The sequence below is a fragment of the Hyphomicrobium sp. D-2 genome (genome assembly GCF_029872155.1).
Classification (GTDB): Bacteria; Pseudomonadota; Alphaproteobacteria; order Rhizobiales; family Hyphomicrobiaceae; genus Hyphomicrobium_A.
The window spans coordinates 517,313-572,346 of the sequence record NZ_JARXLA010000002.1 but is presented as its reverse complement, the minus strand read 5'-3'; the positions used below and the strand labels follow the sequence as shown (position 1 = coordinate 572,346).

Annotated in this window: 59 protein-coding genes (2 of these 59 running past the window's edge); 31 read left to right on the top strand and 28 right to left on the bottom strand. The window is 61.6% G+C overall.

The features are described 5' to 3' along the window. From QEZ49_RS04500 to QEZ49_RS04490, 3 genes are all read left to right on the top strand, one after another. Window positions 1-986, top strand: the 3' portion of a protein-coding gene (locus QEZ49_RS04500; protein ID WP_280384604.1) for a HAMP domain-containing sensor histidine kinase. Its footprint begins 391 nt before the window's first position; 986 of the gene's 1,377 nt are visible here — the last part of the coding sequence; its start codon lies beyond the left edge, outside the window; it ends in the stop codon at window positions 984-986. 69 nt (window positions 987-1,055) lie between these two features. Continuing rightward, window positions 1,056-1,919: a cytochrome b/b6 domain-containing protein gene (locus QEZ49_RS04495; protein WP_280384602.1), complete on the top strand. Its 864-nt coding sequence runs from the start codon at window positions 1,056-1,058 to the stop codon at window positions 1,917-1,919. Next, window positions 1,906-2,679: a molybdopterin-dependent oxidoreductase gene (locus QEZ49_RS04490; RefSeq protein WP_280384600.1), complete on the top strand. Its 774-nt coding sequence runs from the start codon at window positions 1,906-1,908 to the stop codon at window positions 2,677-2,679. The genes QEZ49_RS04495 and QEZ49_RS04490 overlap by 14 nt, the downstream gene beginning before the upstream one ends. A gap of 74 nt (window positions 2,680-2,753) precedes the next feature. On the opposite strand, the gene msrB is transcribed toward QEZ49_RS04490, so the two are convergent. Together msrB and QEZ49_RS04480 are read right to left on the bottom strand one after the other, a co-directional pair. After that, window positions 2,754-3,170: a peptide-methionine (R)-S-oxide reductase MsrB gene (msrB, locus tag QEZ49_RS04485; RefSeq protein ID WP_280384598.1), complete on the bottom strand. Its 417-nt coding sequence runs from the start codon at window positions 3,168-3,170 to the stop codon at window positions 2,754-2,756. A 342-nt stretch (window positions 3,171-3,512) separates the two neighbouring features. Next, complete coding sequence (locus tag QEZ49_RS04480; RefSeq protein ID WP_280384596.1) at window positions 3,513-3,794, bottom strand: hypothetical protein; 282 nt, start codon at window positions 3,792-3,794, stop codon at window positions 3,513-3,515. On the opposite strand from QEZ49_RS04480, the gene exbB reads away from it, so the two are divergent. From exbB to QEZ49_RS04465, 3 genes are read left to right on the top strand one after another with little or no spacing between them, the layout of a single operon-like run. Beyond that, window positions 3,781-4,734 carry a tonB-system energizer ExbB gene (exbB, locus tag QEZ49_RS04475; protein WP_280384594.1) on the top strand — a complete coding sequence of 318 codons (954 nt, stop codon included), beginning with the start codon at window positions 3,781-3,783 and terminating at the stop codon, window positions 4,732-4,734. The genes QEZ49_RS04480 and exbB overlap by 14 nt on opposite strands. A gap of 2 nt (window positions 4,735-4,736) precedes the next feature. Beyond that, window positions 4,737-5,273 carry a TonB system transport protein ExbD gene (gene exbD / locus QEZ49_RS04470; protein ID WP_280384592.1) on the top strand — a complete coding sequence of 179 codons (537 nt, stop codon included), beginning with the start codon at window positions 4,737-4,739 and terminating at the stop codon, window positions 5,271-5,273. Then, window positions 5,270-6,091: an energy transducer TonB gene (locus QEZ49_RS04465; RefSeq protein ID WP_280384590.1), complete on the top strand. Its 822-nt coding sequence runs from the start codon at window positions 5,270-5,272 to the stop codon at window positions 6,089-6,091. Before exbD ends, QEZ49_RS04465 begins: the two co-directional genes overlap by 4 nt. A 165-nt stretch (window positions 6,092-6,256) precedes the next feature. Here the strand turns inward: QEZ49_RS04465 and greA are convergent, their stop codons facing one another. After that, entirely contained in the window at window positions 6,257-6,715 is a 459-nt protein-coding gene (greA, locus tag QEZ49_RS04460) for a transcription elongation factor GreA (RefSeq protein WP_280384588.1), read from the bottom strand. Between the two features lie 139 nt (window positions 6,716-6,854). Between greA and QEZ49_RS04455 the strand changes: the two genes are divergently transcribed. Further along, window positions 6,855-7,229 carry a hypothetical protein gene (locus QEZ49_RS04455; protein ID WP_280384586.1) on the top strand — a complete coding sequence of 125 codons (375 nt, stop codon included), beginning with the start codon at window positions 6,855-6,857 and terminating at the stop codon, window positions 7,227-7,229. Beyond that, window positions 7,229-7,921 carry a CAP domain-containing protein gene (locus QEZ49_RS04450; protein WP_280384584.1) on the top strand — a complete coding sequence of 231 codons (693 nt, stop codon included), beginning with the start codon at window positions 7,229-7,231 and terminating at the stop codon, window positions 7,919-7,921. Before QEZ49_RS04455 ends, QEZ49_RS04450 begins: the two co-directional genes overlap by 1 nt. A gap of 15 nt (window positions 7,922-7,936) precedes the next feature. On the opposite strand, the gene recO is transcribed toward QEZ49_RS04450, so the two are convergent. From recO to QEZ49_RS04435, 3 genes are read right to left on the bottom strand one after another with little or no spacing between them, the layout of a single operon-like run. After that, complete coding sequence (recO, locus tag QEZ49_RS04445) at window positions 7,937-8,704, bottom strand: DNA repair protein RecO (RefSeq protein WP_280384583.1); 768 nt, start codon at window positions 8,702-8,704, stop codon at window positions 7,937-7,939. A gap of 4 nt (window positions 8,705-8,708) precedes the next feature. After that, window positions 8,709-9,002 (bottom strand): membrane protein insertion efficiency factor YidD, encoded by a 294-nt coding sequence (gene yidD, locus QEZ49_RS04440; RefSeq protein ID WP_280384581.1) that lies wholly within the window; start codon window positions 9,000-9,002, stop codon window positions 8,709-8,711. A gap of 33 nt (window positions 9,003-9,035) precedes the next feature. Then, window positions 9,036-9,512 (bottom strand): iron-sulfur cluster assembly scaffold protein, encoded by a 477-nt coding sequence (locus QEZ49_RS04435; protein WP_280385072.1) that lies wholly within the window; start codon window positions 9,510-9,512, stop codon window positions 9,036-9,038. Between the two features lie 230 nt (window positions 9,513-9,742). Between QEZ49_RS04435 and folE the strand changes: the two genes are divergently transcribed. From folE to QEZ49_RS04420, 3 genes are all read left to right on the top strand, one after another. After that, window positions 9,743-10,363: a GTP cyclohydrolase I gene (gene folE / locus QEZ49_RS04430; RefSeq protein ID WP_280384579.1), complete on the top strand. Its 621-nt coding sequence runs from the start codon at window positions 9,743-9,745 to the stop codon at window positions 10,361-10,363. Window positions 10,364-10,452: 89 nt separating this feature from the next. Then, window positions 10,453-10,899 carry a phosphoribosyl-AMP cyclohydrolase gene (gene hisI / locus QEZ49_RS04425; protein WP_280384577.1) on the top strand — a complete coding sequence of 149 codons (447 nt, stop codon included), beginning with the start codon at window positions 10,453-10,455 and terminating at the stop codon, window positions 10,897-10,899. Window positions 10,900-11,085: 186 nt separating this feature from the next. After that, complete coding sequence (locus QEZ49_RS04420; protein WP_280384576.1) at window positions 11,086-12,060, top strand: patatin-like phospholipase family protein; 975 nt, start codon at window positions 11,086-11,088, stop codon at window positions 12,058-12,060. Window positions 12,061-12,266: 206 nt separating this feature from the next. Here the strand turns inward: QEZ49_RS04420 and QEZ49_RS04415 are convergent, their stop codons facing one another. Continuing rightward, window positions 12,267-12,698, bottom strand: a complete 432-nt coding sequence (locus tag QEZ49_RS04415) for a CBS domain-containing protein (protein ID WP_280384574.1) — start codon at window positions 12,696-12,698, stop codon at window positions 12,267-12,269. 152 nt (window positions 12,699-12,850) lie between these two features. Beyond that, complete coding sequence (locus tag QEZ49_RS04410) at window positions 12,851-13,468, bottom strand: rhomboid family intramembrane serine protease (RefSeq protein ID WP_280384572.1); 618 nt, start codon at window positions 13,466-13,468, stop codon at window positions 12,851-12,853. Window positions 13,469-13,755: 287 nt separating this feature from the next. Here QEZ49_RS04410 and QEZ49_RS04405 point away from each other — a divergent pair, with 287 nt between their 5' ends. The 3 genes from QEZ49_RS04405 to QEZ49_RS04395 all read left to right on the top strand — a co-directional run bounded on the left by QEZ49_RS04405 (window position 13,756) and on the right by QEZ49_RS04395 (window position 16,295). Next, window positions 13,756-14,562, top strand: coding sequence for a PAS domain-containing protein (locus QEZ49_RS04405; RefSeq protein WP_280384571.1), 807 nt, complete (start codon window positions 13,756-13,758; stop codon window positions 14,560-14,562). A 311-nt stretch (window positions 14,563-14,873) separates the two neighbouring features. Continuing rightward, the gene (locus tag QEZ49_RS04400; protein WP_280384569.1) at window positions 14,874-15,515 is read left to right on the top strand and encodes a PilZ domain-containing protein; all 642 of its coding nucleotides are present in this window, start codon (window positions 14,874-14,876) and stop codon (window positions 15,513-15,515) included. 99 nt (window positions 15,516-15,614) lie between these two features. Next, entirely contained in the window at window positions 15,615-16,295 is a 681-nt protein-coding gene (locus QEZ49_RS04395) for a transglutaminase-like cysteine peptidase (RefSeq protein ID WP_280384567.1), read from the top strand. A gap of 169 nt (window positions 16,296-16,464) precedes the next feature. Here QEZ49_RS04395 and QEZ49_RS04390 read toward each other — a convergent pair whose 3' ends face one another. The 3 genes from QEZ49_RS04390 to cysE are packed head-to-tail and all read right to left on the bottom strand — an operon-like array spanning window position 16,465 to window position 18,106. Then, window positions 16,465-17,001 (bottom strand): gamma carbonic anhydrase family protein, encoded by a 537-nt coding sequence (locus QEZ49_RS04390; RefSeq protein ID WP_280384565.1) that lies wholly within the window; start codon window positions 16,999-17,001, stop codon window positions 16,465-16,467. Window positions 17,002-17,008: 7 nt separating this feature from the next. Then, window positions 17,009-17,224: a DUF3126 family protein gene (locus QEZ49_RS04385; RefSeq protein WP_068462494.1), complete on the bottom strand. Its 216-nt coding sequence runs from the start codon at window positions 17,222-17,224 to the stop codon at window positions 17,009-17,011. A 45-nt stretch (window positions 17,225-17,269) separates the two neighbouring features. Beyond that, window positions 17,270-18,106 carry a serine O-acetyltransferase gene (gene cysE / locus QEZ49_RS04380; protein ID WP_280384563.1) on the bottom strand — a complete coding sequence of 279 codons (837 nt, stop codon included), beginning with the start codon at window positions 18,104-18,106 and terminating at the stop codon, window positions 17,270-17,272. Window positions 18,107-18,343: 237 nt separating this feature from the next. Between cysE and QEZ49_RS04375 the strand changes: the two genes are divergently transcribed. The 3 genes from QEZ49_RS04375 (at window position 18,344) to QEZ49_RS04365 (ending at window position 20,426) form a co-directional block, all read left to right on the top strand. Next, window positions 18,344-19,144: an enoyl-CoA hydratase gene (locus QEZ49_RS04375; RefSeq protein ID WP_280384561.1), complete on the top strand. Its 801-nt coding sequence runs from the start codon at window positions 18,344-18,346 to the stop codon at window positions 19,142-19,144. 106 nt (window positions 19,145-19,250) lie between these two features. Further along, window positions 19,251-19,823 (top strand): DinB family protein, encoded by a 573-nt coding sequence (locus tag QEZ49_RS04370; RefSeq protein ID WP_280384559.1) that lies wholly within the window; start codon window positions 19,251-19,253, stop codon window positions 19,821-19,823. Between the two features lie 81 nt (window positions 19,824-19,904). Next, on the top strand, window positions 19,905-20,426 hold the full coding sequence (locus tag QEZ49_RS04365; protein WP_280384557.1) for a GNAT family N-acetyltransferase: 522 nt from the start codon (window positions 19,905-19,907) through the stop codon (window positions 20,424-20,426). A 3-nt stretch (window positions 20,427-20,429) separates the two neighbouring features. On the opposite strand, the gene QEZ49_RS04360 is transcribed toward QEZ49_RS04365, so the two are convergent. Then, window positions 20,430-21,416, bottom strand: coding sequence for an MDR family oxidoreductase (locus QEZ49_RS04360; protein ID WP_280384556.1), 987 nt, complete (start codon window positions 21,414-21,416; stop codon window positions 20,430-20,432). Window positions 21,417-21,587: 171 nt separating this feature from the next. Between QEZ49_RS04360 and QEZ49_RS04355 the strand changes: the two genes are divergently transcribed. Continuing rightward, a complete protein-coding gene (locus QEZ49_RS04355; protein ID WP_280384554.1) occupies window positions 21,588-21,881 on the top strand; it encodes a hypothetical protein in 294 nt (97 codons plus the stop codon). 114 nt (window positions 21,882-21,995) lie between these two features. Here the strand turns inward: QEZ49_RS04355 and QEZ49_RS04350 are convergent, their stop codons facing one another. Beyond that, on the bottom strand, window positions 21,996-23,474 hold the full coding sequence (locus tag QEZ49_RS04350; protein ID WP_280384552.1) for a catalase: 1,479 nt from the start codon (window positions 23,472-23,474) through the stop codon (window positions 21,996-21,998). A gap of 406 nt (window positions 23,475-23,880) precedes the next feature. Beyond that, window positions 23,881-24,210, bottom strand: coding sequence for an excalibur calcium-binding domain-containing protein (locus QEZ49_RS04345; RefSeq protein ID WP_280384550.1), 330 nt, complete (start codon window positions 24,208-24,210; stop codon window positions 23,881-23,883). Window positions 24,211-24,315: 105 nt separating this feature from the next. Between QEZ49_RS04345 and QEZ49_RS04340 the strand changes: the two genes are divergently transcribed. After that, complete coding sequence (locus tag QEZ49_RS04340; RefSeq protein ID WP_280384548.1) at window positions 24,316-25,386, top strand: hypothetical protein; 1,071 nt, start codon at window positions 24,316-24,318, stop codon at window positions 25,384-25,386. Between the two features lie 79 nt (window positions 25,387-25,465). On the opposite strand, the gene QEZ49_RS04335 is transcribed toward QEZ49_RS04340, so the two are convergent. Beyond that, window positions 25,466-26,296 carry an outer membrane beta-barrel protein gene (locus QEZ49_RS04335; RefSeq protein WP_280384546.1) on the bottom strand — a complete coding sequence of 277 codons (831 nt, stop codon included), beginning with the start codon at window positions 26,294-26,296 and terminating at the stop codon, window positions 25,466-25,468. A 118-nt stretch (window positions 26,297-26,414) separates the two neighbouring features. Between QEZ49_RS04335 and QEZ49_RS04330 the strand changes: the two genes are divergently transcribed. Continuing rightward, a complete protein-coding gene (locus QEZ49_RS04330; protein ID WP_280384544.1) occupies window positions 26,415-26,996 on the top strand; it encodes an alpha/beta fold hydrolase in 582 nt (193 codons plus the stop codon). A 109-nt stretch (window positions 26,997-27,105) separates the two neighbouring features. Here QEZ49_RS04330 and QEZ49_RS04325 read toward each other — a convergent pair whose 3' ends face one another. Continuing rightward, window positions 27,106-27,429, bottom strand: coding sequence for a DUF1476 domain-containing protein (locus tag QEZ49_RS04325; RefSeq protein WP_280384542.1), 324 nt, complete (start codon window positions 27,427-27,429; stop codon window positions 27,106-27,108). Between the two features lie 334 nt (window positions 27,430-27,763). Between QEZ49_RS04325 and purC the strand changes: the two genes are divergently transcribed. From purC to purQ, 4 genes are all read left to right on the top strand, one after another. After that, the gene (purC, locus tag QEZ49_RS04320; protein ID WP_173953688.1) at window positions 27,764-28,558 is read left to right on the top strand and encodes a phosphoribosylaminoimidazolesuccinocarboxamide synthase; all 795 of its coding nucleotides are present in this window, start codon (window positions 27,764-27,766) and stop codon (window positions 28,556-28,558) included. Between the two features lie 135 nt (window positions 28,559-28,693). Continuing rightward, window positions 28,694-28,936 carry a phosphoribosylformylglycinamidine synthase subunit PurS gene (gene purS, locus QEZ49_RS04315; RefSeq protein WP_280384539.1) on the top strand — a complete coding sequence of 81 codons (243 nt, stop codon included), beginning with the start codon at window positions 28,694-28,696 and terminating at the stop codon, window positions 28,934-28,936. A gap of 29 nt (window positions 28,937-28,965) precedes the next feature. Then, window positions 28,966-29,439, top strand: coding sequence for a hypothetical protein (locus QEZ49_RS04310; protein WP_280384538.1), 474 nt, complete (start codon window positions 28,966-28,968; stop codon window positions 29,437-29,439). A 134-nt stretch (window positions 29,440-29,573) separates the two neighbouring features. Further along, entirely contained in the window at window positions 29,574-30,275 is a 702-nt protein-coding gene (gene purQ / locus QEZ49_RS04305; RefSeq protein WP_280385070.1) for a phosphoribosylformylglycinamidine synthase subunit PurQ, read from the top strand. Between the two features lie 87 nt (window positions 30,276-30,362). On the opposite strand, the gene QEZ49_RS04300 is transcribed toward purQ, so the two are convergent. Continuing rightward, window positions 30,363-30,521: a hypothetical protein gene (locus QEZ49_RS04300; RefSeq protein ID WP_280384536.1), complete on the bottom strand. Its 159-nt coding sequence runs from the start codon at window positions 30,519-30,521 to the stop codon at window positions 30,363-30,365. Window positions 30,522-31,179: 658 nt separating this feature from the next. Between QEZ49_RS04300 and purL the strand changes: the two genes are divergently transcribed. Next, window positions 31,180-33,393, top strand: a complete 2,214-nt coding sequence (gene purL / locus QEZ49_RS04295) for a phosphoribosylformylglycinamidine synthase subunit PurL (protein WP_280384534.1) — start codon at window positions 31,180-31,182, stop codon at window positions 33,391-33,393. Here purL and QEZ49_RS04290 read toward each other — a convergent pair. Continuing rightward, window positions 33,384-33,518, bottom strand: a complete 135-nt coding sequence (locus QEZ49_RS04290; RefSeq protein ID WP_280384532.1) for a hypothetical protein — start codon at window positions 33,516-33,518, stop codon at window positions 33,384-33,386. The genes purL and QEZ49_RS04290 overlap by 10 nt on opposite strands. Window positions 33,519-33,811: 293 nt before the next feature. Further along, window positions 33,812-34,609, bottom strand: coding sequence for an invasion associated locus B family protein (locus QEZ49_RS04285; RefSeq protein WP_280384531.1), 798 nt, complete (start codon window positions 34,607-34,609; stop codon window positions 33,812-33,814). Between the two features lie 543 nt (window positions 34,610-35,152). Here QEZ49_RS04285 and QEZ49_RS04280 point away from each other — a divergent pair. The 3 genes from QEZ49_RS04280 to QEZ49_RS04270 all read left to right on the top strand — a co-directional run bounded on the left by QEZ49_RS04280 (window position 35,153) and on the right by QEZ49_RS04270 (window position 38,915). After that, window positions 35,153-36,874: an extracellular solute-binding protein gene (locus QEZ49_RS04280; protein WP_280384529.1), complete on the top strand. Its 1,722-nt coding sequence runs from the start codon at window positions 35,153-35,155 to the stop codon at window positions 36,872-36,874. Further along, window positions 36,874-38,433 carry an AMP-binding protein gene (locus tag QEZ49_RS04275; protein WP_280384527.1) on the top strand — a complete coding sequence of 520 codons (1,560 nt, stop codon included), beginning with the start codon at window positions 36,874-36,876 and terminating at the stop codon, window positions 38,431-38,433. The genes QEZ49_RS04280 and QEZ49_RS04275 overlap by 1 nt, the downstream gene beginning before the upstream one ends. A gap of 131 nt (window positions 38,434-38,564) precedes the next feature. Further along, window positions 38,565-38,915, top strand: coding sequence for a hypothetical protein (locus tag QEZ49_RS04270; protein ID WP_157066752.1), 351 nt, complete (start codon window positions 38,565-38,567; stop codon window positions 38,913-38,915). 92 nt (window positions 38,916-39,007) lie between these two features. Here the strand turns inward: QEZ49_RS04270 and mfd are convergent, their stop codons facing one another. Then, the gene (gene mfd / locus QEZ49_RS04265) at window positions 39,008-42,526 is read right to left on the bottom strand and encodes a transcription-repair coupling factor (protein WP_280384524.1); all 3,519 of its coding nucleotides are present in this window, start codon (window positions 42,524-42,526) and stop codon (window positions 39,008-39,010) included. Continuing rightward, window positions 42,523-42,822, bottom strand: a complete 300-nt coding sequence (locus QEZ49_RS04260; RefSeq protein WP_280384522.1) for a succinate dehydrogenase assembly factor 2 — start codon at window positions 42,820-42,822, stop codon at window positions 42,523-42,525. The genes mfd and QEZ49_RS04260 overlap by 4 nt, the downstream gene beginning before the upstream one ends. A 189-nt stretch (window positions 42,823-43,011) precedes the next feature. Between QEZ49_RS04260 and recG the strand changes: the two genes are divergently transcribed. Further along, complete coding sequence (recG, locus tag QEZ49_RS04255; protein ID WP_280384520.1) at window positions 43,012-45,129, top strand: ATP-dependent DNA helicase RecG; 2,118 nt, start codon at window positions 43,012-43,014, stop codon at window positions 45,127-45,129. 283 nt (window positions 45,130-45,412) lie between these two features. Here the strand turns inward: recG and QEZ49_RS04250 are convergent, their stop codons facing one another. Continuing rightward, complete coding sequence (locus tag QEZ49_RS04250; RefSeq protein WP_068462529.1) at window positions 45,413-46,813, bottom strand: 3-deoxy-7-phosphoheptulonate synthase class II; 1,401 nt, start codon at window positions 46,811-46,813, stop codon at window positions 45,413-45,415. Window positions 46,814-46,961: 148 nt separating this feature from the next. Between QEZ49_RS04250 and QEZ49_RS04245 the strand changes: the two genes are divergently transcribed. Continuing rightward, entirely contained in the window at window positions 46,962-48,101 is a 1,140-nt protein-coding gene (locus tag QEZ49_RS04245; protein ID WP_280384517.1) for a carboxylate-amine ligase, read from the top strand. 33 nt (window positions 48,102-48,134) lie between these two features. Here QEZ49_RS04245 and QEZ49_RS04240 read toward each other — a convergent pair whose 3' ends face one another. The 5 genes from QEZ49_RS04240 to QEZ49_RS04220 form a co-directional block, all read right to left on the bottom strand. Beyond that, window positions 48,135-48,890 (bottom strand): SDR family NAD(P)-dependent oxidoreductase, encoded by a 756-nt coding sequence (locus QEZ49_RS04240; protein ID WP_280384516.1) that lies wholly within the window; start codon window positions 48,888-48,890, stop codon window positions 48,135-48,137. 30 nt (window positions 48,891-48,920) lie between these two features. After that, window positions 48,921-50,306, bottom strand: a complete 1,386-nt coding sequence (gor, locus tag QEZ49_RS04235) for a glutathione-disulfide reductase (protein WP_280384514.1) — start codon at window positions 50,304-50,306, stop codon at window positions 48,921-48,923. Window positions 50,307-50,346: 40 nt separating this feature from the next. Further along, on the bottom strand, window positions 50,347-50,877 hold the full coding sequence (locus tag QEZ49_RS04230) for a DUF2059 domain-containing protein (RefSeq protein ID WP_280384513.1): 531 nt from the start codon (window positions 50,875-50,877) through the stop codon (window positions 50,347-50,349). Further along, window positions 50,874-51,587 (bottom strand): ribose-5-phosphate isomerase RpiA, encoded by a 714-nt coding sequence (rpiA, locus tag QEZ49_RS04225; RefSeq protein WP_280384511.1) that lies wholly within the window; start codon window positions 51,585-51,587, stop codon window positions 50,874-50,876. Before rpiA ends, QEZ49_RS04230 begins: the two co-directional genes overlap by 4 nt. 183 nt (window positions 51,588-51,770) lie before the next feature. Then, a complete protein-coding gene (locus tag QEZ49_RS04220) occupies window positions 51,771-53,216 on the bottom strand; it encodes an NAD-dependent succinate-semialdehyde dehydrogenase (protein ID WP_280384510.1) in 1,446 nt (481 codons plus the stop codon). Window positions 53,217-53,342: 126 nt separating this feature from the next. Between QEZ49_RS04220 and gph the strand changes: the two genes are divergently transcribed. Continuing rightward, a complete protein-coding gene (gene gph / locus QEZ49_RS04215) occupies window positions 53,343-54,083 on the top strand; it encodes a phosphoglycolate phosphatase (protein WP_280384508.1) in 741 nt (246 codons plus the stop codon). Window positions 54,084-54,245: 162 nt separating this feature from the next. Here gph and QEZ49_RS04210 read toward each other — a convergent pair whose 3' ends face one another. Continuing rightward, window positions 54,246-55,034, bottom strand: partial view of an MMPL family transporter gene (locus tag QEZ49_RS04210; RefSeq protein ID WP_280384507.1) — the 3' end only. The gene runs 1,605 nt beyond the window's last position; 789 of the gene's 2,394 nt are visible here — the last part of the coding sequence; its start codon lies beyond the right edge, outside the window; it ends in the stop codon at window positions 54,246-54,248.

Here is a 55,034-nt window from a genome sequence, read left to right as displayed (position 1 = left end):
ATGTTGTGGAGCGGCGCATAGCTTTGCCCGCCCGTCTCGACGGCAAGACTGCGCGCATTGCCGTGGGCATTGATGCCGCCGATCTGGCCGCCGCGACGCGGAGCTTTGCCGGCGCGTTGTTGCCCTATCTGGCGCTGCTGGCACTGCTGCTTATTGCGGCGGGATCTGCGCAGGTGGCGATTGGCCTGCGTCCGCTTGCAACCATACGCCAACGGCTGACAGCTATCGGCGCGGGAACACAAACGCGGCTTGGCAACGACTTTCCGGAAGAAGTCATGCCGCTGGTGAGCGAAATCGATGCGCAGCTCGATGCGCGCGAACGCCAGATTGAAAAGGCGCGTGCCCGCGCTGCCGATCTCGCACACGGTTTGAAAACGCCGCTTCAGGTGCTCGCCAGTGACGCCGAACGCCTGCATGCCAAAGGCGAAACCGAAATTGCCGGCGAGATCGATGACATCCGCGCCACCATGCAACGCCACATCGAACGCGAGTTGACGCGTGCGCGCAGCAGCGCTGCCAATATGAATGTCGCCACTGAACTGCTGCCCATCGCGCAACGTGTGCTGCGGGTTGCACAGCGCACACCGGCCGGCGAACGCATAGCGTGGACCACCGACATCGCCCCACAGCTCGCAGCGCGTATCGACGCCGACGATCTCACGGAGGCGTTGGGCAATTTGGTTGAAAACGCCACTCGACATGCAGCAGGCGCGATCACCATTCGCGCCCATGCCGAAAGCGAGACTATTGCGCTGGCGGTGCTGGATGACGGACCGGGCATGTCGGCTGAGGATGCCGAAATCGCCATGAGGCGCGGCGGCCGTCTCGATACGTCAGGGTCAGCCGGACTGGGCCTCGCGATCGTCGGCGATATCATGGAAGCGTGGGACGGCACGCTCAATATCGATACTTCGGCTCCCGGCGGAAATATCGTTCTGCGCCTGCCCGCCGCCATAAATCACAAGCCCGTACACCGCCAGCCGTAACTTTGCAGCGCTGGCCAACGTATGCGGCTATGATCCGGATGCGCCGCTAGCCAGCAGGACCTGCCTACGATGGACAGTCATCAAGCGTCCCACGATAGCAATGGACAGCATGCGCGCGTGTTTGTTCACCGCCATCCGCTGGCCGTGCGCATCACCCATTGGGTAAACGCGCTATGCCTGCTCGTTCTGCTGCTGAGCGGCTTGCAGATTTTTAACGCACACCCTGCGCTCTACTTCGGCGAAACCTCTGAACCGGACCGGGCCGTGTTGATGATCGGCGCAGAACAAAACGCCGATGGCGGATACTCCGGTGTTACCCAGATCGGCAGTTACACGTTCAACACCACCGGCGTGCTTGGATTATCCAACGGGCCATCCGGCCAACTGGAGGAGCGCGGTTTTCCAAGCTGGTTGACGCTGCCCTCATACCGCGACCTCGCAACCGGCAGACGCTGGCATTTCTTCTTTGCCTGGGGACTGGTGCTCAATGGCCTGTGCTATCTGATCTATGCGATATGGAGCGGTCACGCGCGCCGTGATCTGGCGCCGACGCGCAATCAGCTTCGCCACATCGGCCGTTCGCTACGCGAGCATTTGTTGCTGCGCTTTCCCGATGGCGAGCAAGGCCGCGGCTATAATGTGTTGCAGAAGCTGTCCTATCTGGCGGTGATCTTTGGTCTGTTGCCGCTGGCCGTTCTCACCGGGCTGACGATGTCGCCCGCGCTTGATGCCGCCTTCCCGTTCCTGCTCGACATATTCGGCGGACGCCAGAGCGCGCGCACCATTCATTTCCTTTGCGCGCTAGGGCTCACAGCTTTCGTGATTGTTCACGTCGCCATGGTGCTGGCTTCCGGCGTCTGGAACAACATGCGCGCAATGATCACCGGCCGGTATTCGGTGCCAATACGGGAGACCGCTAATGATCGAACGTAAACGCACACTCAGCCGACGCAGTTTTATCATCCGTGGCGCCGCAGCCGGTGGCGCGGCTTTGCTCGGCGGCTGCGATCAGCTTTCTCAGTCGCCATCGTTCCGCGACATGCTGAACCGTGCTGAAGGCCTCACCGAATGGGCGCAGCGCCTCGTGCTTTCTCAGCGTTCTCTGGCGCGCGAATATGCCGAAAGCGATATTTCAGCGTACTTCAAGCCGAACGGTTCCACCCGCGTTGCCGATCCTGAATACATCCGCGCATCCCAGAATGGCTTTGCCGATTGGAAGCTGCGCATCAGCGGACTTGTGGAGCGCCCCGGCGAATTCAGCCTCGATGAACTGCGGTGCCTGCCGTCACGTACACAGATCACGCGCCACGACTGCGTTGAAGGCTGGAGCGCCATCGGCAAATGGAAAGGCGCGCAGCTCGGCCCGATCCTGCAGAGCGTTGGCCTCAAACCTGATGCGCGCTTCATCGTGTTCCATTGCGCGGACAAACTCTCGTTCTTCAGCAATTACTACGAGAGCATCGACCTTATCGACGCGTTCCACCCGCAGACTATCCTGGCCTACGAAATGAACGGTGCTGCATTGCCCGTGCCACACGGCGCTCCACTGCGCCTGCGCGTTGAACGTCAGCTCGGCTACAAGCACGCCAAATACATCCAGCACATTGAGGTTGTGTCGAGCTACTCGGACATCGGCGATGGGCTTGGCAGCTATTGGGCCGACCGCGGTTACGAATGGTATGCTGGAATCTGAACTGCTCTCTCGGCGCAGCGCTTCTCATCCAATGCCGGATTTAACACCGGCATTGGATCGTACTACATCAACCGTCAGCTCTTCTCTTCGTCGAGATTGAGGCACACTGAATTGATGCAATAGCGCTTTCCGGTCGTCGTCGGTCCGTCGTCAAACACGTGGCCAAGGTGAGAACCGCAGCGGGCGCACGTGATCTCTGTGCGCTCCATCCCGTGCAAATGATCCGCGTGATAGGCGACCGCACCGGGCAACGCCTGATCGAACGACGGCCAGCCGGTTCCGCTGTCGAACTTCGTGTCAGTTGCAAAAAGCGGATTACCGCACGCGGAACACCGGAAGATGCCGTCGGTATCGACGTGCAGATATTTGCCGGTGAACGGCGCCTCCGTGCCTTTCTCGCGCAGCACGCGGTACTCTTCCGGCGTCAAAACCCGGCGCCATTCCTGCTCGTCCATTTGGGCCGGATCGCCCTGCGTCGTATTTCTGTCCATAGGGCCTCAGATAATGTCTCCGCCGACGAAACCCAAGCCTTCGCAACGTTTGCAAATCTCAAATCATATGTTGCATCAGCCGCTTGTTCGATGCTCCGCAGTCTGACAGCAACCAACGCATATAGGTCACACTTGCCGAAGTTATCTCAGATGCCATTGTCGCATAATTGAGTTCAAACTTGACATGCTTAGTAAGGTATCACCTATGGGTCCGAGGGTTTGCGCAATCGGGAATGAACTCGGCACCATGAATTATCTAACCCGAACATATTATTTGAATAATTCTAGTGTGGCAGCGGCGTTGTTTGCGCTCGCAATCGTCTGTGCACCCGCAGCCACCGCTCAGGAAAATGTCAGCCCCGGCGCTCCGTCGCTCACGGCTCCGCTTGATGCTGGGGCAGCGCCGACAGCTGCGCCGCAACCGACGATGGCGCCACCAACCGCGACGCCGCAAGTGCTGCCGAGCGTCTCGCAACTGACAGCTCCACCGGCCGCCGTCCAGAACGCGGCGCCAGCCACTGCTCCGGCCGCAACCGCACCGCCCGTCGCGCCTTCGGCTACGCCAGCCAACATGCCTTCGGCCACCTCCGCCGGCGTTCCGGAACCGTCAATGCCGGCTGCCACGACGCCGTCATCCGCTGGCGCACAGTTCGCACCCGCATCTGACGCCGCGCCGCAGATGGGTGGCATCCAGCCGGGCAGTCAGACCGACGGCCAAGCGCAAGGATTAACCGCGCCGCCCGCAGCGTCGCCCGACGCAGCCCCGGCCGATCACCCCCACGACATCAGCGACAGCCTTGGCTCCGCTCTTCCCGATGGCGTTGCGGACGCGCCTGCACTCGCAGCTACGGAAAGCGCCGGCAGCGACCTGCACGTGCCACATGACCTTTCGCCCTGGGGCATGTTCATGGCGGCCGACATCGTCGTTAAGACGGTCATGGTCGGACTGGTCCTCGCTTCCATCGCCACCTGGACGATCTGGCTGGCCAAAAGCATCGAGCTGATGGCCGCCCGTAGCCGCATGCGCCGCGCCCTACGCAAGCTGGCCGCTGCCAATTCAATGAGCGAGGCCATGAGCCTCATCGACGCCAAGCGCGGCCCCGTTCCCGCGATGCTGCGCGCTGCCATCGCAGAGACCCGTGCCTCATGGGATCTGCCCGACAAGTACGCCATCAAGGATCGCATCAAGGCACGGCTGGAACGCATCGAGCTGGCGTCGGGACGCGACGTTGCGCGCGGCACCGGCATGCTCGCAACCGTTGGTTCGACTGCACCGTTTATCGGTCTGTTCGGCACCGTCTGGGGCATCATGAACAGCTTCATCGGCATCGCCGAAACGCAGACCACCAACCTTGCCGTTGTCGCGCCGGGCATCGCTGAAGCGCTGCTGGCGACCGCCTTCGGCCTTATCGCCGCTATTCCTGCGGTGATGATTTACAACCACTTCGCGCGCTCGATCGCCGGATACAAGGCTCTGGTAGGTGATGCCTCCGTTGCTGTCCTTGGCATCGTGTCACGAGATTTCGACCGTGGTGTGCGTCCTGAACTGAGAGCGGCGGAATAGCAATGGCTGGCGGTCTGCAAGACGACGACCTGTCGGAATCCCATGAGATCAACGTCACGCCGTTCATCGACGTGATGCTCGTGCTGCTGATCATCTTCATGGTGGCAGCGCCGCTGTCGACCGTCGACGTGCCGGTAGACCTTCCGGTATCGGCTGCGCAGCCAGCCAAAAAGCCAGACAAGCCGCTTTATGTAACGCTCAAGTCAGATCTGTCGCTGGCCGTCGGCAACGACATGGTGCTGTGGGGCGGACTTGCCCAGGCACTCGATGTTCAGACCCAGAACGATCGTAACAAGCGTGTGTTTCTGCGGGCGGACAAAACTGTTCCGTACGGCGAACTGATCCGTCTGATGGATGCCCTGCGTCAGGCGGGCTACGTCAAGGTTGCACTGGTTGGGCTTGAAGGTGTTCCCGGCCGGGCATCCAGCGCGCCGCCTGCTGCGCCAACATCGCCTAGCGGTACAGCGGCAGCACCCGCCTCTGCGCCGGCTCTGCCATCGTCAACGCCAGCCGCACCGGTGTCCGCGACCTCGCCATGAGCCCCCATCTGGAATTTCTTGAAGGTTCAGGCGCGCGGCTGCGGCGTTGGGTGTTCGCATCCGTGCTGATCTTTTCAGCTCACGCCGCTGCGGGCGCACTGGCCTTCGTGAACTGGCAGGAAGAAGACTCCCTCGAAGAAGACACCGGCGTTTTTCTGGTTGAGTTCGCCCCAGACATTGCCGCCCCGCCAGAAGAGCCTACGAGTCTCCCACTTGGCCCGCGTTCCGATGAATCCGCCGCCTCGGCCGCCCCGAGCGAAGAGGTGAAAGAGAAGTCGGAAGTCGAAACGCCGGAAGTACCTGAGGCTCCTCTCGCCCCCGAGCCGGAAGTGGTGGTCGAGAAGAAGAAGGAAGTCATCGAGGAGCCGGAAGAAAAGGAAGAGCAGGAAGATCCGCGCCCGGCACAGGAGGCATTGCCGCAGGCAGCCTCAGTCGCGCAGGAAGCTGCCGCTCCGCCGCCAATCGAAGCTCCCGTGGCGGACAAGCCGAAGGGTCCGAAGCAGGGCATATCCAACAAGGTGTCGGCCGCTGTCGTCACCTGGCAGAAGTCGATCAGCCTGCACCTCAACAAGCACAAGCGCTATCCCTCAGCTGCCCGCGACAACAAGATAGAAGGCACGGCCAACGTTTCCTTTACGCTGGATCGTTCCGGCAAGGTCATCCGTGCTGAAGTCATTAAGCCGTCAGGGTCGGAACTGCTGGACGAAGAAGCGCTGGAGACGCTGAACCGAGCCAGCCCGTTTCCGACGCCGCCATCGGATGTAACGGATCATACGATCCGCTTCACGCTGCCCATTCAGTTCAAGTTCAAGCGCTGATCGGTAGCTTAGGCCATGCCGACCGCCAACTCTCGTGACACGATGTGTCGTGCATTGATCGCTGCCAGCATCTGATAGATCGCAAGGCGATAGAGCGCCCAGACGGCTGTAGGCATCGCACGAGATCATTCACGGTTGCGCCGGCGCCGTTATTAGGCAGTCACGTCAAACGATCGCGATGATCTCGGCTTCGCCTCCCGCCACGCGGACGGTGTCGCCGATCGACTTGCCGACGAGTGCGCGGGCCAGCGGCGACACATAGGAAATGGAGCCCTTTGCCGGATCAGCCTCATCCTCGCCGACGATCCGATAGGTCTGCCGGCGCCCGTCTTCCCGCTCGATGGTGATCGTCAGGCCGAACTGCACGGTTGTTGTATCGGCCGCGGGCGGCACCAGTTCAGCGGAGGCAAGACGCGCACTCCAGTATCGCAGGTTCCGTGCCGTTGCCGCCATCTCGGCCCGGTCACCTTCTGCCTGCGCCATCGCGTGCGCAGCATCCAGACGGGTCACTTCCGCTTCGATCTGCGCAAGGCCTTCCGCCGTCACCAGATTTGCATGCTCGGAGATCAGTCGGTCTGGCAGCTCATCGACGCCATCCTGCTCCTTCACAAACGCGCGGCTCATGCCGTCTCCTTTGTCAGCGCGCCCGAGGGCGCCCGAGTAAACGGCCAGTATACGGCGATCCGGCTATAATGGCATCCGTGACCGTAGCTGGATGGTCACTGCCTGGCAAAGCCTGCCAGTTTCTGCGCGAGGTCTCCCCGTGAAGAGCAAGACGACCATGACCGGTTTCGAGAAGCGCCGTCAGCGGCTGCTGTCACGCCCGGCCTTCGCCAAACGCATGCTGCGGGCAGCTCTTTTCTGGCTGATCGTCACCATGTCCTGCCTTGTCATTGGCATCGCGGGCTATGCGATCTTCGAAGGCATGTCTCTGACCGATGCCTTTCTCAACGCATCCATGATCCTGTCCGGCATGGGGTCTGTCTCCGAATTGAAGACGACACAGGGGAAACTTTTTGCCGGATTCTATGCAATATTTTCCGGCCTCATTATCATCGTAGCGTACGGCTTCGTGCTGGCCCCGATCGCCCATCGGGTGCTGCATAGATTCCACATTGAGACGCAGGATGAAGACTGATGCCGGTGCTGCCCGATCTGCCCGCCGCCGAGGCAGCAATCGTTGAAATGACGAATGCGTTTCGGGCACGCAATGGTCTCAACCCGGTCGTCCAGAATCCGAAGCTCACGGCGGCGGCCGTTGCCTACGCCAAGACACTCACCGCCTATAAGGGGCTATCGCATACAGCCGATGGCACGACAGCGGCACAGCGCATAGACGCTGCTCGATATGGTCATTGTCAGGTTGCGGAGAATCTCGCGTCGCTGCTCGACTCACGCGGCTTTACCGCGAGTGAGTATGCGCGCAGCGCAGTTGAAGGCTGGGAGAATTCGCCCGGTCACCGTAGGAACATGCTGCTGCCCCACGTGACGGAAACCGGCGTCGGCATCGCACGGGCGCCGACCAAAGAACCCAAGTACATCGCCGTGCAGCTGTTCGCGCGCCCGGTGACGTTCAAATACAAGTTCAAGGTCGTGAACCGGGCACAACATGCCATCACCTATGCGCTGAACGGCAAGGACAACACGATCGAACCGCGTGAGATCGTCACCCACACCGCCTGCACGCCCGGCACGCTCGCGTTCAACCAGGGCGTCGACACGACCCGCACCTTTACCGCCGAGGGTGGAGTCGTGTTCGCCATCAAGCCGAACGCGAATGGCAGCGGCGCAGCGGTGACATTAGAGGCAGCCGACGGCACAAAGCGCTAGAGCGCCGCTCCCGCGTTACGGCTGCATGGAGGCTGGCGCTGGCGACGCCGCCTGATCAACGCGCCTTTGCATCAATTCGTGCAAGCGCAGCCGCGCTGTCGGCATCGCCTCTTCACGCGGACGCAGCACACGGGCTTCGATAAAGTGCTGGGTCAAAAGCAGCCCGGCCACGACGTCAGCGTCCGTTGTTGAGCCCGCTTGTCTTTTCCTGGCCAGAAACGTCGGAAGACGTAGCAGGCGGTCTTTGTATTCCTCACCGGCCGCTGCGGATACCGCCCGCCCCGACTTTGGCGACACATAGATCAGATCATCAGCTGCACCGCTCGCCGCACAGGTGGAAAGATCGAGGCCGAAGCCCAATTCGTCCAGCAGCGCCAGCTCCCACCGGACCATCAGCGCGGGCCAGACTTCAGGCTCATCGAGGTAGCTCAACACAAACAGCGCAACCTCGAACAATCCGGGATGGGGATCGCGCTCGGGCAGCAGGCGCGCCAGAGCGCACAGCGACGATAGGCCTGCGAGCGTCAACGCATCGTCCATGGCCGGCGCAGCATATCCGCGACGCAATTCGACTTGCACATGCCCAAGTTGGTCCGCCAGCCGCGCCTTCCACGTTGCATCGACGTGGTTTCCCATCTGCAGTACCGGCCGCAGCTTGCGCGAGCGCCCGCCGTGGACCAACCCCAGATGCCTGCCCTGCCCGCGGGTGAACAGCTCGGCTATAGCGGCCGTTTCCCCGTGCGGTTTGACCGAGAGGACGATGCCTTCATCCGTCCATTGCATGACTTCAAGACCTGTCGTTACCGCCGCGCCGCCATCGTCCGTAGCGCCATGGCGCCAGCGGGTGCCGCTCTGCGGTTATATCGGGCACCGGATCATGCCCATGCGTACCCCATGGATGGCAGCGGGACAAACGCGACACCGTCAGCCAGAAACCACGCCAGGCGCCGTTCTTATCAATCGCCTCCAGCGCGTATTCGGAGCAGCTCGGCGCATGGCGGCAACTCCATCCGACCAGGGCTTTCAACGTCCAACGATAAAGATGTATTGGCGCCTTCAGCAGCGTGGCGGCGATGGTCATGTGACAGGCGCGCCGTTCTCGGTTGCCATCTGATCAGGCCGAGGCAGACGCAGCGCCGGAACCAGCGGAAGCCCCGTTGGCTTGTTCGATTTCATCGATTGCCTGCTCCAGCGCGTCGAACACCAGCAGCACCGAGCCATGGCGCGCCTTGTAATGCCGCACCGGCTCCAGCACCGACAGCTCGGCGAAGCGACCGCCGGGGGCCGGACCATTTTCCTTCAGCATTGCGCGCATGTCAGCGGCCGCCGCGCGAACCTCGGCAGCACTGGCGCCTACGATATGCGCACCGACGATGGCGCACGCCGCCTGCCCCAGCAGGCAGGCTTTTACGGTCTGGCCATAGTCAGCCACCATGCCATCGCGCAGGTTCAGATCGATGGTGACGGTCGAACCGCACAGCCGCGAATGGGCTGTAACCGACGCATCCGGCGCCGTCAGGCGCTCGGAACGGGGCATGTGCGCCGCCAGCTCCAGCAGCTTCGTGTTGTAGATCTCGTTGAGTTCGGCCATATCCAGTCCGATATTACATCCTGCCGCCGTCCAGCGGTTATCGCTGTTGCGGGCGGTTGATGGGCTCACCACTGTTGCCGCCATCATTGCAGCGGCCTTTCCATTGGCCCAGCCAATGCCGATAATATAGGACAGCTTGCTGCGCGCCGCACCGGCATGGCCACTATTTTCGGGGGTCGAAGACCGATACGCGTGTGGACGCGCACCAGCGCGAACAAAGGAGCCTTCCGGTGTCGAAGCCGTCGCTGCCAGAAATCCAGCCCGCCACTGCGGCCAAGCCCTCCCGCGAGCAGGCCGAGGAAGCCGTGCGCACGCTGCTGGCCTGGGCGGGCGATGATCCTGCCCGCGCCGGTCTCACCAATACGCCGCGCCGCGTCGCCGATGCATTCAGCGAGCTATTCAGTGGCTACGCATGCGACCCGGCAGCGGAACTGGCGCGGACGTTCGAAGACGTTTCCGGCTACAGCGACATGATCCTGCTGCGCGATGTGCGGCTGGAAAGCCATTGCGAGCACCACCTCGCCCCGTTCAGCGGGCTGGCCCACGTCGCCTATTTGCCCGATCGCCGCGTGGTCGGTCTTTCCCGCATGGCCCGCATCGTCGACATCTTCGCCCGTCGCCTGCAGGTACAGGAATCGCTCACCGCTCAGATCGCCGAAACGATCCAGTGTGCGCTGCAGCCGAAGGGCGCGGCGGTGATGATCCTTGCACGGCATAAATGCATGGCCTTCCATGACACCAACCAGCCGGACGCGATCATGGAAACGACGCACTTCACCGGCGTTTTCAATGAAGATATGCATTGGCGCCAGCGTTTCATCGACGCTATCAGAGCGCCCGCACGGCTTTGACAGCAAAGATCGCAAGCCAGAACTTGCGTTCAATTGCTCACATTCAATCAAGCGCGTTAGCGCAACAGCTTCAATTCCAGCAGGTATACATGAGCGCGCACGCATCGCAGCCGTTCGCACAACGCGGCACCAAATCTGACATCGAGAACGGACTATCGTTTCAACCGAAGTTCGACGGTGACGGTCTGATCCCGGCTATCGTCACCGACGCCCGCACGGGTGAAGTGCTGATGTTCGCCTTCATGAATGCGCACGCACTGAAGCTGAGCATCGACACAGGCATTGCGCACTTCTGGAGCCGCTCACGCGCCGCGCTCTGGAAGAAGGGCGAGGAAAGCGGCAATTTTCTCAACATTGTCGAGATGCGCACCGATTGCGATCAGGATGTCATCTGGGTTCGCGTTGAAGTGGCCGGGGATGGCCGCGCCTGCCACACCGGCGAGCGGAGCTGCTTCTATCGCGTCATCAAATCCAGCTCCAATGCTGACGAAGCCGCCGCGCTAGCCGTCGCTGCGGACGCCTGCCGCCACGATTAGGCCGATCACGAACTAACCTTCCTTTAGGTTTGCTGCGTTGCGGACGTTATTTTCGCAGCGCGATATCGCGCGCGCATAGTGCAGGGTTAATCTGTCGCACCTATATCTAATCAGAGCGAAGGATCAGGTTCGGGGAATTCGGGGCCGCGCAAAGCGTCCAGTAGAAAAAACGGCAGGCAGGGCAACATGGCCAAAGCAAAGATCGGTCTGGCACTCGGCGGAGGCGCGGCTCGGGGCTGGGCCCATATCGGCGTCCTGAAGGCATTGCTCAAAGCCGGAATTAAGCCCGACATCATTGTCGGCACTTCGATTGGCGCCGTCGTCGGTGGATGCCACGCCGCGGGCCACCTTGAGGAGCTTGAAGGTTTTGCGCGCGAGCTGACGCGGCGCCGGGTGTTCGGCTATCTCGATTTCAACTTCGGCGGCACCGCGCTGATCAACGGCCAGCGGCTGTGCAATCGGCTTGAGCAGCATCTGGGCGATCTGCGCATCGAGGATCTGCCATCTCGATTCAGCGCCGTCGCCACCGAACTCGGCAGCGGACATGAAATCTGGCTGTCGCGCGGTAAACTCGTGGAATCCATGCGCGCATCCTACGCGCTGCCGGGAATCTTCCGTCCGGTGAAAATCAACGATCGCTGGCTGTTCGATGGCGCGCTGGTGAACCCGATCCCCGTGTCGGTCGCCCGTGCACACGGCGCGCGCTATGTGATCGCGGTCAATCTCAACTTCGACAGTTGCGGGCGCGGCACCGTCGTTCCGCACATCGAACCGGATGAAGCCGCGCCGTCAACCGCAGTCGCCGAACCGGCCGCGGAACAGAGCCGCCCTGCCATGCGGCGCCTGCTCAAGCGGCAGGTGCTTGGCCGCAGCGAAACGACACCGGGCATCTCCCGCGTGATGGTTGAGGCATTCAACATCGTGCAGGATCGCATTGCCCGATCGCGGCTTGCTGGCGATCCGCCGGACGCGCTGATCAATCTGCAGCTCTCGGATATCGGACTGTTCGATTTCCACCGCGCCGATGAACTGATCCAGCGAGGCGAGGCCGCAGCACAGCGCCACATCGCCGATGTGCGGCGTGAGATCAACGCGCGCAATCATGTTTACGGCAGCACGCACGCAGATGCCGTTTCGCAGACATTCGACGCTGGTGGGTAAACTTCAAAACCGTCACGACATAATATGCTGGGATATGCCGGGTAAACTCGGGGCGAGCTGCGCGGCCGATTTCGCGTCAACGTGACTGGTAAAACCGCACGCCCCATTCGTCACCCAGGCGTTGCGGTGGCTCGAAAGCCGTCCGATCGAAATTCAGCGTCCGCAACACAAAAAATATCGCGGATCGCCAAACAGCCTATGCGGCATCAACCGGTGACGAAATAACCGCGCATCGCGGTCACTTCCATTTCCACTTCAGCGATGTGATGCTTCACGATATCGCCGATGGAAACGATGCCCACGAGCGCGCCGTCTTCAATGACCGGAACGTGACGGAAGCGACCTTGCGTCATCACTTCCATCAGCTCATCGAGCGTGGTGTGTTCCTGGCACGTGATGACGTTGGTGGTCATCGTCTTCGACACCGGCTCACTGAGAACGTCAGCTCCGCGCTCACCCAATTTGCGAACGACGTCGCGCTCAGAAATGATGCCCGCGACATCGCCGTTGTCGCCAACGATAACAATCGCGCCAATTCGCTTCTGGGTCAGTTTGGTGATGATGTCGAGAAGCGTTGCATCAGGACGCGCAGTAGCAACTGTCCGACCCTTCGCTTTCAAAACCTGCCCGATATTCATTGCATCTCCTCCACTGTTCGTGAACAGCTAAGGAACCATCGGATGGCAACCTTAGCCCACCGCCAGTCGACGCAAAGCTACCAAACCGTCATCGGTTGCTTCTATCGGCGTATCGATATCGTGATGCAAGAAATCGCACCGTGCAAGACCTATCAATGCAAAAGCGTATTGTGAGTTCCTGCGTTGTTTGTGTTTTGCGGTGCATCAAAAAAACCAAACGCTAAAAATCCGGCGAAATAGCCACCGATGTGCGCTTCCCAAGCGATGCCGCTCTCACCCACACTGCCGAAGCCAAACACCGCTAAAACATTGGCGAAAAGAAACACCGCGGTGACTGTCAAAACGCGTTTATCTTGCAGCGCGGCACGCAACGACATCAACGGCGCGGCGCGAGGGTTTTCCCGCAGTGCAGTGAAACCGCCCCTATCCACAGCTGTAAACATGAAGCGCATCGTTGCTCCCATCAGGCCGGAAATAGCGCCCGATGCGCCCACCATCGGCGCCATCAGTGCGGGATTGAAAAGCAGAAATGTCGCCGCTCCTGCGATACCGCAAACGAAGAACAGCAAAATAAAACGCAAAGCGCCGACGCGATTTGCAATAGCGGCGCCGAACGCAATCAGCCACGCACCGTTGAATGCCAGATGCATCCAGTCACCGTGCACCATGGTGTGCGTGACGAACGACGTGACGGCCGTAAGGTCACCGCCCGGCAGCAGCGATGCATCACCCGAATAGCGCGCCGGAATGAATGCGAGCGCCAGCGTCACCCAGCCATCCCACATTTCGGGCAGCAGCGAGCGAATGACCTGCACCGCAATCATCACAAGCAGAACACCGAACACGGCGTTGTGCAGGTTGAACATCGGCTCATGCCGGTTTTGGCTCACGAGGGCTTCCCTTTTGCGCGGCTTGGTCAATGCGTGTTCAGAACGAAGACCCGATCAGGCCTGAACCAGAGTTAACGCTGAGCTACAGCCGGAACAACTCCGGTATTTGCCCCTCGATGCGTCTCCTGGCGGCGCTCTAGAGCGCTCCCCGTCCGGACCGACCCGCAATGCCGGCATCCAACAACCCCGATGGCACGGTTGCTGCTTTCTCAACCTCAATCCGGATTGAACGGACGTACCATCGTGCCATTCCGGGACAACCATTCATAAAGTCAGAAGGCACTGAGGGGGCGGCCAGTTCGAATATGGAATTGAAACACAAGACCAGTCGCGTTCTCTATTCATACTGGAACACCGTCCGGGGAAACCGCGCCACGCCCCGCCGCTTCGAGATTGAGCCGGCGAAAATCGCCGCGATCCTGCCGTGGACGTTCATTCTGGAGCGTATCGACTCCGATGCCTTTCGTTTCCGGCTGGCGGGCACCCACGTCTGCGATAGCTTCGGTGTTGAGCTACGGGGTTCAAATTTCCTCGATGGATGGTCAAGCCTGGACCGGCTGGCCATTGTCCGCCACTTGGCGGCCCTGACCAAGCACAGCGCCGTTCTCAGCATCTACCTGGAAGCCGCCCCGGTCGCGCGGGCGTCATCGCAGTTTGAAGCCCTCCTTCTGCCGCTCCGGCACACCGACGACAAAATCGACCGAATTCTGGGTGCGCTAACGCCCCTGGACACGCCCCCCTGGCTGGGTGAGTTGCCTATCACCTCCAAGCGCGTCATTTCCCATGAACTGTCTTTCCCTGCCGGCGTTTCAGCCACCGACACTAACGATCCTCATCGGCCGGTTGCCTTGAAGGCCTCACTGACCGCGCCAGTACTGCTGCCTACCGCACACACCCGCGTTGTGCGTTCTGAGCGGCGGCAGTTCAGGGTTTTCGAAGGCGGGCTTGGCAACAACAACGCCGACAAGACCTGAAGCCGGCGCAGTCGCAATTCCCACAAACCACCTTTTTTAGCCAACAGTGACCGACGACATGCTCTCGTCTGTCACGAATAACGAAGCGTTTCATCGCAACGCCACAGCGTTATCTTTGCGATGGCCAACGCGCCAACAATACCCAACGGCGGCCCTCGCTTCCCGTTCCATACAGAAATGGAGCGCAAATTAGCTGTTCGTTAAACCCGATCACTCAATAGTTGGCTCAGGAACAGAGCCTTTATTGTGTGCGTTTTGACTTGGCTCGCGGCACAGGACCGGCATCGGCTGGACCAAGCGCAGGAACGCCCATGTCAACGGGTTCGGAAGTCTTCAAGCAGCCTGAGCCGGAAAATTCCGGCCCCACCGGGCGATCACAAAGGCGCTTCCCGCGCTTTTCAGTAAGCCTGCCCGGCCGCTTCATGCGCTCCGACAAGCTGGATTATCCGTGCCAGCTTATAGATATTTCCGTTGAAAGCGCTGCGATGACCACGCCCGTTCCGCTTCGGGTGGGCGAACATCTTATTGTTTATCTCACGCGACTGGGTGGCCTTGAAGGCAGTGTGGTGCGCCTGTTTCCGGGCAGCTTCGCCATGGCTATCAGCGGCACTCAACGCAAACGCGACAAGCTCGCGGTGCAGTTGCCCCGGCTTGCCGCTGAAACCGAAATTCCAGATGGCGAGGTGCGGACCTATCCGCGCGTTTCAGCCAATGATTCCGCACTTCTTGTGCTCGAAGACGGATCAAGTTTCGTTTGCCCTCTGCACGATCTCTCGATGTCCGGTGCTGCAATTGTGACGCCTGAGCGCCCACCGCTGGGATCGCAGGTGATGCTCGATAAACGGCCTGCAACTGTCGTGCGCCATCACGAGCGCGGCATCGCTGTGAAGTTCCACGAACGCTTCATCACTGCGGAGTTCGGCTCGAGTTTAAGGCCTCAATCACGAAGGTAAACGATCGCCTAGTTTTTCAGTTCAAATCCGCGGGCACAGTTTCAGCGTAATTCGAGTTCTGTCGGGTAGCTTCAGGGAAAGAGTAACGGGGTTTGGGTCATGCAGCGTGTTCAGCTTAGCGCTTTCGTCCTCATCGGCGGCTTGATTGCCTCCACGGCAGCCGGCGCGCAAACCGTGTCGAACATCCAGAAGCCGGAGAAGGGTCAGAAGATCGAGAAGTCCGTGAAGGCGTCTTCCTTCATGCGGATTTTTGGTCCGGCGCAGCCTCCGCATGGTTTCGTACGTTTTTGCGAGGCCAACCCGAAGGAGTGCGATCCCGACCACGGACAGGAAGCGCGTTTTGAAGCGACCGCTGAGCGCCTGATGGAACTGGACGACATCAATCGCACCATCAACCGCGAGATCGCGCCTGCAACCGACCTCGAAGTGTACGGCGTCAATGAGTACTGGACGCTGCCCACCACACGTGGCGATTGCGAAGACTATGCACTGCTGAAGCGCAAGCGTCTGATCGAAAAAGGCTGGCCGGTCAGCTCCGTGCTGATGACCGTTGTGCGTGATGAGAAGGGCGAAGGTCACGCCATTCTCACTGCTCGCACGACGCAGGGCGACTTCATCCTCGACAACAAGCTTGAGGACGTTCGCCTGTGGCATAAGGCGCCCTATCAATTCGTGATGCGTCAGTCGTATCTGAACCCGAAGGTTTGGGTTGCTCTCGACACGCGGCACGGTCCGCTGGCGACAACCATCTCCGGCCGCATTGATCGCAGCACTGAATAAATTCCAGTCGCATGCCGATATGAATTGCGCGGCGTCCTATGGGCGCCGCGCTCTGTTGTTCAGCCCCGGGTGTTTTGTTTTAGCGTTGCCTGGGGCTGATGCATTGCTATGCGCGCCCGATCTGAAGCAACAACACGCGGCTCCACAGGCTCACGCACCTGGCGCCTGCTCAGTCCTGCTGCTGCGGTTTCATGCCCGCCGCAAACCGCTTCCAGTTTTTCACATAGCGCCCAGCGCCCGCACCGAAGCGCGCGACATCTTCATCAGTGAGTTGACGCACGATTTTTCCCGGCGATCCAAGCACCATCGAACGCGGCGGGATGACCTTGTTTTCCGGAATCAGCGTGTTCGCCCCGATCAGGCATTCCTCGCCGATCTGCGCACCATTGAGGACGATCGATCCGATACCGATCAGGCTGCCACGACCAATGGTGCAGCCATGCAGCATCACCATATGGCCGATGGTGCAGTCCTCACCGATCGACAGCGGATAACCCGGATCGGTGTGCAGCACGCAGTTTTCCTGCACGTTCGACCGCGCGCCTACTCGCACCGCCTCATTGTCGCCGCGCAGAACACTGCCAAACCAAACACTGGCATCCTCTTCGAGAATAACCTTGCCGATCAGAAATGCGTTGGGTGCTACCCAGTAGCGCCCTTCGCCCGGCGTTTCGACACGAACGCCATCAAGCTCGTAAAGCCCCATTCCGCGATCAAGCCTGCTCAAGATCGACGTCGAGGATGGCCATCTGGAACTGATACGACGTCTCGCCGTCTTCTTCCTCGCGGAACAGCACCGCAATGAACTCGCCGTCGACGAAAACTTCGGCGCTGTCCTTCTTTTTGGGACGGGCGCGTACTTCAAGATTCTTGGAGCCGAACGTCTTGCGCAGATAAGACTGAAGCTGGGCTATTTCTTTGGGATCCACTTTCTACCTCTCCTAGGCGCCGCAGCTCCATGCCGCCGCGAATTTTTACAGGCCGCCGAAATCATCGACCCAGGTCTGCTCCATTTCGAGCGCTGGCTCGGCGCTGCCCGATGAGCCGACGATCTTTGCGGGTACACCCGCCACCGTCACGTGCGGCGGCACTTCCTTCAGCACCACACTGCCAGCCGCAATGCGCGACCCGTCACCGACAACAATATTGCCGAGCACCTTGGCGCCCGCTCCGATCAGAACACCCTCACCGATCTTGGGATGGCGATCGCCGGTTTCCTTGCCGCTGCCGCCCAGCGTGACGCCATGCAGGAACGAGCAGTTGTTGCCCACGCGCGCAGTCTCACCGACGACGATGCCGGTTGCGTGGTCGAGCATGATGCCCTGACCGAAATCCGCCGCCGGATGGATATCGACCGCGAAGGTGCGCGATGACTGGCTTTGCAGAAACAGCGAGAAGTCCCGGCGTCCCTGGTTCCAGAGCGCATGCGCGAAACGATGCGTCGCCAGCGCATGGAAACCCTTCGAATACAGCAGCGGTTCGATGTAGCGGTTGCAGGCTGGATCACGGTCGAACACCGCCGCCAGATCGGCGCGGAAGATGCCGCCGATTTCGGGCTCCGCCTGCAGCAGAGTCCGGAAGGTCTGATTGATCAGCACCGCATCGACATCGGAATGGTTGAGCCGCTGCGCCAACCGGTGGCAGATTGCTTCCTCCAGCCGGTCATGGCTAAGCAGCGTGGCATAGATGAAGCTGCCGAGGGCGGGCTCCGCCGCCATGGCGCTCTCTGCCTCACGCAGAATTTCCGACCAGATGGGATCGTAGTTCAATGTCTTGCCGTCAGCCGCAGTCCGCATCGTCCTGGCTGCCATGTCGCGTTCCTCGCGCTGCTTTTGCGCATCGCCTTGCCGGGCCCGGAGCCATCAGCTCAATGGGGGTACAAATATGGCGCCGCCCCGTCAACGGCTTCTAAGGGTATAACCTTCCCAAGAATTTGATGCGACCCTCCAGCATTCTCACCGCCCGTTCCATTCCCCTTGAGACGACCTGACCCGTTGCGGCCAAATGCCGTTCATTGCTCTATTGGCGCCTTCACACGAGGATCCCCCATGGCTGACACCTCTTGCGACACTCCCTCTTTGCGTCTGGAGCGTGAGGGGCAAATCGGTTTTGTCATCATTTCCAACCCGGCGCGCATGAACGCCTTCACTGCCGGTATGTGGGGCCAGGTTCCGGACGTGATCGCCGAAGCAGAAGCCGATCCGGAAATTCGCGTCATAGTTCTGCGCGGAGCGGGCGAGAAAGCCTTCTCGGCCGGCGCCGATATATCCGAGTTTGAAAATGCCCGTTCCGGCGCTTCAGCCGCCGCCTATGACGCACTCAACGACAATGCATTCCTGGCCCTTTCCGGCTGCAGCAAGCCTACGATCTCGATGATCCATGGCTTCTGTCTGGGCGGCGGGCTGGCTGTCGCCCTGTGCACCGACATCCGTCTGGCCGATGAGGCCGCCCAGTTCGCCATTCCAGCCGCCAAGCTTGGGCTGGGCTACAACGCCCGCTGGATGCGTCCGCTGCTGGCCGCCGTGCCGGCCGCTAGGGCGAAGGAGATGCTGTTCACGGGGCGCCGGTTCAAGGTTGCAGAGGCCCATGGCATGGGGCTGGTGAATAGCGTGGTGCCAGCGAATACCTTGGATGAAACCACGCGCACGCTGGCTGCGGAAATTGCCGCCAATGCGCCGATGACCGTGCGCACCGCTAAGCGCACCATCGACGAACTGACACGCAATCCGCAGACGCCGGATATCGCGACGCTCGATGCCATGGTGGACGCCTGCTTCAAGAGCGAAGACTACGCCGAGGGCCGTCTGGCATTCATGGAAAAGCGCAAGCCGCAATTCAAAGGCCGCTAACGCGTTCGTTGCCATACGGCTGCCAACATCACGCCGATGCCTGCGAACTCCCACGCTTGCTAATCTGACGCGGTACGTTGAACAAATATCACCATCGGGATGTGCCATGCCTGCGGCGCTCGTTCAGACCTTTCGCGCGTTTGCTTACAACAACGCGTGGGCCAATCGCCGCCTTCATCAGGCCTGCGCGGAACTGAGCCAGGAACAGTTTGAAGCGACGCGCACCAGCTTCTTTCCCTCGCTGCAGACAACGCTGAACCACGTCTACGTCGCTGACCTGTTTTACATCGACGCGCTTGAAGGTGGGTGGCTGGGGCCGAAAGTGTGGGAAGACCACGTGCCCCATCCCAGCGTGGCAACGCTCGCGCCTGAGCAGGCCGCCATGGACCGCCGCCTGATCGAAGTGTGCAATGCTTTGACGCCGGAACTGCTGGACGGAGACGCGCTGGTCAATCGTGGCGCGCGTGTGCAACGGGAGCGCCGTGACCGCCTGCTGATGCATCTGTTCCAGCATCAGATCCACCACCGCGGCCAGGCGCACGCAATGCTGTCCGGTACATCGGTGAAACCGCCGCAACTGGATGAGTTCTTTTCGATAGCTGAAGCGCCGCTGCGTGCTGAGGAATTCAACGCCCTCGGCTGGAGCGAGGCAACAGTGTGGGGCGCGACAGCAAAATAAACTGGCGTTGCATTTTACGCGGCCGCCGTTCCCATCAGCAACGATTTGCACCTACGCAAACTATCAGATGGAACTGATCCGATGAGCGCACCGGCTCGCTACGCCGCTTCCAGCTATGCATTACCGCCGTTCGCCGACGGTGCTGTGCTGGAACTGACGCCCCTCGACGCCACGGACGCCGAGCGCCTCAGCATCGTCTTCGCTGCGATGGACCCGTGGCATTCGTATGGATATCCGGCCGGGCAGCTACAGCCCATGATGACCGCCAACGAGCCTGGCATTCCCTGCTTCGCCATCCGCCTGGATGGCAACGTCATCGGCGTCATCCTCATCCAGCCGCTGTGGTTGCGCGGGCCCTATCTACGGTTTCTGGCACTCGAACCGGTTGCGCAAAATCGCGGCATCGGCGGCGCGTTGCTGGCGTGGCTTGAGAGTGAAGCGCGCGCGGCTGGCGAGCGCAATCTCTGGGTTGCTGCATCACAGATCAACACCGGCGGCATCCGATTTTACGAACGCGCCGGCTTCCATCAGGCTGCGGCGTTTGACGGCCTTGCCTATGACGATCGCATTGAACTGCTGTTCCGCAAGCGGCTTACCGACTGACGCTCACGGCACATCAAACACGATGCGACCGCGCACCTTGCCGGCCAGAATTTCCGGTGCCAGTTCGACGACATCAAGTAGCGGCCGTGTAACCGTCATTTCCGCAAGCTTGGCCACATCCAGATCCGTTGCCAGCCGCGCCCATGCACGCACCCGCTGCGCACTCGGTGCCATCACGCTGTCGATCCCGGCCAGCGTCACGCCACGCAGAATGAACGGCGCAACCGACGCCGGCAGATCAAGGCCGTGCGCCAGACCGCTGGCCGCGACGCAGCCGCCATAGGCGGTCATGCTCAAAACGTTGGCCAGCGTGTGCGACCCGGCAACGTCGATGGCACCGGCCCAGCGCTCCTTGCCCAACGGCCTTGCCGGTTCAGATAGATCCGCGCGCGCAATGATTTCGCTGGCGCCGAGACTGCGCAGATAATCCGCTTCCTCCAGCCGTCCCGTCGAGGCAATCACGCGGTAGCCCAGCCGATGCAACAGCGCGACAGCGACACTGCCGACGCCGCCCGCTGCGCCCGTCACCAGCACATCACCGCGATCAGGGGTGATGCCGTAATCTTCCAGCGCCAGAACTGACAGCATCGCCGTGTAGCCTGCGGTGCCGATCGCCATTGCTTGAGCGGTGGTGAACTGCGGCGGACATTTGATCAGCCATTCCGCCGGAACCCGCGCGCGTTGCGCATAGCCGCCCGGGCGCCGCTCGCCGCAACCCCAGCCGTTGAGGATGACCCTGTCGCCCGGCGCCAATCCACTATCGTGTGACGCGATTACTTCGCCGGCGAAGTCGATGCCTGGCACGATTGGATAGCGCAGCAATCCGGGAAAGCGCCCGGTCAGGATCAGTCCGTCCTTGTAGTTGATGGTTGAATGGGTGATCCGCACCGTCACATCGCCATCGCCGAGCGAAGCATCAGAAACAGACTGCCAGCTCGCACTTACACCGCCTTCGCCGCGCGTCGCTACCAGTGCAAAGCACTCATCCATCAATTTGCTCCTCAATTTCTTTTATCGCAGCGCATCAACAGTCGGCATTTTACATCGGCACGGAACTTCGCCCGGTGAGGCCGTTTGCACGCACATCTAGCATCAGGAAACATCGCGCACATTCGGTCGATTGTACAAAGGTGTCACACAGCGTGTGGCACGAATGCGGATGTGGACGAGTTGTTGGCATCTTATGCAAATTGCATTGACGCACGCGCCGCAAAAACGATTTCGATTGGCAGCGATAAAAAGGAAACATACCCTTGCAACCGTAGCAGCGTGTTGTGCGTTCTAAGTTCCGCGTTGACCGGTGCTACAAATCGGGCGGATGGCATCACTTGGTTTGAAGTTGCTCATGCCGCGCGAGAATTGGAGGCGACAATGGAACTGATGGTCCGATTAAATGTTCTTGCCGCTCTTCTTTCATTCGGCCTGATCGCTGCAATCGTTGTTGGCGTGGTGTAGCGATCCCTCATTTGACTGATGCGCTCTGGTTCCCCCGTCCCGGAGCGCTCTCCTAAAACAAAGGCGCGGAAGTCCCCTCCGCGCCTTTGCTTTATCTGAAATCACCAAACGACTTTATTCGGCAGCCATTGCAGTGATGCTGACGCCCAAGCGCTCGGCAACGCCGCGCCCGTACGCGGGGTCAGCCTTGTAAAAGTGCTCGATCTGCCGCCGTGCGATTTCCTCAGGAACGCCCGTCATCGCTTCAGCGATGTTGTCCATCAAGCGGCCCTGCTCATCAGCGGTCATCAGACGGAACAGATCGCCCGGCTGCCGATAGTCATCATTGCCATCACGATGGTTGTAGCGATCAGCATTGCCGGCAATCTGCAAAGGCGGCTCAGCGTACCGGGCATCCTCCTTCGCGCCACCGAATGAGTTCGGCTCATAGTAGGCATTCTGCGCGCCGGTCTGCTGACCGAAGAAGCGCATGGAGCCATCCTTGTTGTAGTGGTGCATCGGGCATTTCGGTGCATTCACCGGCAGGTGCTCATAGTGCGTGCCGATGCGATAGCGGTGCGCGTCCGCATACGCGAAGATGCGAGCCTGCAGCATCTTGTCCGGCGAGAAGCCAATACCCGGCACGATGTTCTTGGGCGCGAACGCTGCCTGCTCGATCTCGTTGAAGTAGTTTTCCGGATTGCGATTAAGCTCCATCACGCCAACCTCGATCAGCGGATAGTCAGCGTGCGGCCACACCTTGGTGAGGTCGAACGGATTGTACCAGTGCTTGCCGACATCAGTTTCCGGCATCACCTGCACATAGAGCTTCCACTGCGGGAAATCGCCCTCTTCGATCGCACTGAAAAGATCGGCCTGATACGACTCGCGGTTCTTGCCGATGATCGTTTCAGCCTCGCGGTTGGTGTGGTTCTTGATGCCTTGCTGGCCCTTGAAGTGGAACTTCACCCAGAAGCGTTCGCCGGCATCGTTGATGAACGAATAGGTGTGCGAGCCGAAACCATGCATGAAGCGCGGGCTCTGCGGAATGCCGCGATCCGACATCAGGATCGTCACCTGATGCAGGCTCTCCGGCGATAGCGACCAGAAATCCCACATCGCGGTGGGCGAGCGCATGTTGGTTTTCGGGTGCCGCTTCTGTGTGTGGATGAAGTCCGGGAACTTGTAAGGATCGCGCACGAAGAAGACCGGCGTGTTGTTGCCGACCAGATCCCAGTTGCCCTCACCGGTGTAAAACTTCAGCGCGAAACCGCGCACGTCGCGCTCATGATCGGCGGCGCCCTGCTCGCCAGCGACGGTTGAGAAGCGCGCCAGCATTTCGGTCTTCTTGCCAACAGCGGAGAAAATGTCCGCCTTGGAGTACTGCGTGATGTCGCCCGTGACAGTGAAGGTGCCGTAAGCACCCCAGCCCTTCGCATGTACCGTGCGCTCCGGTACGCGCTCGCGGTTCTGATGCGCCAGCTTTTCGACGAGTTGATAGTCCTGGATAAGCAGCGGCCCCAGCGGGCCTGCCGTCATTGAATTCTGGTTGTCGGCGATCGGCGCGCCGGCGGTTGTGGTGAGAATATTATTTGGAGTTTTCGTGTCGGTCATCATTAGCTCCCGGATGGCTGAGGGAAGCGCCAAGGAGCCTGCCGAGACCTGCTAAGTAAAATCGTCTTTCCTGCTGCAACCGATAAGTTTCACTAATCGGGCAACGAACCGCGCACCCGCGGCGTCAGCGCACTATACGCAGGCGGCTGCGCATATCCTGACAGCGATCCTCATAGGCGCATTCCGATGACCCGTGATGCGACCTCTGCGGCGTGGCGTCCGGCGTAATCCACGCCGCCACTACACCAACAAAAACGCGCATCAGAAAATTCATCGCCGCTCTCTGCCTGTTGGATTGGTAGGGCGTGCCAGACTGGAACGCACCGCCCACCGAGAAGATCCCGAAGAGAAGACCTTGACCCTTTATCGCCGCGTTGTTCGTTCGCCGCCCCCGGCCGGGCTTCGGTCAATCGCTGCCAGATGACGCCGGATCAGGCGCATTGGTGTCGTCAACCTTCTCGACGTTGCGTTCGGGCGCCGGTTTCGATGGCCGCTTACCAGAACCGCAAACAACTTCGCAGGGAATGCCATCCTTGTCGCGATCAAGATTAGTATAACCGCATACGGAAAATTGATAACGGGCTTCGGCACAGCTCGACATCTCGCGGCAGTACCTCTTCTGGCAATCGAAGGCCAGAGCCGCCGCTCCTGAACCCAACACCCATGCGCCGGCTACCATCAATCGCAACGCTATCAGCATCACCCCGCACACATCTGCCGCAATCCACGTTGCCATAATATCCTGACACACCGGCATGTATTGATGCCGACCGGTGCAAAGCATATCAACCGCCGATCGGCCCTGTTATGCTCTCCACATCATAATCTGGATTTGCGCTTAATGCCGCTCGATCAAGCCCTGCTCCGCCGTGTCCTCGTTACGCTGGCAGCATTGGCTGCCTATCGTCTCGCGGCCCATCTGCCGCTCAGCGGCGTCGATGTCGCCCTGCTGGCGCGCATGTCGGGGGCAAACGCCTCCTCCATCGATGCGGCGTCCATTATTGCCGTCGGCATCATGCCGCTGGTGTCAGCGCTGGTGCTGATCGAGACCGCCAAGCTCGCATTCCCATCCTTGATGCACTGGCAGCAAGCCACGCCTGAAAACGGCGCCAGCTTAGCGCGCATCAGCATCATTCTGGCGCTGGCCCTCGCGCTGGCTCAGGCGGTGGGGCTGACGCTGGCGCTGGAAGACATCAGCGGTCTGGTGTTTGAACCGGGCGCCGGTTTCAGGTTCACCGCTGTTGCAACGTTAGTGTCAGGCACCGTTCTCGCCATCGCACTCGCGTCCATCATAGACCGTGCGGGCCTCGGCTTCGGCGTCTGGTTTCTGTTCCTGCTGCCGACATTGCTGGAATTGCCGAAGGCCTATGCCACGCAAATCAATCTGGTGTTGTCGGGGCACTATCCAACGCTGGCGTTTTTGATCGGCGCGGCGTTTGTCGTTCTGGCCACTGCAGGCATTGTTGCCATCATGCTGGCAGGACGAGCCTCCGGGGCGCCCCCCGCCGCCAAGGCGACGATTGAAACCTGTATATGGACGCCGCTGCTCGCCAGCATCTGGCTGCCCTACGGTTTGCTGGCCTTGGGCTGGATATCGAACGGCGGCGGCGCTGGTTCCGCCTTCACCGCTCCGACGATACTGCAGATCGTTTTGATGATGGTGCTGATGCTTGGCTTGATCGCCGCTGGCTACACCCGCAGCTTTGCGCGCGCTGACATTGCGACACCCGTGCCGCCCGTTGTAGTCGCCCTCGCCGTCTTTGCTGTGTTTGGCGGCGGGATGTTGCTGCAGCGCTTTGCGATTGCCCTTCCGTTTGACCGCAGCCCGCTCGTCATCGCCGTTACGATCGCTGCTGCCATCGCCATTGCGGCGGGGTTGGTCGATCGCGCGCGCAAGGCCGCCGACGCGTGAACCGCACTGGAAAGCAAAACGCCGGAGCTTGCACCCCGGCGTTTCTTGTTCTGACGTGATCGTTGCGATTGCGCGTCGCTCAGAAGCCGTCCTCAGGCCGGAACAGGTAGCTGGCGCGCAGCATGACCGATGAAATATCCGCGCCGCCGGTGATGGCCGCCTCGGTGCCGATCGGAATGCCGATCAGGCACAGGTCGCACGATCCCGCAGTGCTAAGGTTCAGGTGCACATACTGATATTCGAGGCCGACGATAAAGCTTGGCCACCAGGCATATTCGACGCCCGCACCAAGGCTCCAGCCATCGACGAACTCATCCGTCTTGAATGTCTTGTAGGCGCCACCGGTGCCAACACCTGCTACGGACAGCGAGGCATTACCACCGACCCAACCGCCTTTGATGAACACCATCGTGCGATCAAACGTGTAGCCAAGACGCGGCTCGATGCTCAGCAGCCAGTCGATGTCGGTCTTGAAGGTGTCGGTTGCAGGAAAGGACGGACTGGCTGTCGATTGCGACAGGCCGGTGCCAACGAAGCCGATTTCGAGACCGAATATCCAGTAGCCCATCTGCAGGTTGGCGCCGCCCATGATGCCGCCAGCAACGCCGCCGGGCGAGAACGAAGCTTCCTGCCCTGCCGCGCCGGGCAGAACGAATTCCGTGTAGTGCTGCGCCCAGCCGATGTCGCCCCAGGTGCCGCCGAATTTTCCGCCGACGTAGAACCCGCTCCAGTCGGTGACGTATTGGGAATCGGTCCACACTGCGCCGGGTATGTAGCCATCGGCGTTGGCGGGCGTGTGTGTTGCGGTGCTGGCCAGGATGGCTGCCAATGCTGCAACTGAAAAGGATGCGCGACCCAAGCGGCGGATGTTCCGGCGCATCGGCTGAACCAAAGTCCACAGCGTGTCCATCACGTCTCCACCGATTGTTCAGTGCGGGAACCTACCCTTAATCTGAGTCGCGCTTTGTTCGCATCGCGCCCCGCCACGACGAGTTCTGAAACTCCCCTGATCCGATGAGGCCGATCCCATGAAATCATCTGACGTCGACATCCTCATCGTGCCCGGCTGGCTCGATTCCGGCCCTGGGCACTGGCAGACCCGCTGGGAGAAAAATCTCAAAACCGCGCGACGCATTCACCAGCCGGACTGGAAGACGCCCAACCGCGACGTGTGGGTGAAAAGCATCGTCACCGCCGTCGAACAGACAGAGCGCCCGGCTATTCTGATCGCGCACAGTTTGGGTGTGATTGCAGTGGCTTATGCCGCAGCGCAGTTGCCCGCGGGGCGCGTCGCCGGAGCTTTTCTTGTGGCCCCCGCCGACGTCGACAATTCAGCAGACTGGCCGGAGAACAATGGCCACAAGTGGCCCGCGGACAGCTTCGGCTTTGCGCCGGTGCCAACTCAGCCGCTCGGCTTCCCAACACTCGTGCTGGCGGCCAATGACGACCCCTATTGCTCACAGGCACGGGCTGAAGCGATGGCCGAGACCTGGGGCGCGAAATTTGTGGATGTGGGGCAGGCGGGCCACATCGCCGAGGAACACGGGTTTGGCCCCTGGCCGGACGGGCTGCTCAAGTTCGGAAAATTCCTTGCTGGCCTGAACCCTTAAGATCAGACCGAGCATAACGGCGTGGTTGAGATAATCCTCGTTTAGCCACCAGACCTTATTGCCGCACAGAGCACAAATGGAATGCCCTGTGCGGCCAGCAGGTTCAGCCTTAACGGCTGCCTTCGATATCCGTGACCGCCTGAGCCAGAAATTCCGACATCTTGGCCCGGATGTCCTGATCGTCGACGCTCACGCCGGCATCGGCGAAGTCCTTGTGAAGCTTACGGAAAACGTCATCGTCGCCCTTTTCCTGCAGGTCGGCGCGAACGACTGACCGGGCATAATCGGCAACCCCATCGGCAGAGATTCCAAGCTTTTCGGCCGCCCATTCCGCCAGCAGCTTGTTGCGACGGGCTTCTGCCTTGAACTTAAGATCTTGATCCAGCGCGAATTTCTTCTCGTAACCCTTCTCGCGCTCGTCGAAAGTCGTCATCAAAGTTCTCCATCACAAAAGGACGCCGCAAAACCTCGCGGCAGGGGGAAAGGTTGCATCCGCTAACACAGAATCAGCCCCCCGCAGTGGGCTAACCCCAGTTATTCCACGGTCGGGGCATTCGTTTAGCGACACTTAGACCTTTCCCATCCTGAAGATTGTTTCCGAGGGCGGCTTCGGCTAGTGTCAGCCCCGGGTGACCGACCGTGCCAGCCATCACTCAAATGCGGCACCTGCAGACCTTATATTCTGTAGTTTCAACAACTTGGAGCCTGCCCAGGGGTCGCTCGCATCCGTGCAGGACACGTAATTCAAGTCAAAGGACACAGTCTCGATGAACAGGCGTCGTCGCATCTATGAGGGCAAGGCAAAGGTGCTCTACGAAGGGCCCGAACCCGGCACGCTCATTCAGCACTTCAAGGACGATGCCACCGCGTTCAACGCGCAGAAGCATGCGCTGATCGATGGCAAGGGCGTACTCAACAATCGCATCTCCGAATACATCTTCCTGCGTCTGGGAGAGATCGGTGTGCCGACGCATTTCATGCGCCGTCTGAACATGCGCGAGCAGTTGATCCGCGAAGTCGAGATCGTTCCGCTTGAGGTCGTCGTACGCAACGTTGCAGCGGGCTCGCTTGCAACGCGTCTCGGCCTTGAGGAAGGCACGCAGCTGCCGCGTTCGATCATCGAGTTCTACTACAAGGACGACGCGCTCGGCGATCCGATGGTTTCCGAAGAGCACATCACAGCATTCGGCTGGGCTGCTCCGCAGGAGATCGACGAGATCATGCAGCTTGCGCTGCGCATCAACGACTTCCTCGTCGGTCTGTTCCTCGGCATCGGCATCCGCCTCGTCGACTTCAAGGTCGAGTTCGGACGCCTGTGGGAGAACGACCAGATGCGGATCGTCCTCGCGGACGAGATCAGCCCCGACTGTTGTCGCCTGTGGGACATCGCCACCTCCAACAAGCTCGACAAGGATCGCTTCCGTCGCGATCTTGGCGGCCTGCTGGAAGCCTATCAGGAAGTTGCCCGCCGCCTCGGCGTGTTCACTGACAACCGCCCGGTGAAGGGTCTTGGTCCCGTGCTCGTGGCCTCGAACCCCTCGGCCAACGGCAAACCTAATTGATTTGGCCGAACTGATTTGTTTGTGCCATCGGTGAATAGGGTGTAGCGAACGGCTCCACGGAGCGGTCGCTCCCCTCTTCCATCGGACACATACTGGCTCAGTACGTGTCACCAACACTATTTGCCCGGGACGGCTATGAAAGCTCGCATTCGCATTACTCTGAAAAACGGTGTCCTCGATCCGCAGGGCAAGGCGATCCAGAATGCGCTGTCCGCGCTCGGCATCACCGGCGTGGATGACGTGCGGCAAGGCAAGTACATCGAAGTGCAGCTGGCCGATACCAGCGAAGAGCGCGCTCGCGAAACGGTCGAGCGGATGTGCCGGGATCTGCTCGCCAACTCGGTCATTGAAAATTACGCTTACGAACTGGCGCCCTGAAAATGATGCGATCGCCCTGGATGGCAGCAATGCAATCTGGCGCCGCCTCCATTGCCGCCCTTTCCGTTGCAGCGCTGCTCGCCGCCAGCGGCGCTCTTGCGCAGGATGCTTCGAAGCCACCCCAGATTGACTGCGCCAACGGCTTTGACACGTTGCGCATTGCCGCCTTCAATATGGCTGGCGCCTCTGGCTCGGCCGAGGAAAACGGCTTCGAGGTCGTTCGTATCAATTCGCCCGCCGGCCACACGCCACCCTGGCGCGCTGAACTCGGCTTCACCACGCCCTGGCACCCGGCGCACCCGGCAGTGACCCTGCGGACCCTGCGCCTGCAGGTGACCGGCGTCTGGACCGCCGACAGCAAGGTCTGTGGTTACAGCGGCGCTGACAAGACTGCCGCTCTTGCCGCCGAGATGAAAGCGGGCGACAAGGCGCTAACCGACGCATCGCGTGACGAGGTTGAGCAGCGTAATAGTCAGCGATCTCCGCTTCAGTCGCCGCATTAGCGTCGCTAAATCGATCGTGCTTCACGCCCCGAACGCCGATCACCATATATCCGGAACCCCCGGAGCCCGTTGCCCATACGGCCCCACGAACTGGATGTTCCGGAGCCACACGAACAGGAGTTGAAGCCCCAATGTTGCGCGCCTCCGTCATCGTTTTTCCCGGCTCCAACTGCGACCGCGACGTGAAGGTTGCACTGGAGCGGATCACCGGATTTCCGGTCAATATGGTCTGGCATGGCGACGCCTCGGTGCCCGCGTCAGATCTCATTGTGCTGCCCGGCGGCTTCTCCTACGGCGATTATCTGCGGTGCGGCGCCATGGCGGCCCATTCACCGATCATGCGTGACGTGATCGCCAAGGCGAAAGCTGGCACGCCGGTGCTCGGCATCTGCAATGGCTTCCAGGTGCTGTGCAGATCCGGCCTGTTGCCGGGCATACTGATGCGCAACGCTTCGCTCAAGTTCATCTGCCGCGATGTCACCCTGCGCGTCGATAACGACAGCTCATTTTTCACGCGCTGCTATCGCAAGGGCGAAATTGTGCGCATGCCGGTGGCACATGCTGAAGGCAATTATTTCGCCGATGCCGACACGCTTGATCGACTTGAGGGCGAAGGCCGCGTCGTGTTCCGCTATTGCGACGAGAACGGCGAAGCGAACGAAGCCGGCAATCCCAACGGCGCCCAGCGCAATATCGCCGGCATCTGCGATGCATCCGGCCGCGTGGTCGGCCTGATGCCGCATCCCGAGCGTCTGTTTGAGCGCGCGCTCGGTGGCACGGGTGGTCGGCGTATGTTTGAAAGCGCCCTGCTCGCCGCCGTTGAACCGATGGTCTGATTACGCTGATGATCGACTGATGATTCACGCTTCGGGCTGATAGGGTCCGAAGCGATCATGGTTGGCCCGCCGCGCTTCCCAATAAGATCAGATCAGTCCAGGGCCGGAAGCGGCCTTGGTGCGGCTGCCGCTGTTCTGCGGTACGGTCGGCACCTCCGAGATTTCGACGGCGCTTTTGCGCGCGCCAATGCCGAAAACACCGGCAAGGATGGCTGCGATCATCATGGCTGTCTTGGTCCCGGGCATGGGCCAGGTCTTCTCTGCATGAGGGGTGTCGCGGCCTACTGGGGGAACGGCGCCGATCGACTAAGGGAAAGACTAAGCCTCGGAAGCAGAACCGAAAACGCAGAATGTTGCATCGCAGCAGTGCGTATTGTGCAGCGCCGTCCGGCCGCAGGACAGGTGCAGTCCTACCCGACCGGGGCTTCGTGCCCTGATGGGGCACCTGCGAGCTTCAAACTTGAGGCGCTTCATCTACTGCATTGTTATTGCAGCTATTTCCTCCCAAGCGCTGCTCGCATAACCCATTACCAAGCACGGGTGAGGCGGAAGCGCGCCTTGTGCCGTCCGGCCGCAGGACACCGCGACGGCGTGCCATAGTGGATGCGCACGCGCCCGCTCAGCGCATGGCTGACAGTTGCCGCCGTCGACACGCTTGGAAGCTGGAATCACCGTGCCGACAGCGCCGGCATTTGCCCGCCCTCGCTCCGGCTGCAGCGGCTTCACCCAACACCTCAGCAGGCTGGCTGGGCCGCGTTGCACTGCCATCAACAGGCCCTGGCAGCTCAGGTGCGCACGAAGCCGCATCCGGGGCGACAATTCCGCTGACGGCGGCTATAAGCGCAACCAGTTCGCCACCCGATAGCGGGCTTTTCTCCCGCACGCATGGATGCCAAAGCCAAGCATGTCCGACACCCCCTTTCAGATCACACCGGAAATCGTCGCTGAGCACGGGCTGAGCCCGTCCGAATACCAGCGCCTTTTGAAGATCCTGGGCCGCGAGCCGAGCTTCACTGAGCTCGGCATCTTCTCGGTCATGTGGTCGGAGCACTGCTCCTATAAGTCATCCCGCGTGTGGCTGAAGACGCTGCCGACGACGGGCAAGCAGGTCATCCAGGGTCCGGGCGAGAACGCAGGCGTCGTCGATCTGGGCGATGGCGACGCGGTGGTCTTCAAGATGGAGAGCCACAACCACCCCAGCTACATCGAACCCTATCAGGGCGCGGCGACTGGCGTCGGCGGCATCATGCGCGACGTGTTCACGATGGGCGCGCGGCCGGTCGCAGATCTCAATGCGCTGCGCTTCGGCGCACCGGAACACGCCAAGACGCGCCATCTCGTCGATGGCGTCGTGTCGGGCATCGGCGGCTACGGCAATTGCGTCGGCGTGCCGACCGTTGGCGGCGAAGTGAACTTCGACGCTGGCTACAACAACAACATTCTCGTCAACGCCATGTGCGTTGGCCTCGCGCGTACCGACAAGATCTTCTACTCCGCCGCCAAGGGTGTCGGCCTGCCGGTGGTCTATGTCGGCTCGAAGACCGGACGCGACGGCATTCACGGCGCGACGATGGCTTCGGCAGAGTTCGACGACAAGTCGGACGAAAAGCGCCCCACGGTGCAGGTTGGTGATCCGTTCACTGAGAAGCTTCTCATCGAGGCGTGCCTCGAACTGATGGAGAAGGACTGCATCATCGCTATTCAGGATATGGGCGCCGCTGGCCTCACATCCTCATCGTGCGAGATGGCCGACAAGGGCGGCGTCGGCTTCACGCTGAACCTTGACCATGTGCCTCAGCGCGAAACTGGCATGACGGCATATGAGATGATGCTGTCGGAAAGCCAGGAGCGCATGCTCATGGTGCTGAAGCCGGGATCCGAGCCTGAAGCCGAAGCGGTGTTCCGCAAGTGGGAACTGGATTTCGCCATCGTCGGCGAAACCACAGACACCGGCCGCCTCATCGTCACCCACAAGGGTAATGTCGAAGCCGACATTCCCGTCACCACGCTTGCCAATTCGGCGCCGATCTATGAGCGCCCATGGTTCCCCACGCAGGTGCCAAAGCTCATTCTGCCGGAATGGGTGCCCGCGCCTAACGCCATCCTCGACACGCTGAAGACTATGATGGGCGGCCCGGCCCTCGCCTCCCGCCGCTGGGTGTGGGAGCAGTACGATCACATGGTGATGGGCGACACGGTGCAGCGCCCCGGTGGCGACGCCGCTGTTGTGCGCGTCCACGGCACGCAGAAGGGCATTGCAGTAACCTGTGATGTCACGCCCCGTTATGTGACCGCCGATCCCGAGATGGGCACCAAGCAGGCCGTTGTCGAAACCTGGCGCAATCTCACCGCCGTTGGCGCCGATCCGCTTGCGATCACTGACAACATGAACTTCGCCAACCCCGAGCGCCCTGAAGTGATGGGCCAGTTCGTCGGCTCGGTGAAGGGCATGTCGGAAGCCTGCCGCGTGCTGGATTACCCGGTCGTTTCCGGCAACGTCTCGCTCTACAACGAGACCAACGGCGTGGGCATTCCGCCGACGCCCGCCATCGGTGGCGTAGGCGTTGTTCCGGATGTTTCGCGCATGGCCGACATCGCGCTTAAGCGCGAGAACGACTTGCTGATCGTCATCGGCCGCGAAGCCGGTCACCTCGGCCAGTCGCTCTATCAGCAGCACGCGACCGGCAAGCTGGAAGGCGCGCCGCCGCCGGTTGATCTGGCGGACGAAATCAAGGCTGGCCGTCTCGTCCGCACGCTGATCCGCGAAGGCAAGGTCGATACCGTGCACGACATTTCCGACGGCGGCCTCGTCGTCGCCGTCGCGGAAATGGCGCTGGCGGGCAACATCGGCGCCGAGCTGTTCGCGTATGAGGGCCGCCTGCCCGGCTATGCAATCTGGTTCGGTGAGGATCAGGGCCGCTATGTGCTGGCGGTCGATCCGATGCAGGCCGAGGAAGTGCTGGAGCGCGCGCGCCTGCTGGCGCTGCCTGCCCGTATCGTCGCCCGCACCGGTGGCGATGCCATCAGCCTCAAGGGCGAGACGGCCCTGTCGCTGACCGACCTGCGCACGGTCAACGAATCCTGGCTACCGGGCTATATGGCGGCCGTTCAGGCCTGATCGGCAGACTGAAGATCGGAGCGGCGCATCCCGCCGTTGGATGAGAAGCGCGGATGGAAGGTTGTATCTTCCGTCCGCCGTTTCCCATAGCCGCTATCAATGCGCGCAGCAGATGCCGTCGCCATAGGTATACACAACTCCTGACAGCCGATACTGAAGCGAGCCCGGCGGGCTCAGCCACGAACAAGGCAACTCACGTGCGCTAGCTTGCCAGCAATCTGCAGCCCCGTGAAACGATCGCGCGACGATCTCACGCTCGGCTTGCGCAACATGCGTGGCGATCGTTGAACTGCTAAATATCGGTCGCACCTGACGATCCCTTTCGCGCCGACGCTATCCCGATCCGCAACGAAAAACCGCCCGGCGATACAATCGCCGAGCGGCCAACAATTCAAAACGTCACTGCGAAGAGAAGCGATTACTTCTTCTTGGCAGCCGGTGCAGCGGCGGCGGCAGCATCCGGCGGCGGCGGCAGATTCTTCATCTGCTCGGCCTTGTACTTCTCAAGCGCGGCCTGCTGACGTTCACGAATCTGCGCCATCAGCTGACCACGGGCCTTGGCATATTCTTCGTTGTCGATCGGCTTGCCGGCATAGGCCTCGGTGAAGCCGTCGAGCGGCACCGGGAAGCCAATCGGCTGAGCGCCCGCATTCATGGCGATGACCATGATGCCGCCACCCTTCTTCATCTGCTCGACGAGGTCCGGCGTGGCTTCGATCTCGGCAGTGCAGCCAGCGGCATGGCACAGCGAATAGGTCAACGAGATCGGCTTCAGCGTGTTCTCGTCGATCTTTTCGTTCTTCGCGGCTTTTTCCCACTGCTCCTTGGAATAGACCGCAGCGCGCAGCCCTGGCGGCAACGCCATGCCAAGCGGCACCATGACCATCATGCTCTTCTTGGGAGCGCCTTCCACCTCACGGATAGCCGCCGACACCATGACCATGCCGGTGTTGCCATCCAGACGCTCGTGATGCGTCAGGCAGATGTTCTTTTCGCTCTTAACTTCCTTGCCGTCCTTGTCCTTGGTGTTGAACGGCGCCTTCTCGCAAAGCTTGACCCAGGCGCTGCTCTTCTGGTCGCCAGCAGCGGCGCCCTTGGCCGGAGCCTTGGCGGCGGGAGCTGCTTTGGCGGGCGCTGCCTTCTTTGCTTCCTGCGCAAGGGCAGGCACAGCAGAAACCATGGCGGCCAGCCCAAGAGCAGCGCACACAGCAGCCACCCCGCGGCCGCTCCGCCCCTTTACCAGGAGGTGCGCAACGGAATTTGTCATGGAATACAAACCTTTCTTAGTGAGCTGGCCCTTCCAGCTCGCCCCTCGCCGAGCGAACAAAATCTGCGCGCCCTTATGACGCCCCTCGGCGCCCATTGACCGGCAGTAATGCCCCGATTGCGGCAATCCCGTGGCCGTAGTTTTTAGCATTCTCACATTCATGATAACCACTCAATCGATCGTGGCAAACCCGCAACGCAGGAGTGTCTGTGCGAGAAATCGGCACGCGCCATGGTGGAACATATTTCCTGTGATAAGAGCCGTCGTATGCCTCAATATCTGACAGCCATAGCGGCCAAGTACGGCAATCAGGTGATGGTTCGCGCGCCTGTCCACATGCTTTGTCGGCGGAACGGCCATATGCCAGACTTGTATTTGATTGCAGTTCGGGTGGCTTGTGCGGCGCTATTTTTTTTAGTCGCATGCGCACTGCCTGCCGATGCACAGGAGCAGAAACCGGAACCTCAGCCAGCAGCAGCCGGCCCCAATGCGGTGCACGGCATTGCCCTGCATGGTGAGCCGAAGCAGCCCGCCGGTTTTTCGCATTTCTCCTACGTCGAGCCGGACGCACCCAAGGGCGGGCGCCTCGTGCTGGGCGCCTACGGCTCCTTCGACAGCCTGAACCCGCTGATTGTCCGGGGCGTGCCCGCTGTCGGCATCCGCGATTTCACGATCGAGAGCCTGATGGCGCGGGGAATGGACGAACCGTTCACCCTCTATGGCCTGATCGCCGAAACGGTCGAGATGCCGGACGATCGCTCCTCGATCACCTTTCATCTCAATCCCAGGGCACGCTTCTCCGACGGCACACCGATTACCGCCGACGACATCATTTTTTCCTATGAAATTCTGATGAAAAAGGGCCGCCCGAATTATCGCACCTACTTCGAGAAGGTGACAAAGACCGAGCGGCTGAGCGATCACAGCGTGCGTTTCACCTTCGACGATAGCGGCGACCGCGAAATTCCGTTCATCCTGGGCCTGATGCCGGTGCTGCCCAAGCACGCCATCGACCCGGCAACCTTCGATCACACATCGCTTACGCCGCCGATTGGGTCGGGCCCTTACCGCATCGGCCGCGTCGATCCCGGCCGGGCGCTGACATATGTGCGCGATCCCAACTATTGGGGCCGCGACCTGCCCGTCAATCGCGGCCGCTTCAACTTTGATGAGATCCGCTTCGATTACTTCCGCGATGGCTCGGTGCTGTTTGACGCCTTCAAGTCAGGCCAAACCGACCGCTGGCCGGAGGACGATCCTCGCCGCTGGGCCAACGGTTATGATTTTCCGGCAGTCCGCGCCGGCAAGGTCGTCAAGGGCCAGTTCGAGATCGGTTTACCCGCAGGCATGTCCGCGCTGGTGTTCAACACCCGCCGCCCCGTGTTCGCCGATCCGAAGGTGCGCGAAGCGCTGATCCTGCTGTTCGACTTCGAATGGATAAATCGCACGCTTTATTCCGGCCTTTACAGCCGCACACAAAGTTATTTCGAACGCTCCACGCTGGCATCGACGGGCACACCCGCCGACGCCCGTGAACGCGAATTGCTGGCCCTCTACCCCGATGCCGTGAAGCCGGACATTATGAAGGGCACCTATCGCTTCCCATCGACCGATGGCTCGGGGCGCAGTCGCGACAATCAGGAACGGGCATTTCATCTGCTGCAAGACGCGGGCTACGAATTGCGTGGTGGCAAGCTCGTGCATGCAAAGACCGGCCGTCAGCTCAGCTTTGAAATCCTCGCCGCAGCCACCACGCAGGAAGGCTTGTTGCTGTCGTTCGTGCGCGATGTCGAACGTCTCGGCATCGATGCCAGAGTACGGGTTGTCGATAGCGCGCAGTATCAGCAGCGGCTGACGAACTATGACTACGACATGATGCAGAACACATGGATCTCGTCGCTTTCGCCGGGCAACGAGCAGTTGTTCCGTTGGTCGGCGAACGCAGCCAAAACACCCGGCACATTCAATTTCGCCGGCGTTGAGAACGAAGCCGTCGACGCGATGATCGGCGCAATGCTGGCGGCAAAGGACGAACAGAACTTCGTGTCTGCCGTGCGGGCCCTCGACCGCGTGCTGCTTTCCGGTGACTACGTCATTCCGCTGTTCTACATCCCCAAGCAGTGGGTCGCCTATTGGACCCGCATGAAACATCCAGAAAAGACACCCCTGTTCGGCTCCAATGTCGATACTTGGTGGACCACCGACAAACCATGATGAACCAGCTCGCGCCCGTTACCTCTCTCCCCGCACGCTTCAACATGGCCGCTTACGCCATCGGTCGCGCCGCCACTGCGCGCCCCGATACACCGGCGCTGCTGGTCTATGATGACGTCAACGCCGCCGCCCCCGCCGAAGCATGGACGTTCGCAGCCATCGAAGACGCGGTGTTGCGCATCGCCGGTGGGTTGCAAGCAACCGGCCTGAAGCCCGGCGCACGCATTCTCATCCGGCTGGAAAACACCAGCACCTATGCGCTGCTGTTCTTTGGCGCAATCGCGGGCGGCTATGTTCCGCTGCCAACGTCAACGCAGCTCACCGCCACCGAAGCGCGCTTCATGCTTGAGGATAGCGGTGCGCAAGCCATTGCCCTAGGCAGCGGCGCTGGCATGGAGATGGGCGAACTGCCGGGCAGCGTTATGGTTCTGGATGCGGCTGCCGTTGAGCGCATGATGCGCGAAGCGCCGCGCGCGCACTATGCCGACACCGCCGCCGACGATCCCGCATTCCTGATCTACACCTCCGGCACCACAGCATCGCCCAAAGGCGTGCTGCACGCACAGCGCGCCGCTTTCGGTCGTAGTCCGATGTATCGCGGCTGGTACGGCATCGGCCCGGATGACCGCATGCTACATGCCGGAGCGTTCAACTGGACGTTCACACTTGGCACCGGCCTCACCGATCCGTGGGCCAACGGCGCGACATCCATCATCTTCACCGGCGAGAAAGATCCCACCGTCTGGCCGCAACTGATCCGGCAGACCGGTGCCACACTGTTCGCGGGCGTGCCCGGCGTTTTCCGCCAGATCCTGAAATACGCGCAGCCAACGCGCGATGATCTGGGCGTGCTGCGCCATGGCCTGATGGCCGGTGAAAGCCCGCCGCCGGGGCTGTTCGAGGAATGGGAAGCGCGCACCGGTCGTCCGATTTACGAAGCGCTCGGCATGAGTGAAATCTCCACCTACATTTCAACCGGGCCGGAGATGGTTCGGCGTGCAGGCGCTGTTGGCCAAGCCCAGCCCGGCCGTCGCATTGCCGTGCTGCCGGTTGACGGCGGCGATGAACCGTTACCTGCAGGCGAGGAAGGTTTGCTGGCCGTGCACCGCTCCGATCCGGGTTTGATGCTTGGCTACTGGAACCGGCCTGACGAAGAATCCGCGGTGATGCGTGGCGAGTGGTTCATCGGTGGCGATCTCGCCCGCATCGACGCCGACGGATATGTGTTCCATCACGGTCGCGCCAACGATCTGATGAAGGCGCTCGGCTATCGCGTGTCGCCGCTCGAAGTAGAAGCCGCGATTGCGGAACATCCCGCCGTCGCCGAAGTAGCGTGCGCGGAAGTACGCGTGCGCGCAGACGTCAGCATCATCGCCGCATTCATCGTGCGTCAGCCGGGTGCAAGTGTTGAAGTGTCCGACATCGAAGCATTCGCCGCCGACCGGCTGGCTGGATACAAACGGCCGCGTTCGATTGTGTTCATCGACGCACTGCCGCGCACAGCAAACGGCAAGGTGATGCGCAAGGCGTTGCGCCATCCCGAGTTATCCACAAGCTGACCGCCGATCTGTGTCCTGTGCGCCGCGCCGCGCTGCGATTCCGCCCTGACGTCACGCACAGACGGGTTTGAAAGTGGTATCAGCTCTCGTTGCTGTTGGCCGCCGCGTTGGTGGCATGCAAGGAGGCGATCATGTTCGACGAACTCACGCAATATCTTGCCGCGCATCCCGGCGTGCTGACTGCCATCGGCATCACGGCGGTGCTGGCGGTCGTCGGGCTCTGGTATGTGATCTCGCATCACCTTGAAGCCGTTCTCATCACGCTGCTGACGGCGGCGGGTATCGGCTCGGGACTGCTAGTGCTCTATCGCGGCTATCAGGCCGACATGCGCGACCTGATGCTGATCGGGCTGTTCCTGATCGTTGTGTTCCCAATCATCTTCACACAGGCGATCAAACTGATGGAAGCGATGTCGCCGGAGCAGCGCTCGCGCCGTTCGCCGGGCCCGCGCGCATACTTCAACAAGCGCAAGACGACCTGATCGCGGACGCCTGCAAACTGCATCACCCAGATCGATCAGCGCGCAGATTAAATCTGCGCGCTTTTGTTTTCTGAAGCCGCTCCGCTACGGTTCTAAGCGGCTTTCCTTGCCCGAGCAGCAACGTCGGCAAGCTGGCCAACGAAGCCGCGCACGCCTTTGAGGCGCTCGTTCGGCAGATCCCATCCGGCGCGGAACACAAGCTTCTGATCCGGCTGCACCTTCACCATGCCGCGTGATGCCTGCACAAACGCAACCAGCCCTTCGGGATTGGCGAACGCGTTCTTGTGGAACGCAACGACCGCACCGCGCGGCCCGGCATCCACCTGCGAAACGCCCGCTTGACGGCACAGCCCCTTGATCTCCATCACGTCGAGCAGGTGCTCCACTTCCTCCGGCAACGGACCGAAGCGATCGACCAGCTCGGAGGCAAAGTTGTCGATCTCCTCGCGCGTTTCCAGCGTCGACAGGCGGCGATAGAGACCGAGGCGAAGTTGCAGGTCGGCGACGTAGCTTTCCGGAATCAGCACCGACGTGCCGAGCGAAATCTGCGGGCTCCACTGGTCGCGTGTGTTGGTGCCTTCAATGTCGCCTTCCTTCATCGAGGCGACGGCCTCTTCCAGCATCGACTGATAGAGTTCGAAGCCAACTTCGCGGATGTGGCCGGACTGTTCCTCGCCCAAAAGGTTGCCCGAACCGCGGATATCGAGATCGTGCGATGCCAGCGAGAAGCCCGCGCCCAGCGTATCGAGCGACTGCAGCACCTTCAGCCGCTTGTCGGCACCTTCTGTCAGCGCCTTGCCGATCGGCGTGGTGAAATAGGCGTAGGCGCGCGTCTTCGAACGACCGACGCGACCACGCAACTGATAGAGTTGCGCCAGACCGAACATGTCCGCGCGGTGCACGATCAGCGTATTCGCGTTCGGCAGATCGAGGCCAGATTCAACGATGGCCGTAGACAGCAGCACATCATACTTGCCGTCGTAGAACGCGGTCATCACATCTTCCAACTCGCTGGGCGCAAGCTGTCCTGTCGCACGGGCGAATGTCAGCTCCGGCACCGCTTCGCGCAGGAAGTCGGCGATCTCGTCGAGATCGGAAATGCGCGGCGCGACGTAGAAGCTTTGGCCGCCACGGTAACGCTCGCGCAGCAGCGCGTCGCGGATGATCATCGGATCGAACGGCGAGATGTACGTGCGCACAGCAAGGCGATCGACCGGCGGCGTGGTGATGAGCGAAAGTTCGCGCACGCCTGTCAACGCCAATTGCAGCGTACGCGGAATAGGCGTCGCCGACAGCGTGAGAACGTGCACGTCCTCCTTCATCTTCTTCAGCCGTTCCTTGTGGCCGACGCCGAAGTGCTGCTCCTCGTCGATAATCAACAGGCCGAGCCGCTTGAAATCGATAGTCTTGCCCAGCAGCGCGTGTGTGCCGACAACGATATCGACGGTGCCGTTTTTCACGCCCTCCTTCACCTCGGCCAGTTCCTTGGTGCCGACCATGCGCGAAGCCTGCGCGACGTTGATCGGCAAGCCACGGAACCGCTCGGTAAAGGTCTTGAAGTGCTGGCGCGCGAGCAGCGTTGTCGGCACGACGACGGCAACCTGCAGACCGCCCATCGCGCCGGCAAATGCAGCGCGCAAGGCAACTTCCGTCTTGCCGAAGCCGACATCGCCGCATACCAGGCGATCCATCGGACGGCCAGCGCCGAGATCCTCCAGCACCGCTTCGATGCTGGCGCCCTGATCTTCGGTTTCTTCATACGGGAAGCGGGCAACGAACTCTTCGTACGGACCTTCCTGCACCGTAATGGCAGGTGCTTCCTTGAGCTGGCGCAGCGCTGCAAGCTTGATCAGCTCCGAGGCGATCTCAAGCAGCCGCTTCTTCAGCTTGGCCTTGCGCGACTGCCAGCCGACGCCGCCCAGCTTGTCGAGTTGTGCGTCGGATTCATCGGCGCCGTAACGGGACAAAAGCTCGATATTCTCGACCGGCAGAAACAGCTTGTCGCCGCCCGCGTAATGCAATTCCAGACAGTCGTGCGCCGCGCCCAGAACTTCGATGGTCTTCAGTCCGCAGAAGCGGCCAATACCGTGATCGGAGTGCACAACGAGATCACCAACCGAAAGGCTGGTCGCCTCGGTCAGCACATCAACGGCCGAGCGCTTCTTGCGGCGCGGACGCACAAGCCGGTCGCCGAGAATATCCTGCTCGCCGATGATGACCAGCTCCGGCGTCTCGAAGCCCTGCTCCATGCCCAGCACGCCGATGCTCACCTGCTTGCCCGGCAACGCCAGCGCTTCGGCATAGGATTCAACGCGCGCAATGTCCTTGAGGCCGTGATCGCTCAACAGACTGGCCAGCCGCTCCCGCGCGCCCGGCGTCCACGTCGTCAGAATGATGCGCCGCTGATCGTCCTGCAGCCGGCGGATGTGACCGACAACGGAATCGAACACGTTGACATCGCCCTGCGCGCGTTCAGCGGTGAACGTACGACCGCCGCGGCCGCGCCACGAACGCACGTGCGGTGCTTCACCCGCTTCGAACGGCGTCAGATGATTGGTGCGATGCCGCGTCAGCAGCGTTTCGAATTCCGCCTGATTGAGGAACATCCGATCCGGCGGCACAGGTTTGTAGGGCGGGCCGCCGAACTTGGCTTCCTCCAGCGCCTCAAGACGGGCGTCGTAGTGTTCCGATATCTGATCGAGGCGGCTCTTGATGGTTTCATCGGCGCGATGATCGAAGCTGATCATCACTCCCGGCACATAGTCGAACAGCGTCTCAAGCTCTTCGTGGAACAGAGGCAGCCAGTGCTCCTGACCGGGATAGCGATGCCCGGAGCTGACCGCCTCGTACAGCGGATCATCACCGGTCGCGCCGCCGAACAGCTCGACATAGCGCGTGCGGAAAAGCTTTTCCGCATCGGAGCCGAATTCAACTTCGCTCACCGGCATCAACGCAAACTTCTGCACCGCCTTCTGCGAGCGCTGCGTCTGTACATCGAACGCCTTGATGGTTTCCAGCGTGTCGCCGAAAAAGTCGAGGCGCACCGGCTGCGACCGCCCCGGCGGAAAGATGTCGAGGATGCCGCCGCGCACCGCATATTCGCCCGGCTCCATCACCGTGCCCGAACGCGTGTAGCCCATCAGCGCCAGGCGCTTCATCAGCCGGGCCATGTCGACCCGCTGCCCCGGCGCCAGCGCCTTGACGGTGCGCTTCATGAAACTGCGTGTCGGGATGCGCTGCAGTACGGCATTCACCGTCGTCAGAATGACGGTTGGATGCTTGCGTCCGCCCAGCGCCAGCTTGGCCAGCGTCGCCATCCGCTGCGCAACGACATCGGGGCGCGGACCGATGCGGTCATACGGCACCGTATCCCACGCCGGGAACGGCAGCACGCGCACCTGCGGTGCGAAGAATGCAAGCCCCTGCTCCAGCGCTTCAACGCGGCGGTCATCGCGCGCGATGTGCAGCAGCGTGCCGGGCGCTGTTTCAGCAGCAGCCTCATTGATGAGTTGCGCCAGCACAAGCGCGTCCAGGCCTTCGGGCACACCTGCGATAATGCGTGCGCTGTGGTCGCCCTTCGTTGCGCCTTTATTGGCTTCGGCCGTCGTCATCTCGTCTCCAGAAAAACACCGGAGACGCCGTGCTCCAGTCCGTGAAAGGCGCGCAGGTCCGCGACAAGCGCCGTCAGTTGCCCGGCTTCCTCACCGTCCGTCCCGGCTGTAAACCAGCGCGTGATGATGGGATCGGCCTCAGCCAGCAGTTCTTCAAACACCGTCAGCGCCTCGGCGGTCATGCTTTCAAGGTGTGCATCCGCATAGCGCCCCAGCACGATGTCCATCTCCTTGGTGCCCCGGTGTGCAGCCCGATAGGCAGCACGGCGGCGGCGGATTTGAAGATCGTCGTGCATGAACAACCGCTTTCTTGGATAACCGGCGCGCAAGGCTTGACGCCGCGCTGAGCGGCCGCCACCCTCGCAGCGGCCTCGGGCGTTGATATAACGCCCGTTTTCTATTGCGCAAAGGGCGCGCGGAACCGCACTTCCCTATCCACTGCGGCGCTTTGGCATTTCTGTCTGTTTTCGTTGAGGCGCTGGCCAATGCGGCCCCATGAGTTGACGCCCCTGTTCGCTTCGCTGCAATCCCTTTCCGGGATTGGGCCGCGCCTGCTTCTGCTTATGAAGAAGTGCGTCAACCTGCCCGCAGGCATCACCGAGCCGCGGGTGATGGATCTGTTGTGGCATCTGCCGACCGGCGTTGTCGATCGCCGCGCAGAGCCCTCCATCGCCGATGCCGTTCCGGGCAGCATCGCCACGCTGAAAGTGCGGGTGCTGAAACATGCCGCGCCACCCCGGGGCAAATCCCGCGCGCCTTATCGGGTGCGCGTTGAGGACGACACCGGCAAGCTGGATCTGGTGTTCTTCCATGCCGAGCGCAAGTTCATCGAGCGGCAGCTTCCCGTCGGTGAGGAGCGCTATGTTTCGGGCCGCGTGGAGCGCTACACCGACAAGCTGCAGATGACGCATCCCGATTACATCGTGCCGCCGGAAGCGCGCGATGATCTGCCGTTGCTGGAGCCGGTGTATCCGCTGACGGCGGGCCTTTCCGGCAAGATTGTGCAGAAGGCCGCGCGCCAGGCTGTCGACAAGCTGGCGCCGGTGCCGGAATGGCAGGAGCCGACGTGGCTGGTAAAGCGCGCCTGGCCGACGTTCGATGAGGCACTGCAACGGCTGCACCGTCCCCAAGATGCCGAAGACATTTCCGCTTCCGGCCCACCGTGTCAGCGTCTCGCCTATGATGAACTGCTGGCGGGGCAGATTGCTCTGGCGCTGGTGCGGCAGAACTTCAAGAACCGCCCCGGCCGCAGCGTCACCGGCGATGGCAGCGTGCGCACGCGCGTAAGCGCCGCCCTGCCCTTCAAGCTCACCAACTCGCAACGCGATGCCCTGCGCGAGATTGAGGCCGACATGGCCGCGCCGCGCCGCATGCTGCGCCTGCTACAGGGCGACGTTGGCTCCGGCAAAACCGTAGTCGCACTGATGGCGATGGCGATCGCGGTGGAATCGGGTGCGCAGGCGGCGTTGATGGCGCCAACGGAAGTGCTCGCACGTCAGCATCTGGAAACCATGGCGCCACTGGCGGAGCAGGCCGGTTTGCGCATCGGTCTGCTGACGGGACGCGAAAAGGGCCGCATCCGCACCGAAATTCTGAAGCGGCTGGCGTCGGGCGAGATCGACATCATCATCGGCACGCACGCGCTGTTCCAGCCCGATGTACTGTTCCACGACCTCGCCTTCGCGGTTATCGACGAGCAGCACCGTTTCGGCGTGCATCAGCGTCTGTCGTTGCAGTCGAAGGGCGGCGCCAAGGGCACCGACGTGCTGGTGATGACCGCAACGCCCATTCCGCGCACGCTGGTGATGACGCATTACGGCGATCTCGACGTTTCGCGTCTGACGGAAAAGCCGCCGGGCCGCAAACCAATCGTGACGCGCAAGCTGCCGACGGATTCGATGGAAAAGCTGATAGAGCGCTTACGCTCTCAGCTGGCCGAGGGTGCGCAGGTTTATTGGGTCTGCCCGCTGATTGAATCGTCCGACGTTTCCGATCTTGCCGCCGCTGAGGAACGCCACGCGCATCTGGCGCAGATATTTGGCGCGGAGAATGTCGGCCTGTTGCACGGCGCAATGGCCGCCACGGCTAAGGATGCGGCGATGGCTGCGTTCGCGGACGGCCAGCTAAAAATTCTCGTCGCCACTACCGTGATCGAGGTCGGCGTCAACGTGCCCAACGCCAACATCATGGTGATCGAGCACGCCGAGCGTTTCGGTCTGGCGCAGTTGCATCAGTTGCGCGGTCGCGTCGGGCGCGGTCAGCGTGAAAGCTTCTGCATGCTGCTGTACAAGGCGCCGCTGGGCGAGACCGCGCGCGCACGACTGGAGATGATGGAAGAAACCGAAGACGGCTTTCTCATCGCCGAAAAGGATCTGGAGCTGCGCGGCGGCGGCGAGGTGCTGGGCGCACGCCAGAGCGGCACGCCCGGTTTTCGCGTTGCAGAGGTGCCGGGCTTTGCCGATCTGCTGGAAGCCGCGCGCGATGACGCCCGCATGCTTTTGGCCGCCGATCCGATGTTGTCGACGCCGCGCGGTCAGGCGCTGCGCACGCTGCTGTACATCTTCGAATGCGATGAAGCCGTGCGCCTGTTCCGCGCCGCCTAGGCCAAGCGCTGTGTGACGCGATCAATGTGTGCAGGAGTTTGGCGGCTAACCACGACAAACAACACGGGCGACTGCTCGGCGATCGCAGGTTCGAATCCCACCTATGGTGCCGCGTGCTTGCACGCCGTCGCTCAGCCCGAACCTTCTTCGCTTGTCGCCGGCACACATCTTCGCGCGCGCGTACTTCAATGGGCAAAGCAAAACGGCCGACGAGTTTCCTCACCGGCCGTTGCATCGCATTTTCTTCGTTGCGACGGCCCACTGCCGCCGCTCATATCTTAGCTCAGCCCAGCGCGACCAGCGGCTCAGGTGCGCGCAAAGCCTCTTCACGCTCCTGCTTCAGCCGCTCGGCGATCAGGAAAGCCAGCTCCAGCGACTGATCGGCATTGAGACGCGGATCGCAGAGCGTGTCGTAACGCTCCTTCAGCTGCGCCTCGGAGATGTTGGCCGCGGCGCCGCCCGTGCATTCCGTCACCGGTGAGCCGGTCATCTCGACATGGATGCCGCCGGCATAGGTGCCCTCGGCGCGGTGGATGTCGAAGAAGCTCTCGGCCTCCTTCAGAATGCGCTCGAACGGACGCGTCTTGAAGCCATTGGTGGCGCTGATCGTGTTGCCGTGCATCGGATCGCACGACCACAGCACTATGCGGCCATCACGCTCCACGGCACGGATCAGCCCCGGCAGATGCTTCTCGACCTTGTCGGCGCCGAAGCGGCAGATCAGCGTCAGACGGCCCGGCTCGTCGGTCGGGTTCAGAATGTCGATCAGGCGCAGCAAGCCATCGGCATCCAGCGACGGGCCGACCTTGATGCCGATCGGATTGCGCACGCCACGACAGAACTCGATATGCGCGTGATCGGGCTGCCGCGTGCGGTCGCCGATCCAGAGCATATGGCCCGAAGTTGCATAGGGCGCCTGGCTGCCGCCAGCCTCGTCCCGGCGCACAAGCGCCTGCTCATAGCCGAGCAGCAGCGCTTCGTGGCTGGTGTAAAATGCCGTCCGACCCAGCGCAGGCACGGTTTCTGGAGTGACGCCGCACGATTCCATGAACCGCAGCGCGGTGTGAATCTGCTCGCCCATCTCGTGATACTTCTGGCCGAACGGGCTCTTGTGCTCGAAGTCGAGCAGCCAGCGCAGCACGTTGTCCAGGCTGGCATAGCCACCCTCGGAGAACGCGCGCAACAGGTTCAGCGTCGCTGCCGACTGGCGATAGGCCTCAAGCTGGCGCTGCGGATCGGGGATGCGCTCTGCCTCGGTGAAGCCGCCACCGTTGATGATGTCGCCGCGATAGCTGGGCAGTTCCACACCGTCACGCGTCTCGGTGGACGAGGAACGTGGCTTGGCGAACTGGCCCGCGATGCGGCCAACCTTCACCACCGGCACGCCGCCGGCATAGGTCAGCACAACCGCCATCTGCAGGAAGACGCGGAACAGCTCGCGGATATGGTTGGCGCCATGCTCAGCGAAGCTTTCAGCGCAGTCGCCGCCCTGCAACAGGAAGGCCTTGCCCTGGGCCACTTCACCCAGTGCGCGCTTCAGCTTGTCTGCCTCACCGGCGAACACCAGCGGCGGAAAAGAAGCGATCTTAGCCTCGACATCAGCCAAAGCCGCCAGATCCGGGTAATCCGGAACCTGAACGATCGGCTTGCTCCTCCAACTGTCCGGAGACCAGTTTGCCGCCATTTCCAAAACTCCTTCGGCGCGCCAGCGCGGTAACGCAAGCGCATCGGTTTTAAATCATTATGCCAGTAGTCGCAGCATATAAGCTACCTCGGGCGGCCTGACCAGTATTCCGGCCATGCTCCGATCGCATAGGTTCAAGGAGCACTGCATGGGCACCATGGCACCTTCGTTTACCTTTGGGATCGAGGAAGAATACCACCTCGTCGACCTGGAATCGCGCCACTTCGCACCCGCCCCGGAAGAACTGATGCGGATCAGCGAGGCGGAGCTGGGCAAGCAGGTTGCCCCGGAGTTTTTCCGCTCCCAGATCGAGGTCGGCACCAGCGTTCACAATGATTTTGCGGCGGCGCGGAAGGAGCTGGCGCGGCTGCGGGGCACCATCGCGCGGATTGCTGCGCGTTTCGGCATGGCCCCCATCGCCGCCTCCACCCATCCCTTCGCCGATCGCTCAGGACTGGAGACCACCCCCAAGCCCCGCTATCAGGCGCTGGCGGAAGATTTCGGCGGCATCGGGCGGCGGCTGGCGATCTGCGGCATGCATGTGCATGTGGCCATCGACGACCCGGACATGCGCATAGACCTGATGAATCAGGTGCGATACTTCCTGCCCCACTTTCTGATGCTTTCCACCTCATCGCCGTTCTGGCAGGGCGAAGACACCGGCCTCAAGAGCTACCGCCTCGCGGTGTTCCATGAGCTACCGCGCACCGGCCTGCCGCAGCGCTTTGAAAGCTTCACCGAGTATGAGCGCACCATCGATGTGCTGCTGCGCAACGGCGTGATCGAGGACGCGACCAAGATCTGGTGGGATCTGCGGCCCTCCGCCCGCTTCCCGACGCTGGAGATGCGCGTCACCGACGTGTGCACGCGGCTGGACGATGCTCTGAGCATCGCCGCGCTCTATGCCTGCACGCTGCGGATGCTGTATCGCCTGCGCCGCGCCAATCAGAAATGGCGCTCATACCCCGCGTTCCTGATCGAGGAAAACCGCTGGCGCGCGCAGCGCTATGGTGTCTCCGAAACCCTGTTCGATTTCGGCCAGGGCAAGCTGGTGCCGTTCGCGACACTGATTACGGAACTCGTCGGATTGCTGGCCGAAGATGCCGCCGCACTCGGCTGCGAACGCGAAGTGCGCCACGCGCTGAACATCGCCACCGGCGGCACCAGCGCCGACCGCCAGGTGACGCGCTATCGCCATCTGCAATCGCTGGGCGCAACGCAGGCGGAAGCTCTCGTCGGCGTCGTCGATGGTCTCATCGCCGAAACGGTGGAAGGCTGCGACGTGTGAAGAGCGAAGCGGCGTGCCTGCGCCGCGGCCAGATTAAAGCGCCGCCTGCATGCCGCCGTCGATCGCGAGTTCCGCTCCGGTAATGTACGCGCTTTCGTCGGACGCAAAGAACAGCACCGCGTTGGCGACATCCTCGCCCGAACCGAAGCGGCGCAGCGGCGTCTGCTCCAGCAATGCCTTCGAAAACGCCTCGATGCGCAGCACGCGCTCGGTCAGCGCGGTTTCGATGAAGCCCGGCGCCAGCGCATTCACGCGGATGCCGAACGGGGCATATTCGACCGCCAGCCCACGCGTCAGCGCCGACATCGCCCCCTTGGTGGCGCCATAGGCTGCCAGCGTGCGCATGCCGCGATGGCCCATGATCGACGCCAGATTGATCAGCGACGCCTTGCCCGACGCCTTCATCAGCGGAAACGTGTCACGTGCGATGCGAACCATGCCATCAAGGTTCACTTCGCGCAGTCTCACCCAGTCGGCATCCGACATGTTGCGGAAATCAGTGCGCACGTTGATGCCCGCGTTGTTCACCACAACGTCAAGCTGGCCGTGCTGTTGCTCAATCGCGCGCACCAGCGCCGTAACGTCCTGCCCGCGTGAAACGTCAACCGTCATCGCCGTCGCGTGCAGGCCCTTGGCTACGAGCGCAGCAGCGGCCTTTTCAGCGCCCGCACCGTCAACATCGGTAACATAGACATGCGCGCCCTCAGCGGCGAGGCGCTCAATCGTTGCAAGTCCGATACCCGCAGCCGAACCGGTGACGAGCGCAATCTTGTCCTTCAAACGGGCCATTCAGAAACTCTCCAACTATCGGATATCAAATCAACCGGCGGCTTCCGTCGGCGCAATCCATTTCTCGCGCATGGTCACAAGCTCTTCGGCGCTGCTTGGATGCAAGGGCATGGTGTTGTCAAAGTCGGCCTTGGTTGCGCCCATGCGCAGCGCAATCGCCGCCATCTGAATGATCTCGCCCGCGTCTTCACCCAGCACGTGACAGCCGATCACCTTGTTGCTTTCGCCATCGACGATCAGCTTCATGAACATGCGCTCATCGCGACCCGACAGCGTTGCCTTCATCGGCCGGAACGACGCCTTGTAAATGTGCAGTTCAGCACAGCGCTCCCGCGCCAGATGCTCCGGCAATCCGACGCTTGCAACCTCAGGCGTCGAAAATACCGCCGTCGGGATCATCGTGTGTTCGACCATGCGCGGGTTGCCACCAAACTCGGTGTCGGCAAACGCGTGTCCTTCGCGAATTGCAGCCGGTGTCAGCGCCAGACGGTCCGTCACATCACCAACCGCGAAGATGCTTTCGACCGACGTTCTGGAATATTCATCGACGACGATATGTCCGTTCCAGCCGCGCTCGACACCCACATTTTCAAGCCCCAGCCCGCGCGTGTTGGGCGTGCGGCCAATGGCGAACATGATGTGGTCGGCCGTTACAGTCTCGCCGTTCGACAGATGCCCGACGACGCCAGCATCGGTTTTCTCGATGCGCGTAAAGATATGGCCGAGACAGAAGCGGATGCCGCTCTTGGCGTAAGCGTCCATCAGACGGTCGCGCAGATCTTCGTCGAAACCGCGCAGTACCTTGTCACCACGATAGACAATCGTCGTCTCGACGCCCAGCCGCGCGAAGATGCCGGCGAACTCAAGCGCGATGTAACCGCCGCCGGCAATCACGATGCTCTTTGGCAACTCTGGCAGATCGAACGCCTCGTTAGAGGTGATGACATGCTCAAGCCCCGGAATGTCCGGGCCCAGCCACGGCGTTGCACCGGTCGCGATCAGGATCTTGCCCGCCGTTACGGTACGGCCGGACGTTTCCAGCCGCACGGCGTTCGGTCCCGCAACGGTTGCGCGCTCAGGAATGACCTCAACACCCGCCCGGCCAAGCGTGCCGCGATAGGCCTCCTCCAGCCGGTTCAACTCACGGTTTTTGGCGGCAACCAGCGTTGGCCAGTCAAACGAAACCTCGCCGACGTTCCAGCCAAAGCCGCGCGCGTCCTCAAACTCATCGGCAAAGCGGCTGGCATAAACATAAAGTTTCTTCGGTACGCAGCCGCGGATCACGCACGTGCCACCGATGCGATATTCCTCGGCGATGGCAACGCGCGCGCCATATCCCGCAGCGATACGGCCGGCGCGGACACCGCCCGATCCGGCACCGATGACGAACAGGTCGTAATCATATTGCGTCGTCATGCTTGCCCGCCATCTTTCGCCTGGTGCCGTCACCTGCCGCTCAGGGCTTGGCGTCCTTCATGTCCTGCAGCGCCTTCTGGCTGTACTTGATGCCAAGCTGGCCACCCTGCTGCATCAGTTCCGGCATCGCCTTGATGAATTTCTGTCCCGCATCCGAGCGATAGAACTCGGTCACGGCGCGCAGTTCTTCCAGCGTGAAGCGATCCGCGTACATCTTGGCAAAGTCATCAAGCATCGCCTGACGATAGGAAAGCATCCGCTGCATGAAGCGGTCGAATTCCTCACCCGCTTTATCGGCGGCAGTTTTACCACCCGCATCGCCAGCTCCCTTGCGGAAGCCTTGCGACATGATATCGACCATGCCGTCGAGCTGCGCATTAACGCCCGTCACTTCCATCAACTCATGGGCGGCGGCGATGCGCTGTGCTTCAAGGCCAGCGGCGGCGTCCTCGGCATAGGCCGGAACGCCCGCGATCATTGCAGCGCTAACCAACACGCCGAGCGCAACCACGTACGCCGTCAGTGAACGACGCATCTCAAAACCTGAAGCGCGGAATTTGCTGGAGATCATGGGAAGTCGCTTTCCTCAGCGCCGATAACCGTCAAGCCGTCGCTGCCTGCAATGATGGCAAGATCGGCGATGCCAATGAACAGGCCATTTTCCACCACGCCCGGCACCAGCTTCAGCGCCTCGTCCAGTTCTTCCGGCGTAGGGATGCGGCCAAAATGGCAGTCGAGAATGAGATTGCCGCTATCGGTGCGAAACGGCGCGCCATCCGACAGCGTGCGCATGCGGATATCACCCTCGCAGCCGACATCCATCGCCAGCGCCGAGATCATGTTGCGCGTTGCGGCCAGACCGAACGGCACCACCTCCAGCGGCAGCGGAAATGCGCCCAGCGTTTCAACCTGCTTGGATGCGTCCGCGATCACGATCATGCCGCCCGATGCCGCCGCAACGATCTTCTCGCGCAGCAACGCACCACCACCGCCCTTGATGAGACGCAACGCGCCATCGATCTCGTCGGCGCCATCAACGGTAATGTCGAGATAGGGCTGATCGTCCAGCGTCGACATCGGAATGCCCAGTGCCAGCGCCTGAGCCTGCGTGACTTCCGAGGTCGCCACGCACGTCACCTTGAAGCCCTGCGCCACCTTGCGGCCGAGAGCTTCAACAAACTTTGCCGCCGTCGAACCGGTGCCCAGGCCGACGCGCATGCCCTCTTCGATGTATTCCAGCGCCTGCTCAGCCGCTGCGACTTTCAAGGCATCCTGGCTCATCGTGGCTCTCCCCAGAGATTGGCGTTTGCATTGCGCTGCCGTACGCGGCCCGCGCTCAATAGGCAAGGAAAACGCGTCAGCGGGCGCCGCCAGGCAAAGCCGCCGACGCCTGAGTTGCCTATCCCTGCAAACTGTTAATTCCCCGGCAAATACACCGCACCGACGTTGCGCCAAAACGCGCCGTCAGAGGCCGCCCATCAGCGTGTACTTCATCTCAAGGAACTCCTCGATGCCGTGGTGCGAGCCCTCGCGGCCGATGCCGCTTTCCTTCAGGCCGCCAAACGGCGCAATCTCGGTCGAGGTGATGCCCTCGTTGACACCCACGATGCCGTATTCCAGGGCCTCCGCCACGCGCCAGCAGCGGCCCATGTCGCGCGAGAAGAAGTAGGCGGCGAGCCCGAACGGCGTATCGTTGGCGATCCGCAGCGCTTCCTCCTCGGTGGAGAAACGAAACAGAGGCGCCACCGGCCCGAACGTTTCCTCGTGCGCGATACGCATGTCCGTCGTGCAGCCGGTCATCACGGTTGGCTCGAAGAAATTGCCGCCGATCGGAGCAGGCTTGCCGCCAATCACAACCTTTGCACCGTGCGCCACCGCATCGGCCACGTGCTGCTCGACCTTGCGCACCGCGTCGCTGCTGATGAGCGGGCCAACCGTTACACCGGTCTCAGTGCCCGGCCCGACGCGAAGCTCGCGCACAGCTTCGGTAAGCCTGGCTGCGAATGCATCATAGATGCCGTCCTGCACCAGAATGCGGTTGGCGCACACGCAAGTCTGGCCGGCGTTGCGGAACTTCGACGCCATCGCGCCCGCTATCGCGCGGTCGAGATCCGCATCATCGAACACGATAAACGGCGCGTTGCCGCCCAGCTCCATGCCGACACGCTTCACCGTACTGGCCGCCTGCCGCATCAGGATCTTGCCCACCTCGGTAGAACCGGTGAACGTGATCATGCGCACCAGCGGGCTTTCCGTCAGCACACGACCAACGGGTGCTGGATCGCTTGTCGTCACGACGTTAAACACGCCCTTCGGCACACCGGCACGCTGCGCCAGTTCCGCCAGTGCGAGAGCTGAAAGCGGCGTGTCCTCGGCGGGCTTCACCACCACGGTGCACCCGGCAGCAAGCGCGGGCGAAACCTTGCGCGTGATCATGGCCGAGGGAAAATTCCACGGCGTGATTGCACCGACGACACCGATGGGCTGCCGCAACACCAGCACGCGCGCATCCTTCTTGTGTGTGGCGATCACCTCGCCGCACACGCGCTTTGCCTCTTCGGCGAACAGCTCAACATAGGCCGCGCCATAGCGGATTTCGCTGCGCGCTTCCGCCAGCGGCTTGCCCTGCTCCTGGCTCAGCAGCAGACCAAGTTCGTCGGCATGTTCCACGATCAGCTCAAACCAGCGCCGCAGGATCGCCGAGCGTTCCTTGGCCAGCAGCTTCGACCATGCGGGAAATGCGCGGTGGGCAGCCTCGACGGCGCGCTCCGCGTCCGCTGCGCCCAGGTCCGGCACACGCGCGATTTCTGCGCCTGTGGCCTTATCAATGACCGGCATACGCGGCTCACCGACCCACGCCCCGTCGATGAAGCATTGTGTCCTGAGAAGCGTGATGACCTTTTTGTCCATGGCGGCACCGATTAGCAACAGCAGGCTGGGAAAGCATTGTCTAGGATGCACCCCCCGGGGTTGCAAGGTGAACAGCCCCGTCGCTTCGCCGCACCGGCGCCGCAGAATTCTGTCAACCGAGGGTCCATGACCGATTTAACCCTTGTTTTCGACCTTGACGGCACGCTGGTTGACAGCGCCCCCGATCTCATCGCCTCCACCAATCACGTGCTGGACCATTTGGGGCTGCCTCGGGTTGATGCGGCCACGCTGCGCCCGTTTGTCGGCCACGGCGCCAAACACATGATCGAAAAGGCCATCGGGCCCGCCTGCGAAAAGCTGAGCGAAGCTGAGCGCGCAGAACTGCTGAAACGCTATCTCGATTTCTACAGCGCCAATATCGCCACCGACAGCCGGCCGTTTGCGGGCGTCGTGCCGGCGTTGCAGAAATTGCGCGCGGAAGGCGTGCGGCTGGCTGTGTGCACCAACAAGATGGAAGGCATGGCGCAGCGCCTGCTCGATGCCCTCGACATGACGCATTACTTCACCGCCATTGCCGGACGCGACACGTTTCCGGTTTCCAAGCCCGATCCCGGCGCACTGCTCGGCACCATTGCTCTGGCCGGTGGTGACAGATCGCACGCCATCATGGTCGGCGACACCAACGTCGACATCGCGGCCGCCAAAGCTGCCAGCGTTCCGGTTATCGGTGTCACCTTCGGCTACACGGAAACGCCGGTGCAGGCCTTCAGCCCCGATGCCGTGATCGAACACTTTGCCGAGCTGGAACAGGCCATCGGGATGCTGGTTTCCCGCAGGCAGCAGACGAACGTTGCCACCGCCGACGCTGACGAACGCTCACGTCTGGCGCGCGCCGTCGCCCATTGAGCGCGCGCTCAATGGGGCTCGGCGCGGTGCGCCGGACAGAGCGACACCGCTGACGTTTCACATCGACCATTAGAACGCCGAACGGGCGCTGCAGCATCTGCGGCGCCCGTTCGTTTGTCTATCGCTTCATGGAGCTGCCCTGTGTGTGCAGCGTGACAGCCCTTACGAGCTGACCGAGCCCGACGTCGCCGCTTCATCTGACTGCGGCGCGGCGCCGTCGCGATCCCGGCGCGGAAACAGCTTGCGACCCACCATCAGCGCCGCCGGCAAAATGACAAGCTGACCGATCAGCGACGCGAACAGACACACCGCCGCCAGTTCACCAAACAGGCGCAGCGACGGCAGGTGCGAGAGCATCGTTACGCCGAGGCCAAGCGCCAGCACGATGGTGGTCAGAACCACGGGCGGCCCGATGTGATGGGCAGCGCTCATCAGCACCTGGTAGGGCGTTGCGCTCGGCCCCATGCGGTCTTCCTCAAGGCAGTAACGGTTGAGGAAGTGAATGGTGGAGTCGATCGCCAGCGAGAACGCTACCGTGATCGCCACAATCGACGCGAACTGCAATCCCTGTCCCGTGGCCCACAAAATGGCTCCCGTCGCGAAAATCGGGAACAGCGACGGCATAACAGCTGAGAAGCCCACCAGCACCGACCGCAGCGCAAAGCCCAAGAACACGAAGATCACGAACATGTCGCCGACGAGGCCCCAGTTCAGCTCCCAGATCAGCCCGGCAGAGTTGCGCGCCGCGATGGCTGGCAGGCCGGTCACTGAAAACTCATAACCGGGATTGGCCAACCGAACCGGCTCCAGCTCGGCGTCGAGCCGGTCCACCACGGGCAGGATCTCACTGGCATCAACGTCCGGCAGACGCGCCGTTACCAGCACAGCCTTCTCGTCGGCGGAGATGAACCGCCGCACGAGGTGATCGGGCAGAATGCCGACGTATTTCTT

Bases quoted from the DNA above. Each gene is read 5' to 3' on its own strand.
- QEZ49_RS04495 (WP_280384602.1), top strand. From the start codon at position 1,056: ATGGACAGTCATCAAGCGTCCCACGATAGCAATGGACAGCATGCGCGC.
- QEZ49_RS04490 (WP_280384600.1), top strand. From the start codon at position 1,906: ATGATCGAACGTAAACGCACACTCAGCCGACGCAGTTTTATCATCCGT.
- msrB (WP_280384598.1), bottom strand. From the start codon at position 3,170: ATGGACAGAAATACGACGCAGGGCGATCCGGCCCAAATGGACGAGCAG.
- exbB (WP_280384594.1), top strand. From the start codon at position 3,781: ATGCCGGCTGCCACGACGCCGTCATCCGCTGGCGCACAGTTCGCACCC.
- exbD (WP_280384592.1), top strand. From the start codon at position 4,737: ATGGCTGGCGGTCTGCAAGACGACGACCTGTCGGAATCCCATGAGATC.
- QEZ49_RS04465 (WP_280384590.1), top strand. From the start codon at position 5,270: ATGAGCCCCCATCTGGAATTTCTTGAAGGTTCAGGCGCGCGGCTGCGG.
- greA (WP_280384588.1), bottom strand. From the start codon at position 6,715: ATGAGCCGCGCGTTTGTGAAGGAGCAGGATGGCGTCGATGAGCTGCCA.
- QEZ49_RS04450 (WP_280384584.1), top strand. From the start codon at position 7,229: ATGCCGGTGCTGCCCGATCTGCCCGCCGCCGAGGCAGCAATCGTTGAA.
- recO (WP_280384583.1), bottom strand. From the start codon at position 8,704: ATGCAATGGACGGATGAAGGCATCGTCCTCTCGGTCAAACCGCACGGG.
- yidD (WP_280384581.1), bottom strand. From the start codon at position 9,002: ATGACCATCGCCGCCACGCTGCTGAAGGCGCCAATACATCTTTATCGT.
- QEZ49_RS04435 (WP_280385072.1), bottom strand. From the start codon at position 9,512: ATGGCCGAACTCAACGAGATCTACAACACGAAGCTGCTGGAGCTGGCG.
- hisI (WP_280384577.1), top strand. From the start codon at position 10,453: ATGAGCGCGCACGCATCGCAGCCGTTCGCACAACGCGGCACCAAATCT.
- QEZ49_RS04420 (WP_280384576.1), top strand. From the start codon at position 11,086: ATGGCCAAAGCAAAGATCGGTCTGGCACTCGGCGGAGGCGCGGCTCGG.
- QEZ49_RS04415 (WP_280384574.1), bottom strand. From the start codon at position 12,698: ATGAATATCGGGCAGGTTTTGAAAGCGAAGGGTCGGACAGTTGCTACT.
- QEZ49_RS04405 (WP_280384571.1), top strand. From the start codon at position 13,756: ATGCCGGCATCCAACAACCCCGATGGCACGGTTGCTGCTTTCTCAACC.
- QEZ49_RS04400 (WP_280384569.1), top strand. From the start codon at position 14,874: ATGTCAACGGGTTCGGAAGTCTTCAAGCAGCCTGAGCCGGAAAATTCC.
- QEZ49_RS04395 (WP_280384567.1), top strand. From the start codon at position 15,615: ATGCAGCGTGTTCAGCTTAGCGCTTTCGTCCTCATCGGCGGCTTGATT.
- QEZ49_RS04390 (WP_280384565.1), bottom strand. From the start codon at position 17,001: ATGGGGCTTTACGAGCTTGATGGCGTTCGTGTCGAAACGCCGGGCGAA.
- cysE (WP_280384563.1), bottom strand. From the start codon at position 18,106: ATGGCAGCCAGGACGATGCGGACTGCGGCTGACGGCAAGACATTGAAC.
- QEZ49_RS04375 (WP_280384561.1), top strand. From the start codon at position 18,344: ATGGCTGACACCTCTTGCGACACTCCCTCTTTGCGTCTGGAGCGTGAG.
- QEZ49_RS04370 (WP_280384559.1), top strand. From the start codon at position 19,251: ATGCCTGCGGCGCTCGTTCAGACCTTTCGCGCGTTTGCTTACAACAAC.
- QEZ49_RS04365 (WP_280384557.1), top strand. From the start codon at position 19,905: ATGAGCGCACCGGCTCGCTACGCCGCTTCCAGCTATGCATTACCGCCG.
- QEZ49_RS04360 (WP_280384556.1), bottom strand. From the start codon at position 21,416: ATGGATGAGTGCTTTGCACTGGTAGCGACGCGCGGCGAAGGCGGTGTA.
- QEZ49_RS04350 (WP_280384552.1), bottom strand. From the start codon at position 23,474: ATGACCGACACGAAAACTCCAAATAATATTCTCACCACAACCGCCGGC.
- QEZ49_RS04345 (WP_280384550.1), bottom strand. From the start codon at position 24,210: ATGGCAACGTGGATTGCGGCAGATGTGTGCGGGGTGATGCTGATAGCG.
- QEZ49_RS04340 (WP_280384548.1), top strand. From the start codon at position 24,316: ATGCCGCTCGATCAAGCCCTGCTCCGCCGTGTCCTCGTTACGCTGGCA.
- QEZ49_RS04335 (WP_280384546.1), bottom strand. From the start codon at position 26,296: ATGGACACGCTGTGGACTTTGGTTCAGCCGATGCGCCGGAACATCCGC.
- QEZ49_RS04330 (WP_280384544.1), top strand. From the start codon at position 26,415: ATGAAATCATCTGACGTCGACATCCTCATCGTGCCCGGCTGGCTCGAT.
- QEZ49_RS04325 (WP_280384542.1), bottom strand. From the start codon at position 27,429: ATGACGACTTTCGACGAGCGCGAGAAGGGTTACGAGAAGAAATTCGCG.
- purC (WP_173953688.1), top strand. From the start codon at position 27,764: ATGAACAGGCGTCGTCGCATCTATGAGGGCAAGGCAAAGGTGCTCTAC.
- purS (WP_280384539.1), top strand. From the start codon at position 28,694: ATGAAAGCTCGCATTCGCATTACTCTGAAAAACGGTGTCCTCGATCCG.
- QEZ49_RS04310 (WP_280384538.1), top strand. From the start codon at position 28,966: ATGCAATCTGGCGCCGCCTCCATTGCCGCCCTTTCCGTTGCAGCGCTG.
- QEZ49_RS04300 (WP_280384536.1), bottom strand. From the start codon at position 30,521: ATGCCCGGGACCAAGACAGCCATGATGATCGCAGCCATCCTTGCCGGT.
- purL (WP_280384534.1), top strand. From the start codon at position 31,180: ATGTCCGACACCCCCTTTCAGATCACACCGGAAATCGTCGCTGAGCAC.
- QEZ49_RS04290 (WP_280384532.1), bottom strand. From the start codon at position 33,518: ATGGCGACGGCATCTGCTGCGCGCATTGATAGCGGCTATGGGAAACGG.
- QEZ49_RS04275 (WP_280384527.1), top strand. From the start codon at position 36,874: ATGAACCAGCTCGCGCCCGTTACCTCTCTCCCCGCACGCTTCAACATG.
- QEZ49_RS04270 (WP_157066752.1), top strand. From the start codon at position 38,565: ATGTTCGACGAACTCACGCAATATCTTGCCGCGCATCCCGGCGTGCTG.
- mfd (WP_280384524.1), bottom strand. From the start codon at position 42,526: ATGACGACGGCCGAAGCCAATAAAGGCGCAACGAAGGGCGACCACAGC.
- QEZ49_RS04260 (WP_280384522.1), bottom strand. From the start codon at position 42,822: ATGCACGACGATCTTCAAATCCGCCGCCGCCGTGCTGCCTATCGGGCT.
- recG (WP_280384520.1), top strand. From the start codon at position 43,012: ATGCGGCCCCATGAGTTGACGCCCCTGTTCGCTTCGCTGCAATCCCTT.
- QEZ49_RS04250 (WP_068462529.1), bottom strand. From the start codon at position 46,813: ATGGCGGCAAACTGGTCTCCGGACAGTTGGAGGAGCAAGCCGATCGTT.
- QEZ49_RS04245 (WP_280384517.1), top strand. From the start codon at position 46,962: ATGGGCACCATGGCACCTTCGTTTACCTTTGGGATCGAGGAAGAATAC.
- QEZ49_RS04240 (WP_280384516.1), bottom strand. From the start codon at position 48,890: ATGGCCCGTTTGAAGGACAAGATTGCGCTCGTCACCGGTTCGGCTGCG.
- gor (WP_280384514.1), bottom strand. From the start codon at position 50,306: ATGACGACGCAATATGATTACGACCTGTTCGTCATCGGTGCCGGATCG.
- QEZ49_RS04230 (WP_280384513.1), bottom strand. From the start codon at position 50,877: ATGATCTCCAGCAAATTCCGCGCTTCAGGTTTTGAGATGCGTCGTTCA.
- rpiA (WP_280384511.1), bottom strand. From the start codon at position 51,587: ATGAGCCAGGATGCCTTGAAAGTCGCAGCGGCTGAGCAGGCGCTGGAA.
- QEZ49_RS04220 (WP_280384510.1), bottom strand. From the start codon at position 53,216: ATGGACAAAAAGGTCATCACGCTTCTCAGGACACAATGCTTCATCGAC.
- gph (WP_280384508.1), top strand. From the start codon at position 53,343: ATGACCGATTTAACCCTTGTTTTCGACCTTGACGGCACGCTGGTTGAC.